Source organism: Sphingopyxis sp. H053 (assembly GCF_001468225.1).
Lineage (GTDB): Bacteria > Pseudomonadota > Alphaproteobacteria > Sphingomonadales > Sphingomonadaceae > Sphingopyxis.
This window is the reverse complement of record NZ_LNRU01000002.1, coordinates 53,657-108,551: the sequence shown is the minus strand read 5'-3', so window position 1 is coordinate 108,551 and position 54,895 is coordinate 53,657. Positions and strand designations below refer to the sequence as shown.

61 protein-coding genes (2 of these 61 cut by a window edge) are annotated in these 54,895 nt (G+C 65.3%); 29 read left to right on the top strand and 32 right to left on the bottom strand.

Going from position 1 to position 54,895, the window contains the following annotated elements:
• Positions 1-727 carry the 3' portion of an MFS transporter gene (locus tag ATE70_RS03780; protein WP_197411381.1) on the top strand. It extends 467 nt beyond the left edge of the window, so the window shows 727 of its 1,194 coding nt (coding positions 468-1,194); the start codon falls outside the window, past its left edge; its stop codon occupies positions 725-727.
• Entirely contained in the window at positions 724-855 is a 132-nt protein-coding gene (locus ATE70_RS25600; protein WP_269433270.1) for a hypothetical protein, read from the top strand. The genes ATE70_RS03780 and ATE70_RS25600 overlap by 4 nt, the downstream gene beginning before the upstream one ends.
• Positions 856-859: 4 nt before the next feature.
• On the opposite strand, the gene ATE70_RS03775 is transcribed toward ATE70_RS25600, so the two are convergent.
• The 4 genes from ATE70_RS03775 to ATE70_RS03760 form a co-directional block, all read right to left on the bottom strand.
• Positions 860-2,047 (bottom strand): alpha/beta hydrolase, encoded by a 1,188-nt coding sequence (locus ATE70_RS03775; protein ID WP_058536619.1) that lies wholly within the window; start codon positions 2,045-2,047, stop codon positions 860-862.
• A gap of 113 nt (positions 2,048-2,160) precedes the next feature.
• Positions 2,161-3,150 (bottom strand): cobaltochelatase subunit CobS, encoded by a 990-nt coding sequence (cobS, locus tag ATE70_RS03770; RefSeq protein WP_058536980.1) that lies wholly within the window; start codon positions 3,148-3,150, stop codon positions 2,161-2,163.
• A 253-nt stretch (positions 3,151-3,403) separates the two neighbouring features.
• Positions 3,404-3,841 carry an ester cyclase gene (locus ATE70_RS03765; RefSeq protein WP_058536618.1) on the bottom strand — a complete coding sequence of 146 codons (438 nt, stop codon included), beginning with the start codon at positions 3,839-3,841 and terminating at the stop codon, positions 3,404-3,406.
• Positions 3,842-3,852: 11 nt separating this feature from the next.
• On the bottom strand, positions 3,853-4,344 hold the full coding sequence (locus tag ATE70_RS03760; RefSeq protein ID WP_231732732.1) for a J domain-containing protein: 492 nt from the start codon (positions 4,342-4,344) through the stop codon (positions 3,853-3,855).
• 166 nt (positions 4,345-4,510) lie between these two features.
• Here ATE70_RS03760 and ATE70_RS03755 point away from each other — a divergent pair, with 166 nt between their 5' ends.
• From ATE70_RS03755 to ATE70_RS03730, 6 genes are all read left to right on the top strand, one after another.
• Positions 4,511-4,789, top strand: coding sequence for a BolA family protein (locus tag ATE70_RS03755; protein WP_231732731.1), 279 nt, complete (start codon positions 4,511-4,513; stop codon positions 4,787-4,789).
• A 2-nt stretch (positions 4,790-4,791) separates the two neighbouring features.
• On the top strand, positions 4,792-5,160 hold the full coding sequence (locus ATE70_RS03750; protein ID WP_231732730.1) for a cupin domain-containing protein: 369 nt from the start codon (positions 4,792-4,794) through the stop codon (positions 5,158-5,160).
• Between the two features lie 2 nt (positions 5,161-5,162).
• The gene (locus ATE70_RS03745) at positions 5,163-6,044 is read left to right on the top strand and encodes a pirin family protein (RefSeq protein ID WP_058536614.1); all 882 of its coding nucleotides are present in this window, start codon (positions 5,163-5,165) and stop codon (positions 6,042-6,044) included.
• Positions 6,045-6,547: 503 nt separating this feature from the next.
• Positions 6,548-7,471 (top strand): alpha/beta fold hydrolase, encoded by a 924-nt coding sequence (locus ATE70_RS03740; protein ID WP_058536613.1) that lies wholly within the window; start codon positions 6,548-6,550, stop codon positions 7,469-7,471.
• Positions 7,472-7,695: 224 nt separating this feature from the next.
• Complete coding sequence (locus ATE70_RS03735) at positions 7,696-8,478, top strand: AraC family transcriptional regulator (protein ID WP_058536612.1); 783 nt, start codon at positions 7,696-7,698, stop codon at positions 8,476-8,478.
• A gap of 2 nt (positions 8,479-8,480) precedes the next feature.
• Positions 8,481-8,726: a hypothetical protein gene (locus ATE70_RS03730; RefSeq protein ID WP_058536611.1), complete on the top strand. Its 246-nt coding sequence runs from the start codon at positions 8,481-8,483 to the stop codon at positions 8,724-8,726.
• On the opposite strand, the gene ATE70_RS03725 is transcribed toward ATE70_RS03730, so the two are convergent.
• Positions 8,723-9,154, bottom strand: coding sequence for a hypothetical protein (locus tag ATE70_RS03725; protein WP_197411380.1), 432 nt, complete (start codon positions 9,152-9,154; stop codon positions 8,723-8,725). The genes ATE70_RS03730 and ATE70_RS03725 overlap by 4 nt on opposite strands.
• Between ATE70_RS03725 and ATE70_RS03720 the strand changes: the two genes are divergently transcribed.
• Positions 9,153-10,310 carry a serine hydrolase domain-containing protein gene (locus ATE70_RS03720; protein WP_058536610.1) on the top strand — a complete coding sequence of 386 codons (1,158 nt, stop codon included), beginning with the start codon at positions 9,153-9,155 and terminating at the stop codon, positions 10,308-10,310. The two genes, ATE70_RS03725 and ATE70_RS03720, sit on opposite strands and share 2 nt — an antisense overlap.
• Before the next feature lie 180 nt (positions 10,311-10,490).
• On the opposite strand, the gene ATE70_RS03715 is transcribed toward ATE70_RS03720, so the two are convergent.
• Together ATE70_RS03715 and pdxH are read right to left on the bottom strand one after the other, a co-directional pair.
• The gene (locus tag ATE70_RS03715; protein WP_058536609.1) at positions 10,491-11,312 is read right to left on the bottom strand and encodes a PhzF family phenazine biosynthesis protein; all 822 of its coding nucleotides are present in this window, start codon (positions 11,310-11,312) and stop codon (positions 10,491-10,493) included.
• Positions 11,309-11,887: a pyridoxamine 5'-phosphate oxidase gene (gene pdxH, locus ATE70_RS03710; RefSeq protein WP_058536978.1), complete on the bottom strand. Its 579-nt coding sequence runs from the start codon at positions 11,885-11,887 to the stop codon at positions 11,309-11,311. Before pdxH ends, ATE70_RS03715 begins: the two co-directional genes overlap by 4 nt.
• A 133-nt stretch (positions 11,888-12,020) precedes the next feature.
• On the opposite strand from pdxH, the gene ATE70_RS03705 reads away from it, so the two are divergent.
• The 9 genes from ATE70_RS03705 (at position 12,021) to ATE70_RS03665 (ending at position 21,571) form a co-directional block, all read left to right on the top strand.
• Positions 12,021-12,956 (top strand): DnaJ C-terminal domain-containing protein, encoded by a 936-nt coding sequence (locus tag ATE70_RS03705; protein ID WP_058536608.1) that lies wholly within the window; start codon positions 12,021-12,023, stop codon positions 12,954-12,956.
• Positions 12,957-12,959: 3 nt separating this feature from the next.
• Positions 12,960-14,045: a YihY/virulence factor BrkB family protein gene (locus ATE70_RS03700; RefSeq protein ID WP_082639924.1), complete on the top strand. Its 1,086-nt coding sequence runs from the start codon at positions 12,960-12,962 to the stop codon at positions 14,043-14,045.
• Positions 14,042-14,869, top strand: coding sequence for an enoyl-ACP reductase FabI (fabI, locus tag ATE70_RS03695; protein WP_058536607.1), 828 nt, complete (start codon positions 14,042-14,044; stop codon positions 14,867-14,869). Before ATE70_RS03700 ends, fabI begins: the two co-directional genes overlap by 4 nt.
• On the top strand, positions 14,862-15,392 hold the full coding sequence (locus tag ATE70_RS03690; protein WP_058536606.1) for a GNAT family N-acetyltransferase: 531 nt from the start codon (positions 14,862-14,864) through the stop codon (positions 15,390-15,392). The genes fabI and ATE70_RS03690 overlap by 8 nt, the downstream gene beginning before the upstream one ends.
• Before the next feature lie 61 nt (positions 15,393-15,453).
• Positions 15,454-15,882: an endonuclease domain-containing protein gene (locus ATE70_RS03685; protein WP_058536976.1), complete on the top strand. Its 429-nt coding sequence runs from the start codon at positions 15,454-15,456 to the stop codon at positions 15,880-15,882.
• Positions 15,879-16,955, top strand: coding sequence for a chorismate synthase (gene aroC / locus ATE70_RS03680; protein ID WP_058536605.1), 1,077 nt, complete (start codon positions 15,879-15,881; stop codon positions 16,953-16,955). Before ATE70_RS03685 ends, aroC begins: the two co-directional genes overlap by 4 nt.
• Positions 16,956-16,962: 7 nt before the next feature.
• Positions 16,963-18,741 carry an SLC13 family permease gene (locus tag ATE70_RS03675; protein ID WP_058536604.1) on the top strand — a complete coding sequence of 593 codons (1,779 nt, stop codon included), beginning with the start codon at positions 16,963-16,965 and terminating at the stop codon, positions 18,739-18,741.
• A gap of 95 nt (positions 18,742-18,836) precedes the next feature.
• Positions 18,837-20,189 carry a dicarboxylate/amino acid:cation symporter gene (locus ATE70_RS03670; RefSeq protein ID WP_058536603.1) on the top strand — a complete coding sequence of 451 codons (1,353 nt, stop codon included), beginning with the start codon at positions 18,837-18,839 and terminating at the stop codon, positions 20,187-20,189.
• A gap of 47 nt (positions 20,190-20,236) precedes the next feature.
• Positions 20,237-21,571: a dicarboxylate/amino acid:cation symporter gene (locus ATE70_RS03665; RefSeq protein WP_156419821.1), complete on the top strand. Its 1,335-nt coding sequence runs from the start codon at positions 20,237-20,239 to the stop codon at positions 21,569-21,571.
• Positions 21,572-21,575: 4 nt separating this feature from the next.
• Here ATE70_RS03665 and ATE70_RS03660 read toward each other — a convergent pair whose 3' ends face one another.
• The gene (locus tag ATE70_RS03660; RefSeq protein WP_058536602.1) at positions 21,576-22,544 is read right to left on the bottom strand and encodes a hypothetical protein; all 969 of its coding nucleotides are present in this window, start codon (positions 22,542-22,544) and stop codon (positions 21,576-21,578) included.
• A gap of 173 nt (positions 22,545-22,717) precedes the next feature.
• Here ATE70_RS03660 and ATE70_RS03655 point away from each other — a divergent pair, with 173 nt between their 5' ends.
• The gene (locus ATE70_RS03655) at positions 22,718-24,121 is read left to right on the top strand and encodes a cytochrome P450 (RefSeq protein ID WP_082639922.1); all 1,404 of its coding nucleotides are present in this window, start codon (positions 22,718-22,720) and stop codon (positions 24,119-24,121) included.
• Positions 24,122-24,197: 76 nt separating this feature from the next.
• A complete protein-coding gene (locus ATE70_RS03650; RefSeq protein WP_058536601.1) occupies positions 24,198-24,638 on the top strand; it encodes a hypothetical protein in 441 nt (146 codons plus the stop codon).
• A gap of 232 nt (positions 24,639-24,870) precedes the next feature.
• Here the strand turns inward: ATE70_RS03650 and ATE70_RS03645 are convergent, their stop codons facing one another.
• Positions 24,871-25,365: a PIN domain-containing protein gene (locus tag ATE70_RS03645; RefSeq protein ID WP_058536600.1), complete on the bottom strand. Its 495-nt coding sequence runs from the start codon at positions 25,363-25,365 to the stop codon at positions 24,871-24,873.
• Positions 25,365-25,604, bottom strand: a complete 240-nt coding sequence (locus ATE70_RS03640) for a type II toxin-antitoxin system prevent-host-death family antitoxin (protein ID WP_058536599.1) — start codon at positions 25,602-25,604, stop codon at positions 25,365-25,367. The genes ATE70_RS03645 and ATE70_RS03640 overlap by 1 nt, the downstream gene beginning before the upstream one ends.
• Before the next feature lie 248 nt (positions 25,605-25,852).
• Here ATE70_RS03640 and ATE70_RS03635 point away from each other — a divergent pair, with 248 nt between their 5' ends.
• Positions 25,853-27,241 (top strand): cation:proton antiporter, encoded by a 1,389-nt coding sequence (locus ATE70_RS03635; RefSeq protein ID WP_058536598.1) that lies wholly within the window; start codon positions 25,853-25,855, stop codon positions 27,239-27,241.
• A 119-nt stretch (positions 27,242-27,360) separates the two neighbouring features.
• On the opposite strand, the gene ATE70_RS03630 is transcribed toward ATE70_RS03635, so the two are convergent.
• Entirely contained in the window at positions 27,361-28,905 is a 1,545-nt protein-coding gene (locus tag ATE70_RS03630) for a tryptophan halogenase family protein (RefSeq protein ID WP_058536973.1), read from the bottom strand.
• A 67-nt stretch (positions 28,906-28,972) separates the two neighbouring features.
• Between ATE70_RS03630 and ATE70_RS03625 the strand changes: the two genes are divergently transcribed.
• Positions 28,973-29,689, top strand: coding sequence for an extensin-like domain-containing protein (locus ATE70_RS03625; protein WP_058536597.1), 717 nt, complete (start codon positions 28,973-28,975; stop codon positions 29,687-29,689).
• Here the strand turns inward: ATE70_RS03625 and mddA are convergent.
• The 10 genes from mddA to ATE70_RS03575 form a co-directional block, all read right to left on the bottom strand.
• Positions 29,686-30,429: a methanethiol S-methyltransferase gene (mddA, locus tag ATE70_RS03620; RefSeq protein WP_058536596.1), complete on the bottom strand. Its 744-nt coding sequence runs from the start codon at positions 30,427-30,429 to the stop codon at positions 29,686-29,688. The two genes, ATE70_RS03625 and mddA, sit on opposite strands and share 4 nt — an antisense overlap.
• Before the next feature lie 57 nt (positions 30,430-30,486).
• Positions 30,487-30,843 (bottom strand): HesB/IscA family protein, encoded by a 357-nt coding sequence (locus ATE70_RS03615; RefSeq protein WP_058536595.1) that lies wholly within the window; start codon positions 30,841-30,843, stop codon positions 30,487-30,489.
• Entirely contained in the window at positions 30,843-31,313 is a 471-nt protein-coding gene (locus ATE70_RS03610; RefSeq protein ID WP_058536594.1) for an SUF system Fe-S cluster assembly protein, read from the bottom strand. Before ATE70_RS03610 ends, ATE70_RS03615 begins: the two co-directional genes overlap by 1 nt.
• A complete protein-coding gene (locus ATE70_RS03605; RefSeq protein WP_156419824.1) occupies positions 31,310-32,494 on the bottom strand; it encodes an aminotransferase class V-fold PLP-dependent enzyme in 1,185 nt (394 codons plus the stop codon). Before ATE70_RS03605 ends, ATE70_RS03610 begins: the two co-directional genes overlap by 4 nt.
• Positions 32,495-32,514: 20 nt before the next feature.
• Complete coding sequence (locus ATE70_RS03600) at positions 32,515-33,246, bottom strand: SufD family Fe-S cluster assembly protein (RefSeq protein WP_058536593.1); 732 nt, start codon at positions 33,244-33,246, stop codon at positions 32,515-32,517.
• 106 nt (positions 33,247-33,352) lie between these two features.
• The gene (gene sufC / locus ATE70_RS03595; protein WP_058536971.1) at positions 33,353-34,096 is read right to left on the bottom strand and encodes a Fe-S cluster assembly ATPase SufC; all 744 of its coding nucleotides are present in this window, start codon (positions 34,094-34,096) and stop codon (positions 33,353-33,355) included.
• Between the two features lie 400 nt (positions 34,097-34,496).
• The gene (gene sufB, locus ATE70_RS03590; RefSeq protein ID WP_058536592.1) at positions 34,497-35,984 is read right to left on the bottom strand and encodes a Fe-S cluster assembly protein SufB; all 1,488 of its coding nucleotides are present in this window, start codon (positions 35,982-35,984) and stop codon (positions 34,497-34,499) included.
• Positions 35,985-35,988: 4 nt separating this feature from the next.
• A complete protein-coding gene (locus ATE70_RS03585) occupies positions 35,989-36,471 on the bottom strand; it encodes an RrF2 family transcriptional regulator (protein WP_058536591.1) in 483 nt (160 codons plus the stop codon).
• Between the two features lie 305 nt (positions 36,472-36,776).
• Complete coding sequence (locus ATE70_RS03580) at positions 36,777-37,664, bottom strand: helix-turn-helix domain-containing protein (protein WP_058536970.1); 888 nt, start codon at positions 37,662-37,664, stop codon at positions 36,777-36,779.
• A 102-nt stretch (positions 37,665-37,766) separates the two neighbouring features.
• Positions 37,767-39,587 carry a DUF885 domain-containing protein gene (locus tag ATE70_RS03575; protein ID WP_058536969.1) on the bottom strand — a complete coding sequence of 607 codons (1,821 nt, stop codon included), beginning with the start codon at positions 39,585-39,587 and terminating at the stop codon, positions 37,767-37,769.
• Between the two features lie 93 nt (positions 39,588-39,680).
• Here ATE70_RS03575 and ATE70_RS03570 point away from each other — a divergent pair, with 93 nt between their 5' ends.
• The 3 genes from ATE70_RS03570 to ATE70_RS03560 all read left to right on the top strand — a co-directional run bounded on the left by ATE70_RS03570 (position 39,681) and on the right by ATE70_RS03560 (position 44,504).
• Entirely contained in the window at positions 39,681-40,751 is a 1,071-nt protein-coding gene (locus tag ATE70_RS03570) for a quinone-dependent dihydroorotate dehydrogenase (protein WP_058536590.1), read from the top strand.
• 182 nt (positions 40,752-40,933) lie between these two features.
• The gene (gene ggt / locus ATE70_RS03565) at positions 40,934-42,625 is read left to right on the top strand and encodes a gamma-glutamyltransferase (protein WP_058536968.1); all 1,692 of its coding nucleotides are present in this window, start codon (positions 40,934-40,936) and stop codon (positions 42,623-42,625) included.
• A 49-nt stretch (positions 42,626-42,674) separates the two neighbouring features.
• Positions 42,675-44,504, top strand: a complete 1,830-nt coding sequence (locus ATE70_RS03560) for an AMP-dependent synthetase/ligase (protein ID WP_197411379.1) — start codon at positions 42,675-42,677, stop codon at positions 44,502-44,504.
• Between the two features lie 167 nt (positions 44,505-44,671).
• Here the strand turns inward: ATE70_RS03560 and ATE70_RS03555 are convergent, their stop codons facing one another.
• From ATE70_RS03555 to ATE70_RS03505, 11 genes are all read right to left on the bottom strand, one after another.
• The gene (locus ATE70_RS03555) at positions 44,672-45,118 is read right to left on the bottom strand and encodes a hypothetical protein (protein ID WP_052187219.1); all 447 of its coding nucleotides are present in this window, start codon (positions 45,116-45,118) and stop codon (positions 44,672-44,674) included.
• Between the two features lie 61 nt (positions 45,119-45,179).
• Positions 45,180-45,908: a hydroxyacylglutathione hydrolase gene (gene gloB, locus ATE70_RS03550; protein ID WP_058536589.1), complete on the bottom strand. Its 729-nt coding sequence runs from the start codon at positions 45,906-45,908 to the stop codon at positions 45,180-45,182.
• A gap of 68 nt (positions 45,909-45,976) precedes the next feature.
• On the bottom strand, positions 45,977-46,384 hold the full coding sequence (locus tag ATE70_RS03545) for a VOC family protein (protein ID WP_058536588.1): 408 nt from the start codon (positions 46,382-46,384) through the stop codon (positions 45,977-45,979).
• A gap of 10 nt (positions 46,385-46,394) precedes the next feature.
• Positions 46,395-46,832, bottom strand: a complete 438-nt coding sequence (locus ATE70_RS03540; RefSeq protein WP_058536587.1) for a VOC family protein — start codon at positions 46,830-46,832, stop codon at positions 46,395-46,397.
• Positions 46,833-46,841: 9 nt separating this feature from the next.
• Positions 46,842-47,279, bottom strand: a complete 438-nt coding sequence (locus ATE70_RS03535; RefSeq protein WP_058536586.1) for an acyl-CoA thioesterase — start codon at positions 47,277-47,279, stop codon at positions 46,842-46,844.
• Between the two features lie 9 nt (positions 47,280-47,288).
• Positions 47,289-48,050 (bottom strand): alpha/beta hydrolase, encoded by a 762-nt coding sequence (locus ATE70_RS03530; protein WP_058536966.1) that lies wholly within the window; start codon positions 48,048-48,050, stop codon positions 47,289-47,291.
• A gap of 133 nt (positions 48,051-48,183) precedes the next feature.
• Positions 48,184-48,438, bottom strand: a complete 255-nt coding sequence (locus tag ATE70_RS03525) for a DUF6356 family protein (protein ID WP_037511175.1) — start codon at positions 48,436-48,438, stop codon at positions 48,184-48,186.
• Positions 48,439-48,503: 65 nt separating this feature from the next.
• Positions 48,504-48,695, bottom strand: a complete 192-nt coding sequence (locus tag ATE70_RS03520) for a helix-turn-helix transcriptional regulator (RefSeq protein WP_058536585.1) — start codon at positions 48,693-48,695, stop codon at positions 48,504-48,506.
• Entirely contained in the window at positions 48,692-49,312 is a 621-nt protein-coding gene (locus ATE70_RS03515) for a hypothetical protein (RefSeq protein WP_058536584.1), read from the bottom strand. The genes ATE70_RS03520 and ATE70_RS03515 overlap by 4 nt, the downstream gene beginning before the upstream one ends.
• Before the next feature lie 190 nt (positions 49,313-49,502).
• On the bottom strand, positions 49,503-49,883 hold the full coding sequence (locus tag ATE70_RS03510; RefSeq protein WP_058536583.1) for a VOC family protein: 381 nt from the start codon (positions 49,881-49,883) through the stop codon (positions 49,503-49,505).
• Positions 49,880-50,302, bottom strand: a complete 423-nt coding sequence (locus ATE70_RS03505; protein WP_058536582.1) for a MerC family mercury resistance protein — start codon at positions 50,300-50,302, stop codon at positions 49,880-49,882. Before ATE70_RS03505 ends, ATE70_RS03510 begins: the two co-directional genes overlap by 4 nt.
• A gap of 146 nt (positions 50,303-50,448) precedes the next feature.
• Between ATE70_RS03505 and thrS the strand changes: the two genes are divergently transcribed.
• The 4 genes from thrS to ATE70_RS03485 all read left to right on the top strand — a co-directional run.
• The gene (gene thrS / locus ATE70_RS03500) at positions 50,449-52,455 is read left to right on the top strand and encodes a threonine--tRNA ligase (RefSeq protein ID WP_058536965.1); all 2,007 of its coding nucleotides are present in this window, start codon (positions 50,449-50,451) and stop codon (positions 52,453-52,455) included.
• Positions 52,452-53,138 (top strand): helix-turn-helix domain-containing protein, encoded by a 687-nt coding sequence (locus ATE70_RS03495; protein ID WP_058536581.1) that lies wholly within the window; start codon positions 52,452-52,454, stop codon positions 53,136-53,138. Before thrS ends, ATE70_RS03495 begins: the two co-directional genes overlap by 4 nt.
• Before the next feature lie 9 nt (positions 53,139-53,147).
• A complete protein-coding gene (locus tag ATE70_RS03490; protein ID WP_058536580.1) occupies positions 53,148-54,299 on the top strand; it encodes a hypothetical protein in 1,152 nt (383 codons plus the stop codon).
• Positions 54,300-54,422: 123 nt separating this feature from the next.
• Positions 54,423-54,895, top strand: partial view of a sulfite exporter TauE/SafE family protein gene (locus ATE70_RS03485; protein WP_058536579.1) — the 5' portion only. It continues 289 nt past the right edge of the window; only the first 473 of its 762 coding nucleotides appear in the window; its start codon is at positions 54,423-54,425; its stop codon lies beyond the right edge, outside the window.

Sequence of the window (54,895 nt, the reverse complement as noted above, 5' to 3'; positions counted from 1 at the left end):
CGGCGACATCGGCTATCACCAGACTTTGTGGATCATGGCGGGGCTCGTCGCGCTGTGCGGCCTGCTCGCAATCGGCGTTGCGGGTCGTACCGACACGCCCGGGACGCTGCAGGCCGAGGAGCAGACCGCGCGCGAGGCGCTGCGCGAAGCCGCCGTTCACCGCGGTTACTGGCTGCTCAACGCCGGCTTCTTCGTCTGCGGTTTCCACATCGCCTTCATCGCGACGCATCTTCCCGCCTATCTCGACGACAAGGGGCTGGGGATCGAGATCGGTGCACAGGTGCTCGCGCTCGTCGGGCTGTTCAACATCCTCGGCTCATATGTCTTCGGCCGCGCGGGCGACCTGATGCGCCAGAAATATGTGCTTTCGGCGCTCTACACCGCACGCTCGGCGGTGATCGCGCTCTTCCTCTTCCTGCCCTTGAGCCATGCGAGCGCGCTCGTCTTCGCGGGCGCGATGGGCTTCCTGTGGCTAGGCACCGTGCCGCTCACCAGCGGCATCGTCGGGCGCATCTTCGGCATCCGCTATCTCTCGATGCTCTATGGCATCGTGTTTTTGAGCCACCAGCTCGGCAGCTTCTTCGGCGCGTGGATGGCGGGGCTGATCTTCGACGCGACGGGCAGCTATAATATCGCATGGGGTTTCTCGATCGCGCTCGGGCTGTTCGCGGGGCTCGTCCACCTGCCGATCGCCGACGCGCCGGTCAAGCGGCTGCAACCGGCGTGAAGATCGCGCGGCAGGACTGGATCGCGCTTGCGCTGTTTGTCCTGATCGCGGCGGGCGGTTTGTGGCTGTGGACCGGCGCGGGGCCGGTCGTCTGGCTCACCAATTTCGCGATCATGTGCGGCTTCTAGCCGCTTACAGCGGTTCTTCGATCTCGGGCGTCCGGTGACAGATCGCATCGTCGCCGTCCTTGGGCACGGCGGGGTCGGGGAGCAGCCGGAACACATGCGCCCATATCGTCGCGGCGCGCTCGGGGCGCGTGCGCTTGTTCGCGACCACATCGATGAAGTCCCAGCACGCGACCGCGCTGCGCAGGAAATTGCTGTGCCCGGTCGACCCGCGCGACACGTCGGTCGTGTCGATCACGGTCAAGCCGGCGCGCGCGGCGGGGTAGCAGCGCTCGGGCAATCCCTTGGCTTTCAGCTCGGCCGCCTCGAACGGGTTGAAGCAATAGGGCGAGCCCAATCGCGGATAGCCGTGGATCGCGCGCGAGGCGGCGAGCGCCTTGTCGGCGCGCGATGTATAGACGGTGATCCGGCGACCCGCCGCGACGCGCCGCGCCGACAGCACTTCCTCCTCGATATCGCGCTCGAACGTTTCGCGGTCGATGTCGGGTGAGGCGAGGATGATGTTCGAGATATTGCTGCTGTCGGCGCTGCTCGACGTGCGGTCGACATAGGCGATCGCGGGAACCACGAGCCGAGCGCCGAGCGAGTGCGAGACGACCACGACCTCCTTCACCCAGCTCTGTTCGGCGAGCGATTTCAGGAAGTCGCGGAAATTGCGGACGTCGTGGTACATGTTCGTCTCGTCGACGACATAGCTCAGGACCTTGCCTTGCGACGGCCAGCTATATTCGATGATCGGGCCGTCGAACCCCGTCATGCGCGCGATCTGTGCCGCATCCTTCGACGTCGTCGAGAAATTCTCGCGATAGCCGTGGACATAGAGCAGGACACGCCCCTGCTTGCGGTCGGTCTCGGCCTGCAGCGCGCGCCACCAGTCGGCCGAGGTCTGGAAGGCGATCGGCGCGAGCAGCTTCTTTTTCTTGCCGACCTCGACCTCGCGCGGTGCGTTGAAGCGGCCATATCGCATCTGGTCGCCGCGGTGGTGGAGCAGCTCGATATCGGCGGTGCGGCAGTCGGGCAGGCGGCTCGTCGCGAAGAAATAGGGCAGCGCTTCGCCATCGACCACCGCGCCCGGCTGCGCAGTACAGCGCGGGTCGGCGACATATTCGGCATGGCGGATCTTGCCATAATCGACCGCCGCGATGCTGCACCCCGACAGGGGAATGACAGCAAGGGCGGCCAGCAGGCGCGTCATTCGCACCGCGGATTCATCTTTGAAAAGCCTGACACATTCGCCGACGCTGGCAGAGGATGGCGGGCTTTGGAAGCGAGAAATCGATCCGGCGGATGCGCTGGCGCCCGGTTCGCTTATTTGCCGACGACGCTCTCGGGCAGATCCTCGCCGAACACGCGCTGATAATATTCGGCGACGATCATCCGCTCGGCCTCGTCGCATTTGTTGAGGAACGAGAGCCGGAAAGCGAAGCCGATATTGTTGAAGATCGCGGTATTCTGCGCCCAGCTGATCACGGTGCGCGGCGACATCACGGTCGAGATATCGCCGTTGATGAAGCCCTGACGCGTCAAATCGGCGACCTTGACCATGTTCGCGACGGTCGTCTCGTCGGTGTTCGGCACCTTCGCAAGGATGATCGCGCTTTCGGTCGCGGCGGGCAGATAGTTCAGCGTGACGACGATGTTCCAGCGGTCCATCTGGCCCTGGTTGATCTGCTGCGTCCCATGATAGAGCCCGCTCGTGTCGCCGAGGCCGACGGTGTTCGCGGTCGAGAACAGGCGGAAATGCGGGTTCGGGCGGATCACGCGGTTCTGGTCGAGCAGGGTCAGCTTGCCCTCGGTCTCGAGCACGCGCTGGATCACGAACATCACGTCGGGGCGGCCCGCATCATATTCGTCGAAGACGAGCGCGGTCGGGGTCTGCAGCGCCCAGGGGAGCAGGCCCTCGCGGAATTCGGTGACCTGCTGCCCGTCGCGCAGCACGATCGCGTCGCGGCCGACAAGGTCGATACGGCTGATATGCGCATCGAGATTGACGCGGATGCACGGCCATTTGAGCCGCGCCGCGACCTGTTCGATATGCGTCGACTTGCCGGTGCCGTGATAGCCCTGCACCATCACGCGGCGGTTATATTTGAAGCCTGCGAGGATCGCGAGCGTCGTATCGCCGTCGAAGACGTAAGCGGGATCGAGGTCGGGGACGCGCTCGTCGGCCTCGCTGAACGCCGGCACCTTCATGTCGATATCGACCCCGAACAGCTCGCGCGCATCGACCTCGACATCGGGCGCCGCAAGCAGCGTCGAGCCGTGGTGGTCGGGAAGGCTGTTCGGAATATCGGTCATGTCTTCGATCGCTTTCAAATCTTATTCCCTTCTCCCTTGAGGGGAGAAGGATACGCAGCCTTATCGCGACGCGATTAGGCGAAGTTGGATGAGGGTGGGCGAAGCGAAGCTTCGTGCGAGCCTGCGGCTCGCCTACCCCTCTCCCAGCTTCGACTAGCGAACAAGTTCGCGAGTCTTCGCAACCCTCTCCCCCAAGGGGAGAGGGAAGAGTGCTAGCGCGGTATCGTCATGGGTTGCGGCTTGCAACGCCTTTTCAGAGCAAACCGAGCGCCTTCATCACCGCCGACTGGTCATAATAGGGACGTTCGCAGACGATCTTGTCGCCGCCCGGCGCGAATTCGAAGCTCGCGGCCATACGAATGCGGAACGCCTTGCCCGTCGGTTCGATCGTGCGCAGGCCGAGCTTCAGCGGGCCAGTGTGCGTGCCGGTCAGCCAGAATTCGACGAGCACCGTGTTCGTGTCCGCGTCGGCGGCGATCGCGATGACCTCGTTCGCCTGATCGGGAAAGGGTTCGCGCGACGTGGCGAAATAGGACCGCACCGCCGCTTCGCCGTCGAAGATCGTGCCGGGGCCCATCAACTCGTATCGTGGGTGGTCGAAGGTCGCGAGGACGCCGTCCCAATCGTGCGTGATCTCGAGCGCCATGTGCCGGCGCACCACTTCGATCCGTGCTTCGTCGAGGTCGGTCATCGTGCGTCTCCCTATGCGAAAGCCTTTGTCTTCCTCAGCAATTGATACGCCTGGACGACTTCGCCCAGCCGCGCTTCGAAACTGCGATCGCCGCCATTGCGGTCGGGATGATATTTGCGCACGAGCTCGCTGTAGCGCCGCCGCAGCGCTGCGCGGTCGGCGTCGGCGGGCAGCGCGAGCAACTGCATCGCGGCATGCTCCTCGCGCGACAGGCCGGGATTCTTCGCCTCGCGCCGCGCCTCGTCCATCCGCTGGCGAAAGCGCGCGCCGAGCGCGTCGATCGGGTCCTTGAAATCGGCCCAGCGCGGCGGCAGGTCGGCGCTGCCCGCGGGGCGGAAGGTGCGGCTTTCGGTTTCCCACCCCGCCGTCGGCGACTGCGCCTCCATGATCTGGTCGGCGGTCATGCCGTCGAAGAAATTATAACCCGCGTTGAATTCGCGCACATGGTCGAGGCACAGCCAGCGATATTGCGGCGGGCCGTCGGGCGAGCGCGTCCATGCCATCGGCGCGCGGAATTCGCCGGGTTCGCGGCATCCGGGCGCGGCGCAGGACTCCTCGCGGGGGACGCGGCCATGAAAACGGGACGGGCGTGCAGAAGAAGGCACAACAGACTTTCGAGAGGCGTTGGAGGTCTTATAATTTGGCGACGAAGCGCTTATGGTCAACCCCATGAGCAGCAAAGGCCCCGTACAGCAAGAGATGGAAAGCCTGCTCAGCGCAGCCTTTCCCGACGCGAATTTCATCCTGAGCAACGACAGCGCCAGCCACCACGGCCATATGGGCGACGACGGCAGCGGCGAGTCGCATTTTAGCCTGAGCATCGAATGGGCGGGCTTTGCCGGACAGAACCGCGTCGCGCGCCAGCGCGCGGTGAACAAGGCGCTCGGCGACCTGCCGGGCCAGCGCGTCCACGCGCTCGCGATCAAGGCGACCGCGCCGGGAGAATGACGATGCCGGACAAGGTGAACCTGGCCGACGCCTTTGCGAAAATTCCCGACGCGTGGAACCCGCGCGTCGCGGGCGACATCAATGATTTTCAGGTCAAGCTGGTCAAGCTCGACGGCAAGTTCGACTGGCACCATCATGACCAAGAGGACGAACTCTTCCTTGTCGTCGCCGGCCGGATGAAGATGGCGTTTCGCAACCGCGACGTGATCGTCGAGCCCGGCGAGTTCATCATCGTCCCGCACGGCGTCGAACATTGCCCCGAGGCGCTGGACGGCGAATGTCAGGTGCTGCTGCTCGAACCGAATTCGACCCTCAACACCGGTAATGTCGAAACCGAAAAGACGCGGCTGACGCTGGAAAGACTGGACTGACCATGGACATCATCACTCCCTCGACCCACGACCTCGGCGCCTTCGAAGTGCGCCGCACGCTGCCGAACAAGGCGCGCACGATGGTCGGCCCCTTCATCTTCGTCGACCAGTTCGGTCCGGCGCATTTCGACATCGGCCGCGGCATGGACGTGCGCCCGCACCCGCACATCAACCTCGCCACCGTTACCTATCTGTTCGAAGGCGCGATCGACCATCGCGACAGCATTGGCACCTTCGCGACGATCCGCCCGGGGGCGTGCAATTTGATGACCGCGGGCAGCGGCATCGTCCATTCGGAGCGCACTCCCGTCGCCGAGCGTGCGACCGGTTCGCCGATTTCGGGCATGCAGACCTGGCTCGCGCTACCCGACGGCAAGGAAGAGATTGACGCGGCGTTCGAGCATGTCGCGAAGGAGGATCTGCCGCTGGTCGAGGACAGCGGCGTATCGGCGCGCGTCATCATGGGCAGCCTGTGGGGCGCGACCTCGCCGATCACGCAGCACGCCGCGACCATCTATGCCGACATCTTGATGAACGCCGGCGCGACGATCCCGATCGACGCCGAGGCGGACGAGCGAGCGGTGCTGGTTGCGCTCGGCGACGCGAGCCTCGATGGCGAAGCGCTCGACCGTTACAGCCTCTATATCCTCAAGCCCGGGCAGGCGATGACGCTCCGCGCCGAAACCGACGCGCGCGTGATGCTGCTTGGCGGCGAGGCGTTCAGGACGCCGCGCCATGTCTTCTGGAATTTCGTGAGCTCCAGCCGCGACCGTATCAACCAGGCGAAGCACGACTGGAAGGACCGCAAATTCCCGCTCGTCCCCGGCGACAGCGAGGAGTTCATCCCGATTCCCGAAGTGCCGAAGACGGTAAGCTATCCGTAGGTCTGCTTTCGACCGATTGCAGACATTCAGCTTCGTGATAGTCTGGACACCGCACAAATCGGCCGGGGACAAGATTTGAAGACTGTAAAGGAAATCGGGGGAGCGGTTCTCTGGCTCCTAATTGTTTATGCGGTGTACTGTCTTATGACAATCTCGGCCGACATTGCATTTTGCCCCGATATTGAAATTCGAATCGGCGACCCTGTGCCTGACCATGGGTGCCAAACGGATATGCTGGCTGCAGCCGCATATTATGGAGCGCCCATCGTCGGCGCTGCATTGATGGCGTTAATCTATTGGGCGCTGGGAGACCGTAGAAATAGCTAGTTTAGATACGTCGGTATCGCTCCGGCCGTAGCACGAACGTCCGCTTCCCACCCCATAGCGGACGTGCCCGCCTTTCCTGTCTCCTTCGCCCAACGACCCCGCCATTTGTTCCAGCTTGCCAGTCGCAACGATCCTCGCCAGATTGGTTTCGAAAAGAAACCAAAGGAGCGAAATGGATGATCGGCGATTTCGAACAGCAGCGCGTAAAGCTTGCGACGGGAGTCGAACTCGACGTCGTCGACATGGGGCCGCGCGACGCGCCGGTCCTCATCTTTCTCCACGGCTTTCCTGAATCGCACCGGACCTGGCGCTATCAGCTGCCGCATTTCGCGGGCCGCTTCCGCTGCATCGCGCCCGACCAGCGCGGCTATCGCGGCTCGTCGAAACCGCAGGACGCCGAATCCTATACGCCCGACAAGCTGATCGCCGATATCTTCGCGCTCGCCGATGCGCTCGGCGTCGGCGAGTTCACGATCGTCGGTCACGATTGGGGCGGGGCGATCGCCTGGGGCGTCGCGCTCGGCGGCCAGCCGGGCGGACTCCATCCGGCGTGGGCAGGGCGGGTCACGCGTGCGGTGATCGCCAACGCACCGCATCCCGCTATTTTCCAGCGGCTGCTCGCGACCAATGAAGATCAGCGCGCGGCGAGCCAATATATCCGCACCTTTCGCGATCCGGCGAGCGACACGATCATCGAGGAGCATGGCATCGCGGGCATTCTCGCCCATGCCTTTGCCGGGCGTGTGCCGAGCGGCGGGTTGCAGCCCGCCGACGAGATCGGCCGGTTGCTGAAGGACTGGGAGGATCGCGACGCCTGCCGCGCGATGATCAACTGGTATCGCGGTTCGACGATCAACGTGCCCGCGATGGACGAACCCTATGCCGAGCCGCCCGCGGTGCCGTTCCCGAAACTGGCCATCCCGACGCTCGTCATCTGGGCGCTCGACGATGTCGCGCTGCCGCCGTGCAACCTCGACGGCATGGAGGAACTCGTGCCCGACGTGACGATCGTCCGAGTCCCCGACTGCGGCCATTTCGTGCCGTGGGAGGCACCCGATGCGGTCAATCGCGCGATCGATGAATTCCTCGCGGCAAAATAAACAAGGCTATCGTTTCGTTCAGAAAAAAGTGGCGGGCGGCGATTGCGCCGCCCGCCGTCGGGGGGGTCTGTTCATGCGTGTCTGGGGCACGCGTATTAGCCTGGCCCACGCCTCATTTGTCTCGGCTGCGACTAAGGCCGAGGACTTGGGGTAGGGCGATTTAACCATATTGTTGCGCAATATGGCAGGCTTTCACATTTTCCCATTCTTGCCATACTCATGCGATGGAAGTGGGTAGACTCAGGGTCGCCTCGATCGTTGACCGGATCGATGGCCCGTCGAACTGGACGATCGAGCGCGATGTCCATGTGCTGATCCTGTACGAGGCGGGAAGCTATCATTGGCTCGAAACATGGCTGGACGATCAGCGGACGTCGCTTGGCGATCCGTTGCCCGGCGAAATGTGGTTGATACCCGCCGGTCAGACATACCGCGGCACGGCAAAGGGCGGCGCGGTCCGCACGATCGAGGTCGAGATTCCGGTAACGCTTCTGACCGTCGCCCCCGATACGCGTGCGCTCGCGGCGCATCACGACCTTGCGCTGGCCGCGCTTGTCCGGGCCTTGCTCGCGAACGATGCCGCCGCCGCCGATCCGCTCGTCACGATCCTCGCCAAGACGCTTCAGGGCATGGCCGGGCGTCCCGAATCGCCCGCCATCGCCCAGCGCATCAACGATCTGATGGCTTTCATCCAGACCCAGCTCGAAGTGTCGCTGACGGTCGAGGATATGGCGGCCGAGGCGGGCATGTCGGTCAACAGCCTGATCGTCCATTTCGCCCGCGCGACTGGCCGCACCCCGGCACAATATGTGCTGCACCAGCGGCTGCGCCACGCCTGCTGGTTCCTGATGAACCGTCCGCTGTCGATCGCCGAGATCGCCTTTGCGACCGGCTTTTCGAGCCATGCGCATCTTTGCGCGATCTTCCGCCGCAAGATCGGCATGTCGCCGGGCGATTGGCGCCGGCGGCATCGGTCGGATATTCTGCCAGATGAAGGGGAGGAATAGGGATGTCGCACACGACCATCATGCTGCTGGCCGGGCTCGTCCTGCTGATCCTGCTGCGCCTTGCGATCAGGGATGCGGCGTGGGCGACGCGGCTGTTCCTCATCCTGTGGTTGCTTGTCGCCATCGGCAATCTGCTCGTCGGCGTGCTCTATGCCGGCTACGGCTGGGCCGAGGAGGCGGGGATCGCGCTGATCGTCTTCGGCGTACCCGCGGCGCTGGCGCTATTCGCGCGCCGCTTCTGGCGTTAGCTATCGGGCCGCAGCAGGCAGCCGCTCGCCCCCGCGTAGCGCGCGCTGCGCGAGGCGAGCAGCGGCACGCTGCCGGTCACCGTCCTGGTCGCGGGATCTTCGCTGAGCGACACCATTTCCATCCCCGGCTCGAAATCGCTCTGGCAGCTTTCAAGGCTGCGACCCTGCACATAGCGGCATGAACAGCCGACGCGCGCGGCATAGGCCGAACCCAGCTCGGCCTGCGCCTTGACCGACGGGAATTTCCAGATCGCGAAGATCGCAAGCAGCACGGAAAGCCCGATCGCCCAAGGCAGGCAGCCGCCCGAGCGGCTCGGTTTTTTCGCAGGAGGTGCGGGAGCCGCGGGCGGCGGCCCAGAGGCCGGTGCAGGGGCCGGCGTCTCGCCCGTTGTCGGCCCGGTCGGATTAATGTTATTCACTTGATCCATGATCACGAAAAAACGGCTGCTGGCAAGTGCCGCCCTCGCGATGCTCGGCGTCTGGTCGCTGACGCAGGCGGCGGGGCAGGGCAATATGGCGCCCGCATCGCCGGCGCCGAAATTCGGTGCATCGCTCGATGGCGTCGCGGCGGTCGACACGCCGCAGGCGCTGCCTGCATTGCCCGCCGCGATCCGCGCGCGCGCCGACGCATTGTTCGCCGATGCCGAAGATGTCGGGCAGACACGCGCGCTGCTCGTGCTGCGCGACGGTGAGCCGATCTACGAACGCTATGCCGCGGGCTTCGGCCCCGAATCGAAACTGATCAGCTGGTCGATGGCGAAAAGCATCACCGCGGTGCTCACCGGTTTCCTCGTCGCCGACGGGCAATTGTCGCTCGACGGGCCGGCACCCGTGGAGGCGTGGCAGCGCAGCGGCGATCCGCGCGGGGCGATTACGCTCAGAAACCTGCTCCACATGTCGTCGGGGCTCGAGCATGTCGAAAATGGCGATCCGGTGTGGCAGGGCGATACCGTCGCGATGCTGTTCGGGACCGGCGCGGGCGATATGGCGAGTTTCGCTGAAGCCAAACCTGCGGCCGCGCAGCCCGACGAGGTGTTCAACTACAGCTCGGCGACCAGCGTGATCCTCGCGGACGTCATCGCCGACACGCTGACGCCATCGCAAAATCCCGATGCGCGCCGCGATGCGATGCGCGACTTCATCGGCGGGCGGCTGGTCGAACCGCTCGGGATGACCAGCCTCACCCCCGAATATGATGCGAAGGGCACGATGATCGGCGGCTCGATCATGCACGCGACCGCGCGCGACTATGCGAAGTTCGGCGAGTTCCTGCGCAACCATGGCGTCGTGAACGGCCAGCGATTGCTCCCCGAAACCTGGATGCGCTTCATGCTGACCCCGTCGGCGAACGACGCGGGCTATGGCGGGCATATCTGGCTCAACCGGAAACGTCCTGCTGGGGTCACGCCCGCGCTTTGGCCCGACCGCGGTCCGAACGATCTGTTCGCCTGCATCGGTCATCAGGGGCAATATATCATCGTCTCGCCGTCGCAGCGGCTGACGATCGTGCGGCTCGGCGTCACCAACGACGATCAGTTTCCCGAACTGCGCCGTCATCTCGCCGATTTGACGGCGGCGCTTTGAGGCGCAGGTTCGACGCCCGCTTTGGGGTTGGGTGATGCCATTCGCTACTTTCGTCATCCCCGCGAAAGCGGGGACCCAGAGCGTCCGTCGGCTGGCCCGCTCTGGGTTCCCGCTTTCGCGGGAATGACGAAGAAAAGAAGTGGTGCGGCAGCCTTGGTCGAAAGCCAGCTAGCTTCGGCCTTATAAAAGGAAATCCCCGACCAGCGTCGTGACGCAGGTGCCCGTGAGTTCGACCATGTCGCCGTCGAGGCGGCAGCCGACATGGCCGCCGCGCGCGCTCGCCTGATACGCCGCGAAACGGTCGCGCCCCAGCCGCACCGTCCAATAGGGGGTGAGCACGCTGTGCGCCGACCCGGTGACCGGATCCTCGTCGATCCCGGCGCCGGGCGCGAAAGCGCGGCTGACGACGTCGGCGCCCGACGGGTCGCCGGCGCCCGGCGCGGTCGCGATATAGAGGATGTCGCCGCCTTCTTTCAGCGCGCGCAGGTTGGGAGAGAGCGCGCGGATGCTCGCGGCGTCGCGATAGGCGATCAGCGCATAGCCGCCATCGTGCCACATCGTCTCGACCGGATCGCCGCCGAGCGCGCGGACGATGTCGGGCATCGCCTTCGGCGCGGGGGTATAGGCGGGCAGCGCCATCCTGTATCCGTCGTCCTCGCCGTTCCGCGCGACGCGCAGGATACCGGCCTTGCGCGTGCGGAACGTCATGTCGCTCCGCCACTGCGCCGCGGTCAGCAGAACATGTCCGCTCGCCAGCGTTGCGTGGCCGCACAGCGCGACCTCGACGCCCGGGGTAAACCAGCGCAGCTCATAATCGGCCTCGTCGCTTTCGTCGGGCACCAGAAAGGCGGTTTCGGCGAGATTATTCTCCGCCGCGATCGCCTGCAACGTCGCGTCGTCGAGCCATTCCTCGAGCGGCATCACCGCGGCGGGATTACCCGTAAAGGGGCGATCGGCAAAGGCATCGACCTGGGTGATCGGCAGGCGGCGGGGTGCGCTCATGGATATAGCAATCCTTTCGTCCAGCCATCACCGGCGCGGGTGAAGACGGTGCGCTCGTGCAGCCGGTGGGCGCGATCCTGCCAGAATTCGATCGCCGAAGGATTAACGCACCAGCCCGACCAGCGCGGCGGGCGCGGCACATCCTGTCCCTCGAACCGCGCCTGCATGTCCTCGAAGCGCGCCTCGAACGTCTCGCGGCTGTCGAGCGGCCGCGACTGGTCGCTCGCCCATGCGCCAAGCTGGCTGTCGCGGCTGCGCGTCGCGAAATAGGCGTCGGCGACGCTGTCGTCGACCGGCGTCACCGCGCCCTCGATGCGAATCTGCCGGCGCAGCGATTTCCAGTGAAAGAGCAAAGCGACATGCGGGTTCGCCGCCAGCTCGCCGCCCTTGCGGCTGTCGAGATTGGTATAGAAGATAAAGCCATCGGGCCCATGCCCCTTGAGCAAGACCATGCGCAGCGACGGGTGCCCGTCGGGCGTCGTCGTCGCGAGCGCCATCGCGTTGGCGTCATTGGGTTCGCTGGCGCGCGCTTCGGTGAACCAGCTGTCGAACAGGGCAAAGGGATCGTCGCTCATCCGCGCGGTCATAATGCGCCGCGAGTGCAGGGTCGAGCGCGATCATGAGGGAACTTGACCTGCAGCGGCACATTACCACATCGACGCGCAATCGGGCTTCACGCCCAGTCACTTATCGGGCTACAGGAGCAAAATGGCCGATCCCTATTCCACCCTGGGCGTTGCGAAGAGTGCAAGCGAAGCGGAAATCAAGTCCGCGTACCGCAAGCTCGCCAAGGAATTGCACCCCGACAAGAACAAGGACAACCCGAAGGCGTCGGAGAAATTCTCCGATGTCACCAAGGCGTATGACATCTTGTCCGACAAGACGAAGCGCGCGCAGTTCGACCGCGGCGAGATCGACGGCGAGGGCAATCCCGCGATGCCCTTCGGCTATGGCGGTGGCGGCGGTTTCCGCGGGGACCAGCGCACCGGCCCCGGCGGTTTCAGCGGTTTCGGCAACGAGAGTTCCGATTTCGGCGATATTTTCGAAGGGCTGTTCGGCGGCCGCGGTAGCAGTTCGGGCGGCGGGCCGTTCGGCGGCTTCGGCGGGCGCAGCGCGCCGCCGCAAAAGGGCGCCAATGTCGCCTATCGCCTGTCGGTCAGCTTCATCGACGCCGCGACGCAGGCGCCGCAGCGCATCGCGCTCGCCGACGGCGCGACGATCGACCTGAAATTGCCCGCCGGGGTCGAAACCGGCACGCAGATGCGGCTGGCGGGCAAGGGGCAGGCGGGGCCGGGGGGCACCGGCGACGGGATCGTGACGATCACGGTTAAGGACCATCCCTTTTACGAGCGCGAGGGCGCGAACATCCGCCTCGACCTGCCGGTGACGCTGAACGAGGCGGTCAAGGGCGCGAAGATCAAGGTTCCGACCGTCGACGGCCCGGTGATGCTCTCGATCCCCGCGGGCTCGTCGTCGGGCAAGGTGATGCGCCTCAAGGGCAAGGGTTTCAGCCAGAAAAGCGGCGGCCGCGGCGACCAGCTCGTGCGGCTGATGGTCGACCTGCCCGCCGACGATGCGGCGCTGATCAAGCTGCTCACCGAATGGACCGATCCGCGCGACGTACGGGCGGAGCTTGGCGTGTGATGCGTGGCTGACGCCCGCGAGAAAAAGATCGTCGCCGCGCTCGAGCGCGAGGTGGCCGACGAGGTCGGCAAGGAATTTCTGGCCGAAGGCCATTCGCCGCATTCGCCCGAGGCGCGCGCCGAACGCGCCAAGCGCGTCAAGTTGCGCGCCCGCGCACAGGGCGTGATCGACCGCGGCCGCGAACAGCTCGGACCGGGCACCCGCGCCTGGCGCGTCGCCCGCCGCGTCGTCGTCGGCACCTATACCGACGGCTTCATCCATGCGGGCAATCTCGCCTATCTGGCGTTGATCGCGCTCTTTCCCTTCTTCATCCTGCTCGCCGCCGCGCTGTCGATCTTTGGCGGCAGCGTCGGCGGCGAACGGGCGATCGAGGCGGTCTTCTCGACGATGCCGCCGACGGTCGCCAAGGCGCTGTCGGGTCCGATTCGCGAAGTGATGACCGCACGCACCGGCATCTTCCTCTGGCTCGGCGCGCTCGTCGCGCTGTGGACCGTCGGCAGCCTGATCGAGACGGTGCGCGACATCCTCCGCCGCGCCTATGGCACGCATTTTTCGAAGGGCTTTTTTCACTATCGCCTGCTGTCGATCGGTATCATCACCGGGGCGGTCGTGCTGATGCTGCTGTCGTTCAGCATGCAGGTGCTGATCGTCGGGGTCGAACAGTTCGTGACGCGCGTGCTGCCCGAACAATATCAGTCGTTCGGGGTCGTCCTGATCTCGCGCGGGGTGTCGGGTTTCGGGCTGTTTCTCGCCATCTATATGCTCTTCTACAGCCTGACGCCCTCCAAATACCGCCGGCTGAAAAAATGTCCGAAATGGCCGGGCGCACTGTTCACGACCTTGTGGTGGATCGGCGTCACGCTCGCGCTGCCGCCGCTGCTCGCCGGCCTGCTCAGCTATGACGCAACCTACGGCAGCCTCGCGGGTGTGATGGTCGCGCTTTTCTTCTTCTACCTCGTCGGATTGGGTATGGTGATGGGCGCCGAACTCAATGCCGCATTGGTAGAGGTTGAGGATTTGGGCCACGACGCTATTGGGCGCGTCGACGATATGATTATTGAAGCCAAAAAGGCTGGAGTAGAAAAATGACGGGTCTGATGAAGGGCAAGCGCGGGCTGATTATGGGCCTCGCGAACGACAAGTCGCTTGCGTGGGGTATCGCCAAGGCGCTGCACGGCGCGGGCGCTGAACTCGCCATTTCGTACCAGGGCGACGTGATGCTGAAGCGCGTGAAGCCGCTCGCCGACGAACTCGGCTGCGATTTCCTGATCGATTGCGACGTGTCCGACATGGACAATCTCGACGCGGCCTTCGCGACGCTCTCGGCGCGCTGGCCGACGATCGACTTTGTCGTCCATGCGATCGGCTTTACCAACAAGGAGGCGCTGCGAGGGGCTTATGCCGATGTGACGCTCGACGACTTCCTGATGACGATGAACATCAGCGTCTACAGCTTCACCGCGGTCGCCAAGCGCGCGGCATCGATGATGACACCCTTCGACCCTGAAACGGGCAATGGCGGCGGTTCGCTGCTGACGCTCAGCTATTATGGCGCCGAAAAGGTGATCCCGCATTACAACGTCATGGGAGTCGCGAAGTCGGCGCTCGAAACCAGCGTCAAATATCTCGCGAACGATTACGGCCCGCAGGGCGTGCGCGTGAACGCGATCTCGGCTGGCCCGATCAAGACGCTCGCGGCGTCGGGGATCGGCGATTTCCGCCTGATCCTCAAATGGAACGAGCATAACGCCCCGCTGCGCCGCAACGTCACGATCGACGATGTCGGCGGCTCGGCGCTCTATCTGCTCAGCGACCTGTCATCGGGCGTCACCGGCGAAACGCATCATGTCGACGCGGGTTACCACACCGTCGGCATGAAGCAGGAAGATGCCCCGGATATCTCGCTTGTCTGACGCAGTCGGCATCCGCGCCGCGACGGCGGCGGATGCCGATGCCATCGACAGCGTCATTCGTGCGGCTTTCGCCGGGACCGATTTCGGTCATCAGGGCGAGGCCGAACTGGTGGGGATGATCGATGCGGACGGCGACACGCTGGTGTCGCTCGTTGCCGAACGCGACGGCGCGATCGTCGGGCATGTGTTGTTCAGCCGCATGGACGTCGAAGCCGATGGTGCCGCGCTTTCGGGCGCCGGCCTCGCTCCGGTGTCGGTTGTGCCCGGCAGCCAGGGGCAGGGCATCGGCGATGCGCTGATCCGCGCCGGGCTCGACGCACTTCGCGCGCAAGGCGTCGCGATCAGCTTCGTCCTCGGCCACGAGGCCTATTACCCGCGCTTCGGCTATTCGCCCGACCTCGCGACGCGCTTCGCGTCGCCCTTTGCCGGGCCGCATTTCATGGCGATGATGCTGGACTCGGACGCCGCTTGGCCGCTAGGCGGACGCGCGGATTACGCACCCGCATTCGGCCGGATGGCGTGAAGACCCTCTCCCCTTGGGGGAGAGGGAGGGGCCCATCGCGAAGCGATGGGAGGGTGAGGGCGTGACGAAAAGCCGGTTCGAACTTCGCGACGGTACCGTAGATCGCGCACGCCGACTGCGCGGCGACGCGACGCCAGCCGAAAAGAAGCTCTGGTCGGTCCTTCGCGGAAGCAATATGGGCGGTTTCAAATTCCGCCGTCAGCAACGTCTCGGGCCATTTGTGGCCGACTTCGCCTGTCAATCGGCGCGATTGGCGATAGAGGTGGATGGTGATAGCCATGCGCATCAAATCGAGTATGACGCGCGGCGAACGGAATTTCTGATGCGAGAGGGATATCGGGTGCTGCGCTTCACGAATTTGGACGTGATGGATAATCTGGAAGGCGTGTGTCGGGCGATCGAGCTTGCTCTTGCTGGCAAGCCCTCACCCTCCCACGCGGCTTCGCCGCGCGGGCCCCTCCCTCTCCCCCAAGGGGAGAGGGGCGTATGAGTTTCAACAGCTTCGGACGCGTTCTTCGCTTCACGACGTGGGGGGAGAGCCATGGCCCCGCGCTCGGCGCCGTCGTCGACGGCTGTCCGCCGCGGCTGTCGCTGTCCGAAGCCGACATCCAGCCTTTCCTCGACAAGCGCCGTCCCGGCCAGTCGCGCCACACGACGCAGCGGCAGGAACCCGACCAGGTGCGCATCCTGTCGGGCACTTTCGAGGGCAAGACGACGGGCACGCCGATCAGCCTGATGATCGAGAATGTCGACCAGCGCTCGAAGGATTATGGCGAGATCGCGCAGGCGTATCGCCCTGGCCACGCCGATTACGCCTATGACGCAAAATATGGCATCCGCGATTATCGCGGCGGCGGCCGGTCGAGCGCGCGCGAAACCGCGGCGCGGGTTGCCGCGGGCGGCGTCGCGCGGCTGGTGATCCCCGAGGTGCAGATCCACGCCTGGGTCGCCGAGATCGGCGGCGACGCGATCGACCCCGCGAACTTCGACCTCGACGAAATCGACCGCAATCCCTTTTTCTGCCCCGATCCCGCTGCGGCGCAGCGCTGGGAAGGCTTGATGGATGCCGCGCGCAAGGCGGGCAGCTCGCTCGGCGCGGTGATCGAATGCGCCGCCAGCGGGGTTCCCGCCGGCTGGGGCGCGCCGATCTATGCCAAGCTCGACAGCGACCTCGCCGCCGCGATGATGGGGATCAATGCGGTGAAGGCGGTCGAGATCGGTGCCGGCTTCCACGCGGCGCGGCTGCGCGGCGAGGAAAATGCCGATCCGATGCGCCCCGCGGCCGACGGCAGCAACCGCCCCGATTTCCTGTCGAATAATGCGGGTGGCATCGCGGGGGGGATCTCGACCGGCCAGCCGGTCGTCGTGCGCGTCGCGTTCAAGCCGACCAGCTCGATCCTGACTCCCGTGCCGACGGTGAACAAGGCGGGTGAGGCGACCGATATCGTCACCAAGGGCCGCCATGATCCGTGCGTCGGCATCCGCGGTGCGCCGGTGGTCGAGGCGATGATGGCGCTCGTCCTCGCCGATCACAAGCTGCTGCACAGGGCACAAAACGGCTGATGGCCTGATGGACTCCGTCGCCGCCTTCATCGCGGAGCAAAAGGCGGTAATCGGTCTGTTCGTGCTCGCGGGCATGTTTGCGGCCTTTGTCTGGGAACGCTTCTCGCCTTCAGTCGTCGCGGTCGCCGGCGCGGGCACGATGCTCGCGCTTGGCCTTCTCGACGAAAAGGGGGCTTTTGGCGTTTTCTCGAACAGCGCGCCGCTCACCGTCGGGGCGATGTTCATCCTCTCGGGCGCGCTGATCCGTACCGGGGTGATCGACAAGGTCGGCAATTATGTCGTCGACCGCGCCAAGCGGCACCCGCGCCTCGCGGTGGTCGAAGTGTTCGGCGGCGGGCTGCTCGTGTCGGGCTTCATCAACAGCACGCCCTTCGTCGTCGTGATGATGCCGGTCTGTTTCCGGCTCGCGGAGGCGCTTGGGGTCTCGCCCAAGAAATTGCTGATGCCGCTGTCGGTGATCGCGGTGCTCGGCGGCTGCCTGACCCTGATCGGCACCTCGACCAATCTCGTCGTGTCGGGCATCGCCGAACAGGCGGGGCTCGAACCCTTCGGTCTGTTCGACATCACGCCTTATGGCCTCGCGGTCGCGGCGGCGGGGGTCGTGGGTCTGCTCGTGATGGCGCGCTTCCTGCCGTCGGACTATCCGCGGATCGCTGAAAAGGCCGATGGGGCGGAGCAGCTTTACCTGACCGAACTCGGCCTTCGGGACGATGATGCCGCCATCGACATGGCCCTCGACGCGGCCAATCTCGGCATCGCGCCATCGCAGATTGTCGGCGTGATCGCGGGCGGGCGCATGATCACCGGGAACGACGCGCAACACCACCGGCTCGCGGCAGGCAACCGGATCGTCGCGCGGCTCGACGGCGCGGCGCTGATGACGCTGCGCAGCGAGGGACGCTTTGCGATCGGCATCGGCGATAGTCCCGAGCGCGAATCGACCGTGGTCGAGGTGACGGTTTCGCCGAGCCACCGCTCGATCGACCGGCCGCTCGCCGAAATCCCCTTCCTTCAGCGGCAGCGCGTCCGCATCCTCGGCGTCACCCGCTTTCGCCACCTTCCGGGGCCGACGCTGTCCGAAAACCGCATCCGCGCCGCCGACCGCCTGCTGATCGACGCCGACGAGGCGAATATCGCGCAGCTGCGCGACAACCCCAATCTGATCGGGCTGGCGATGGCGTCGGTCACCGCCTTCCGCCGCCGCCGCGCGTGGATCGCGATCCTCGTGATGGCCTGCGCGGTCCTGCTCTCGGCGACCGACGTGATGTCGATCGGCATCGCGGCCTTCATCGGCGTCGCCATCGTGCTGCTCACCCGCTGCATCGACGCGTCGGAGGCGTGGGGCAGCATCGACGGCGATGTGCTGATCCTGATCTTTGCGATGCTCGCCGTCGGCGCGGCGCTCGAACAGGCGGGGTCGGTCGCGCTGATGGTCGGCGCGCTCGACCCGATCCTGGCGGGCGCGCCGCAATGGGCGGTGATCGCGATCGTCTATTTCTCCGCGCTTTTGCTGTCCGAATTGCTCAGCAACAATGCGGTCGCGGCGCTGATGGGGCCGCTGGTGATCGGCATCGCCGAGGCGACGGGCGTCGCGCCGCAGCCGCTCCTCATCGCGCTGATGCTCGGCGCATCGGCCTGTTTCGCGACCCCGGTCGGTTACCAGACGAACACGCTCGTCTATGCCGCGGGCGACTATCGTTTCATGGATTTCGTGCGCATCGGCGTCCCGCTCAACATCCTCACGGGTATTGCGGGCTGCGCCGCGCTCGCCTTCTGGACGCCCTGACCGCGCGATAGGCCCGCCAGCGATTGCCCGCGGCGCATCACCCTGTTACCTCGGCTCGCATAAAGATCCGCCCAGGGCGGAACAGGGAGTAATTTATGGGGCATCGCCTGACGTTTTATATTCTGATCGGTATGATCCTCGGGGTCATCACCGGTTATCTGGTGCGGGTTTATGTCCCCGCCGACAGCGAAGCCTTCACTTACTGGCTGCGCAGCTTCAGCACGCTTTCGACGATCTTCCTCAACCTGATCAAGCTGGTCGTCGCGCCGCTGATTCTCGGCACGCTCGTCGCGGGGATCGCGCATATGGGCGACAGCTCGGCGCTCGGCCGCATCGGCACCCGTGCGATCGCCTGGTTCATCCTCGCCAGCCTGATTTCGATCAGCCTCGGCCTGATCATGGTCAATTTCTTCGAACCCGGCGCGGGGCTCAATCTCACCGTCGGCGCGCATTCGATCGCCGAGGTGGGCGAGGTCAAGAAACTCGATCTGTTCGAGTTTATCGAGCATGTCTTCCCGAAGAATATCTTCCAGGCGATGGCGGACAACAATGTCCTCCAGATCCTCGTTTTCGCGCTGTTCGCGGGCGTCGGCCTGACCGCGATCGGCGACAAGGGCAAGCCGCTCGTCCGCGGCGCCGAGGCGCTCGCCGAACTGATGCTCCAGATTACCGGCTATGTGATGCGCCTCGCACCGATCGCGGTGTTCGGCGCGCTCGCGGGGGTCGTGGCGAAATATGGTCTCGGCATCCTCGGCACTTATGCCGAGCTGGTCACCGAATTCTATCTCTCGCTCGTCGTGCTCTGGGTTATTCTGCTCGGCGCGGGCGCGATTTTCCTCGGCCGCCGGATCTTCGCGCTGATGCGCTATATCCGCCAGCCGCTGCTGATCGCCTTCTCGACCGCCTCGTCCGAAGCGGCGATGCCCAAGCTGTTCGAACAGCTCGACCGTTTCGGCGTGCCGCGCCGCATCTCGGGCTTCGTGCTGCCCTTGGGCTACAGCTTCAACCTCGACGGCTCGATGATGTACGCGAGCTTTGCGACGCTCTTCATCGCGCAGGCTTATGGGATCGAGCTGTCGATCACGCAGCAGATCCTGATCCTGCTGACCTTGATGGTGTCGTCGAAGGGGATCGCCGCGGTGCCGCGCGCGAGCCTTGTCGTCATTACCGCGACGCTCGCGATGTTCGACCTGCCGGTCGAGGGCGTCGCGCTGATCTTCGCGATCGACCAGTTCCTCGACATGGGTCGCACCGCGACCAACGTCGTCGGCAATGCGGTGGCGACGAGCGTGATTACCAAGTGGGAAGGCATGCTCGAAGCGCCCGAAGCGCCCGATCTCGAACGGCCGCACGCCCCGGCGCATACGCCGCATCATGGAACTCGCGGGCTCGATCTTCGTGATGACATAGCGGGGGACGAAAAAAAGCCGGCGGCCGATAACGCGTAACCCGCGCGCTTCGGGCCGCCCAACCGGGGCGAGCAAGGAGCGGAGGCATGGCCGAAGCAGTAGCGGCAATCGACGGGGCGCACCGTGACGAAGCGCGGGCGCGGCGGCTGCGCTGGCGCATGCTCGTCGGTTTCCTCGCGGGCCTCCTCATCGGGCTGGCGGTCCATTATGGCGCACCGGACGCCACGTGGGTGGAGACGATCACCACCTATGTGACCGGCCCGCTGGGGCAGATATTCCTGCGCCTGCTGTTCATGCTCGTCATCCCGCTGCTCGTCTCGGCGCTGATCGTCGGGGTCGCCGAAATGGGCGAGATGCGCGCGCTGAAATCGGTCGGCGTGCGCACGCTCGTCTATACGATCGCGGTGTCGACGATCTCGGTCGTGATCAGCCTCGCCGTCGTCAATTTGATCCAGCCCGGCGCGGGGGTCGATCCCGCGCTCGCGCGTTCGCTGATGGCCGAGGGGGCGGCAGGCGCGCAGGCCATCGCCGACCGCGCGGGCGAGGCGAAGACCGGGATGGACGCGGTCGTCGCGATCGTCCCCGACAATCTGTTCGCCGCGATGGGCGAGAATGACGTGCTCGCGGTGATGTTCTTCGCGCTCTTCTTCGGCATCGGGCTGATGCTCGTGCGTACCCCGCGTACCGAGGCGCTGAAGACCGCGATCGAGGGCGTATTCGAGGTCGTGATGAGGCTGATCGGGCTCGTCATCCAGCTCGCGCCGATCGCGGTCTTCTGTTTCATGTTCAACCTTGCCGCGCAGTTCGGCTGGGACCTCATCATCCGCCTGTCGGCCTATGTCGGCGTCGTGCTGCTCGCGCTCGCGCTCCAGATGTTTATCGTCTTTCCCATCCTGCTGAAGACGCTGGCGGGGAAATCGCCCGTCGCCTTCTTCCATCAGACGCAGGAGGCGTTCGTGATGGCGTTCGCGACGGCGTCGTCGAACGCGACGCTGCCGACGGCGCTGCGCGTCGCGCATGACCAGCTGCGTTTGCCCGACAAGGTCGCGCGCTTCGTGCTCACCATCGGCGCGACCGCGAACCAGAATGGCACCGCGATGTTCGAGGGCGTGACGGTGATCTTTCTTGCGCAGTTCTTCGGCATCGACCTGACGCTTCAGCAGCAGATCGTCGTGATGCTCGTGTGCATATTGGGCGGCATCGGCACCGCGGGCGTTCCCGCCGGGTCGCTCCCCGTGATCGCGCTGATCCTCGCCTCGGTCGGGGTGCCGCCCGAGGGCATCGGGTTGATCCTCGGCGTCGACCGCTTCCTCGACATGTGCCGCACGACCCTGAATGTCATCGGCGACCTGGTCGCCGCGACCGTCGTGTCGGCGGGCGTGAAGGATACGCCGGCGACGCAGGCCGCGCCGCCGGCCTGATATCCTAGTCGGGCCGGGCGTCGTTACCGCGGTCGCTGCGCGCGCGCCCCGCCGCGGGAGCCGGCCGCGGTTCGGGGGCGCTGCGCACCACCGGCGCCGGCTGCGGCGCGGGCGGGCGATAGGCCGGCGCAGGCCGTTCGGCGCGCGGGGGGCGGTTTGCTCCGCCGTCGCGCGGCGCGATCACATCGCGGATCTGGCGCGAACGGCCGGCACCCGGTTCGCGGTCGGGACGACCCGGGCGCCCTGCGCCCCAATCGGGACGGCCGGGGTTGCCCGTGGCGGGCGGCGTGCCCGGGTTGGCCGGATTGCGGCCGGGCCACGTGCCGCGCGGGCCGTCATGGTCGCGATCGCTACGGTTCCAGCCGCCACGGCCCGGGCGGTCGCCGCGGTCGGGGCGCCCCGGATTGCCGGTGACCGGCGGCGTTCCGGTCGCGCCATCGCCGGGGCCGCGGCCCGGACGCGTGCCGCGCGGGCCGTCATTGTCGCGGTCGGGGCGGTTCCAGCCGCCGGGGCGGCCGGGGCGGCCATCGCCCGGACGACCGTCGCCGTCGCCGCGATTCCATCCGCCGGGACGTCCCGGCTTCCAGTCATTGCGCCCGCCATGATGCTTCCACCAGGCACGGCGCCCGCCCCAATAGTTCAGATAGCGGTCGCGCAGCGGATAGCGGTTGCGGTAATTGTCGAACATCCACATGCCATAGCCGGGATAATAATAATCGTCGTACCAGCCGCCGCCGAAACCGATCTGCGCGAAACCGCTGCCATAATCGGCGCCATCATAGCAGTCGTAGCCATAGCCATCGTCATAGGCATAGCCGTCATAATCATAATAGGCGTCGCCATAGCGCGACGAGCAATCGCCGCCCGACGCATAGCTCGCACCATAGACATCGCCGTAATAGCAACCGCCAAGCGTCGTCGTCGCGAGAACGCCGAGCGCGATGGAGAGGGGGCGCTTCAAACTCTTCGCCATAGCTTTGTCCTTTTGGGTCCAACGGTTGCGACCCGTCACCTTGGCCGCTGGTTTGCACGAGTCGAGTTGAATTTGCGGTGAATGCTGTCCCACCCCCGTCAAAGCGTTACTTGCATCAGTGTCAGTAGTCCGTTACGCATCGGGACAAAGCAGAATGGACGAGGATTGACCCGATGAACGCGCCCGCGAATATCCAGCCGACGAAAAACTGGTCCGAAAAGCGTTTCGGCCCCGACACGAAGCACTGGCTGCCGCGCAACCCCGGCACGACGCTCGACCATATCCCCGGCGAGGACGGGCTGCCCGTGCTCGGCACCACGCTCGACCAATTACGCGACTATCCCGGCTTCGCGGGCCGCATGGTTGCCAAATATGGCCGCATCTATCGGAGCAACAGCTTCGGCGGGCGCAGCGTCGCGCTCCACGGTCCCGAGGCGAACGAGCTCGTGATGTTCGACCGCGAGAAGATTTTCTCGTCCGAACAGGGCTGGGGACCGGTGCTCAACCTGCTGTTCCCGCGCGGGCTGATGCTGATGGATTTTGAAAAGCACCGCGCGGACCGGAAAGTGCTCTCGGTCGCGTTCAAGCCTGAACCGATGCGCCATTATGCCGACTCGCTGAACGAGGGAATCCGTGACCGCATCGGCCAGTGGAGCGGCAAGACGTTCAAATTCTATCCGGCGATCAAGGAACTGACGCTCGACCTTGCTGCGACCAGCTTCCTCGGCATCCCCTGGGGGCCCGAGGCGGACAAGGTCAACAAGGCCTTCGTCGACATGGTCCAGGCGTCGATCGGCGTCGTGCGCGTGCCCTTGCCCTTCACCGCGATGGGCCGCGGCGCCAAGGGGCGCGCCTATCTGGTCGATTATTTCGGCAAGATGGTGCCCGAGCGGCGCGACGGCACGGGCGAGGACATGTTCAGCCAGATCTGCCGCACGCGCGACGACAATGGCGATCATATGAGCGTCGAGGCGATCGTCGACCATATGAACTTCCTGATGATGGCGGCGCACGACACGATCACCAGTTCGATCACCACGCTCGTCTGGGAACTCGCGCGCAACCCCGAATGGCAGGACAAATTGCGCGAAGAAATGCTCGCCGTCGCGCCGGCGGGCGAGGGCGTCGGGCACAACAGCCTCGGCCAGCTCGAAATGACCGAATGGGCGTTCAAGGAAGCCCTCCGCCTCGTGCCCCCGGTGCCGAGTTTCCCGCGCCGCGCGCTCAAGGATTTCGAATATGGCGGCTACCGCATCCCCGCGGGCACCTCGGTCGGCGTCAGCCCCGCCTTCACGCATATGATGGAGGAGCATTGGCCCGAGCCTGCGAAGTTCGACCCGATGCGCTTTTCGCCCGAGGTGTCGCGCGCGCGGCACAAATATGCGTGGGTGCCCTTCGGCGGCGGCGCGCATATGTGCCTCGGGCTGCACTTCGCCTACATGCAGGCGAAGATCTTTTTCCACCACGTCATCACGACGCACCGCATCGTCGTCGCCGACGGCTATGCCCCCGAATGGCAGGTGTTGCCGATCCCGCGGCCGAAGGACGGGCTGACGGTGAGTTTCGTTCCGCTGTAACCTGACCCGCGGCGCCGCGCTTGTTTGCGCGGCGGCGCGACCTATCTCCTGACTTTCGGGGACGGGAGGGGCAGGGATGGTTTTTGCGTTGTTTTTGGCGGGCTTGATCGCCGTGATGCTGTTTGCGCCGGGCACCGGCGCCGCGCGCTGGCTCCACCGCTTCACGGTGGAGGAGCCGATCCGCCTCGTCGAGCGGCTCGAGCGCAAGCATATCCTCTTCCTGGTCGTGGGCCTGTTCGCCATCCAGGCTTACGCTGCCGTGCTGCCCGCCGAACTCGCGGTGGCGCTCGCATGGGACATGACCGCCTATGTCGACGCGATGATCGCGACATGGGCCCTGTCGACCTTCGCGCGCGTCCGGTCGATGAAAGCTTGGGTCGCGGTCCGCATGGCGGCGCTGCTGGCGCCCTTCAGGCGTCTGCGCACGCGGGCGCGGCGAAACCGCCCGGTCCGGCCCGATACGCGCAAGCCCGCTGCCAACGACGACGACCCATGGCCGGTGCTGATGGCGGCCTGAGCGTAAGGCGCGAACGGCGACTTTTGGGGTGGGAAACTGCCGTTGCTTCCTTTCTCTTCGTCATCCCGGACTTGATCCGGGATCCCGCTTTTTTTGGGGGGGGGCATCGGCTGGCTTCGACCTCAAGCGGGACCCCGGATCAAGTCCGGGGTGACGATGAAAGAGAAGGTCCGCAACCGGTCGAAAACCGCGATCTCTCTCCCAGATCGCCCGCGAAGTCTTCAACCGTTTCTCACCCCCGGATAAACAGGCTCCGGATCCACGGCGACCGCGTGCGCGTCGCTTCGCGCCAGTCGCCGTCCTCGCCCGCATCGGCGGCGATCCGGCTGGGGTCGAGCAGTTTCAGCCGCGCGCCGCGAAACGCCGCGCCGCGATAGGTGACGAAGGTCAGCCCATGTTCGAGCGCGGTCGCGGCGAGTAGCGCATCGCGGTCACTTTCGAGCGGCAGCGCGGCGCGGCGGCGCGATATGGTCAGATCGACCGGCAGCACGCGGCCCTCGAACGCGGGCAGCACTTGCGCGTCGATCCAGTCACGCCACGCCGCGGCCGCGGCCTTCCCCTGTTTCGCCGCAAGCGCGGCGGCATTTTCCAGCTCGACGAGCGAGAGCGCCGACAGGAACATCGATTGCCGCGAGGTGCGCTGCGCCCATCCCGCCAACCCCGCGCCGTCGCCGTCGGCGCGCGCGTGGCGCAGGTCGAACAATATATCGGCGTCGAGCAGGAACATCAGCCGCGCCCGTCCAGCGCCCGGCGCAGATACGCACGGTCGAGCGCGATGTCGCCGGGCGGGGCGGCGAGCAACTGCGCCATATTCTCCCGCTCGCCGCTGAGCTGGCGCCAGGCGTCGATGCTGATCAGTACGTGCGTGGGCCGCCCGCGGTCGGTGACGAACACCGGTTCGACGAGCGCGAATCGCTTCGCGCGGCTGACATCCTGATTGAGTTCGCGGCTCGTGACGCGCTTCATGACCACCCTCGCTGATGCAAAATCAAGGCATATTGTGATCGTTCACATGTAGGTACATTACTACACTGTTACCGCCCCGCAACAAAAATGATCGGGGGCCGGGAAATCGGCAGTCGCGGGCGCGCCCAATCGCGGACTCGCCATTGCGCTCGCGGCGCTTTCATGTCTCCTGATGCCGGAAACCGGCGAACAGCGACGTAAACCAGATCGCAGACGCCACGGGTGGGAGAGGGAAATTGGTATCCAATATGTTCGATGAACTGCTCCGCGCGGTGAGCGACGTCCTCGGCGCGCACGGCCCGGCGGTCAATTCTGCGGCGAGCTATACGCCGACCGATTTCAGCATCCATTTCTTCCTTCAGATCGCGGTGATCCTGATCGTCTGTCGCGCCGTCGGCTGGGCCGCGAAGAAATTCCTCGGGCAGCCGCAGGTTGTTGGCGAAATGATCGCCGGCGTCCTCATCGGCCCCTCGCTCTTCGGCCTCTTCTTTCCCGAATTCCAGGCGGCGCTGTTCCCCAAGGAAACGCGGAGCATCCTCTACGTCTGCGCGCAGGTCGGGGTGGGCCTGTACATGTTCCTCGTCGGCACCACGCTCCGCCTCGACCATTTCCAGTCGAAGGCGAAGAGCGCGATGGGCGTGTCGGCGGCGGGCATCGTCGCGCCCTTCCTGTTCGCCGCGTTGATCACGCCGTTCCTCCTCGACGTTCCGGGGCTCTTCACCGAAGGGCTGAGCCAGGGCAGCGCGACTTTGTTCATGGGCGCGTGCATCGCGCTCACCGCGTTTCCGATGCTCGCGCGCATCATCAACGAGCGCGGCCTCGCGAACACCGCGCTCGGCACGCTCACGCTGACCGCCGGCGCGTTCGACGATGCGGTGTCGTGGTGCGTGCTCGCGATCGTGCTCGCGACCTTCGGCGGCGGTCCCGGCGTCGCGCTGATCGCGATTATCGGCGGACTCAGCTTCGCGCTGTTCATGTTCTTCATCGGACGCAAATTGCTCGTCCCGCTCGGCCGCATCGTCGAGGAACGCGGCGAGATGAGCGATACGATGCTGTCGATCGTCCTGATGCTCTTCGCGCTCTGCGCCTTCGTCATGGACGCCGCGGGCATCCACGCGGTGTTCGGCGGCTTCATCCTCGGCGTCTGCATGCCGCGCGGCAAGCTGACCGAAGAGATCAAGCGCAAGATCAGCCCGATCACCATCCTGCTCGTCCCCGTCTTCTTCACCTACTCGGGGCTCAACACGCGGCTCGACACGGTGAACAGCCTGACCTTGCTCGCACTCGCGTTCGGCATATTGCTCGTCTCGATCGCGGCGAAGTTCGGCGCTTGCTGGTTCGCCGCGCGGATCGCAGGCGAGGACAACCGCACCGCGCTCGGCATCGGCGCGCTGATGAATGCGCGCGGACTGATGGAGCTCATCATCATCAACATCGGGCTGCAAAAGGGCATCATCGGGCCGACGCTTTTTTCGATGATGGTCTTGATGGCAATCATCACCACGGTGATGGCGGGGCCTTTGTTCGAATTCGTCTATGGCCGCAAGGCGCGCGAGACGGGCGAACTCGGCCAGCTCGGCACCGACGGCCCCGATGAGCCGCAACCTGCCGAACGGCTGGCCGCCAATCCCGTCTGACAAGGTCCCCGCGCTGCAACTATGCCCTAAATCGTCATCCCGGCGTAGGCCGGGATCTCCACGGCGCGTTAGGATACGAAGGCGAGATCCCGGCCTACGCCGGGATGACGAACGGAGTGTCAGGTGTAGGCCGCACCCGCGTTGATCTGATCGATCATCGCGCGGTGCGCGGGCAGCTCGCTCGCGGCGCGGTCGCCAAAGCTCCTGATCCTCGCAAAGATGCGCTCGGCCTCGGCGGTGTCGGGAAACTCCTCGCGCACCGGCGACAGGTCGGTGCGATATTCCATGCCATAGAGGATGTACTGATAGTTGAAGAAGGCGAAGCTTTCGAGGTCGAGGATGAAATCGAACCGCCCCGGCGGACGATAGCGCCATTCCTCGAGCAATTCCTTCAACCGGTCGGGGATCGACGCCGGGTCGCTATTGTCGCGCCAGAAGGCTTCCCCCCGCTGGCTCAGGCAATAATGAAGCTTCAGGAAATTGATCGTGTTTTCGTAACGCGCCGCCATCAACTCGTTGAAGCGCCGCGCGGGCGCGCCGACCGGGCCGTTCAGCGGGAACATCTCGGCAATCATCGCCGCCGCGGTCTCGATCATTACGAGCCCCGTCGATTCGAGCGGTTCGAGGAAGCCGCCCGACAATCCCACCGCGACGCAATTCTTGATCCATGACGCGGGGCGATACCCCGCCTCGAACGGGATCGAGCGGACATTGACGTCATGGCTGCGCCCGCCGGTATAGGCGGCGAGGATTTCGGCGGCGCGCTCGTCGCTCATATGGTCGCTTGAATAGACGCAGCCGATGCCGCGCGCGCCGGCGAGGCCGATGTCCCACGTCCACCCCGCCTCGTGCGCCGCCGCGATCGTATAGCTTTCGATCGGCACGTCGGGGCGGTCATAGGGCAGCTTGCACGCGAGCGCGCGGTCGGTGAACAGCTGGTCGCGCACGCCCCTGAACGGCGATTGCAGCGCGCCGCCGATCAATTCGGCGCGGAAACCCGAACAGTCGATATAGAGGTCGGCGGCCAGCGTCCCATGCTCGGCGGTCACGACATGGTCGATCGCGCCGGTTTCGGGATCGAGCCCGACCCCGGTCAGCGTCCCGCGCAAATGCTGAACCCCCATCGCGCGCGCCTGCGCCGACAGCACCTCGGCCAGCCGCGCGGCGTCGAAATGATAGGCATAGTTCAGCGGGCCGGTGAATTCGCCCTCGCCGGGACGCTTCGGCGCGCGCTGCGCCTCGGCGACGCGGTTCTGGATCGTCATCGCCTCGGCGAACGGCCGCCGCGTCGCCTCATCCTGGAGCAGCCAGTAGGAGACGAGGCTGTAGCCGTCGCCATGATAGGGTGCCTCGAACGGATGCAGAAAATGGCTTGACTGGCCCTCGGCGGGCGCGCGCACCCAGTCGTCGAAACGGATGCCCTGCTTGAACGTCGCCGAGGTCGCGCGCACGAACGCGCTTTCGTCGATGCCGATGAATTGCAGCGTATTGCGGATCGTTGGAAAGGCGCCCTCGCCGACCCCGATGCTGCCGATCTCGTCCGACGCGAGCAGCGTGATCGACAGGCGCGGATTGCGCGGCAGGTCGAAAAAGCGCGCGAGATAGGCGGCGGTGAGCCAGCCCGCGGTGCCGCCGCCGACGATCAGGATCGAGCGTTTTGCCACCGGGAACGCTATCGAGCCGCAAAGCGCTTTCAACAAGCGGTAATTTGCGGCACGCAGAACGGACACGATGAAGACTCTCCGCCCCTATCTGATCTGGTTCGCCGTCGCGGTGCTGCTGACCCTCGGCGCGATACTCGGCATGCAGTGGGTGCGCGATCATCCCGAGCATATTCCGGGCACACCCTTCGAACTCGCGCATCCGCAGGGCTGGGCGACAAACCGCAAGCTGGTGGCGCTGGCAAGTGAAGACGGCGCCTGCTTCGCCGCCTTCGACCGCGCCGGCGCCGGCTATCTGCGACGGCCGGCGATCGGAACCGGCGCGTGCCGCGCGAGCCAGCGGATGATCCTGACCGGCGACCGCCTGGTGCCGACGATGCGGCCAGCGGGCGCCGCGCCGAGCTGCGCGGTGACGGCGGCGATGGCGCTATGGAATCGCGACGTGGTCCAGCCGCTCGCGCGAAAGCATTTCGGGCAAAAGGTGGTCGAGCTCGAAAATCTCGGCAGCTATAATTGCCGCAAGATCGCCGGCGAGCAGGCGCAGAGCCAGCATTCGACCGCCAATGCGATCGACATCTCGGCCTTCGTCCTTGCCGACGGCACGCGCATTTCGCTGATCAACGACTGGGCGCCGGGCGACAAGCGCAGCGAGTTTTTGCACGAGGTCCGGGACGAGAGCTGCGGCCTGTTCAGCACCATCTTGTCGCCCGACTATAATCGCGCGCACGCCGACCATTTCCATATCGACATGGCGGCGCGCACGGCGGGCTGGACCGTCTGCCGTTAGGCGCGCCGCCGCCCGCCGGTGCCGGGCACCAGCATCGGCGTTGTCTCGCGATAGGCGACATAATCGGCGCCGAAGGTGTCGATCAGGTTGCGCTCCTCCAGCCGGATCGCGATCAGCATATAGATCGACAGGCCGACGGCGAGCAGCAGATGCCCCGCGGTCATCGCGGGGGTCGCCCAAAAGGCGAGGAAGAAGCCCGCATAAAGCGGATGCCGCACGAATTTGTAGAAGAGCGGCTGGCGCAGCACCGGCGGCGCCGCGGCCCGCTCGCGCAGCGCGAACCACGCCTGCTGCAGCCCGAACAGCTCGAAATGATTGATCAGGAAGGTGCTGAAGAGGACGATCAACCAGCCGAGCCCGAACAGCGCCCACAGGATCGCGGCGCCGAGGGGATTGGTGACGGTCCAGACCGGCGCGGTCAGCTCGTGCCAGAACAGCATCAGTAGGATCAGCGCGAGGCTGGCGAACAGCACATAGGTGCTGCGCTCGATCGTGGCGGGAACGATATGCGTCCACCTGGCCTTGAACGTCGGCCGCGCCATCACGCTGTGCTGGATGCCGAACAGCGCGATCAGCGCGATGTCGATCGCGACCGCCGTCGCGGGCTCCGCCGCGCGCGCGAAATCGACCGTCGGCTGGACGACGGGAAGATTGCCGACGAATGCGATAAGATACAGGAATGTCGCGAAGAATATCGCGTAGCATATGGCCGCATAGGCCAGATAGAAGGCACGAACCATGACAATGCCCCTGCTTCAGGAGGGGCGTTATAGCAGATTTGGCGCGGAAATGCGCGCCTAGACGGTAAAGCTCTCGCCGCAGCCGCACGAGCCCTTGGCGTTCGGATTTTCGAACACGAAGCCCGCGGCAAAGTCGTCCTCGACCCAGTCCATCGTGCTGCCGATCAGGTAGAGCACCGACGCGCCGTCGATGTAGAAGACGCCGCCGGGGGTCTCGATCTTCTCGTCGAACTTCACCTCTTCGGTGACATAATCGACCGAGTAGGCGAGCCCCGAGCAGCCGCGGCGCGGCGTCGACAGGCGCACGCCGATCGCGCCCTCGGGCGCGGCCGCCATCAGCTTCGCGATACGCGCTTCGGCGCCGGCGGTCAGGGCGACGGCGGCAGGGCGTGCGCGGGTCTTGGTCTCGGTCATCAGAGCATTCCCAATTCGAGCCGCGCCTCGTCGCTCATATTCTGCGGCGACCACGGCGGATCCCAGACAAGATTGACCTCGGCATCGCCGACGCCGGGGACCGCGCCGACGCGCAGTTCGACCTCGGCGGGCATCGATTCCGCGACCGGGCAATGCGGCGTCGTCAGCGTCATCGTGACGAGCGCATGGCCGTCGTTGATCTCGACATTATAGATCAGGCCAAGGTCATAGATATTCACCGGAATTTCCGGGTCGTAGATGTCCTTGAGCGCGTTGATCACGGCCTCGTACAGATCGCCGCCGACCGCATGCGGATCGACCGCGGCAGGCTTCGCTGCGAGGAAGCCTTCGAGATAGTCGCGCTTGCGCTCGAGCTTTTCGGGCGCCGTCTCGACGTCCGCGACGCGTGCCTTCGGCGGTGCTTCGACGCTTTCCACTTCCTCGACCTTGATCATCCGGTCCTCACTCATCCGAAAATCCTCTCGACGCGGGCGAGGCCATCGATCAGCGCCGCCACATCGTCGTCATTGCTGTAAACGCCAAAACTCGCGCGCGCGGTCGCGGGCACCCCCAGATGCTCCATCAGCGGCTGTGCGCAATGGTGCCCGGCGCGGATCGCGACCCCGCTTTCATCCAAGATAGTGCCGATGTCGTGCGGATGAACCCCCGCCATCGCAAAACTCACGATTCCGGCGCTGTTTTCAGGGCCGAAAAGCGTGATGCTGTTCTTGCGCGCGAGCGCTTCGCGTAAGCTGCCGACCAGCGCAACTTCATGCGCGTGGATCGCATCGATGCCGATCGCCTCGACAAAATCGACCGCCGCCGCGAGCCCGATCGCTTCGATAATCGCGGGGGTGCCCGCCTCGAAGCGCGTGGGGGCGGGGGCGTAGGTCGTCTTCGCAAAGGTCACGCGGTCGATCATCGACCCGCCGCCCTGCCAGGGCGGCAGCGCGTCGAGCTTGTCGCTCCACAGCACCCCGATGCCGGTCGGCCCGTAAAGCTTGTGCCCCGAGAAGACATAATAGTCGCAGCCGAGCGCCGCGACATCGACGGGCAGACGCGGCACAGCCTGACAGCCGTCGATCAGCAGCTCAGCGCCGACGCGGTGTGCAAGCTCGGCGGCGCGCGCGAGATCGAGCGGGCTGCCGAGCACGTTCGAGACATGCGCGAAGGCGACCATCGTGTGTTCGCTCGTGAGCAGTTTCTCGGCTGCATCGAGATCGATGCGCCCGTCTTCGGTCAGTGGGCAAACATCGACCTGCCAGCCCGCAAGCTGCCACGGCACGATATTGCTGTGATGCTCCAGCACCGACAACAGCACGCGGCCCTTCTTCGGGTGCGAATAGGCGACAAGGTTGATCGCCTCGGTCGCACCGCGCACGAACGCGATTTCATTCTCGCGCGCGCCGATAAATGCCGCGATCCGCCGCCGCGCCGCCTCATAAGCGAGCGTCATGTCGGCCGAACGTGCATAAACGCCGCGATGCACGGTCGCATAATCGCGCCCCATCGCGTTCACCGTCGCATCGATTACCGCCTGCGGCTTCTGCGCCGTCGCGGCGGTATCGAGATAGTGCCAGCCGGGCGTCAGCCCGGGGAAGTCGGCCCTGATGTCCCCCTCCCGCAGGCGGGAGGGGCTAGGGGAGGGCATGTTGGTGGCGGTCACGACGCTCACACCAATTCTCCCAGCTTCGCCAGCGCTAGTTCCTGCAACTGCACTTCATCCTCGGCGCCATCGAACACGCCCGCGACAAATGCCTGCAGCATCAGCTTCTTCGCCTCGCCGGGCGGCAAACCGCGCGACTGGAGGTAATAAAGCCCCATCGGATCGAGCTCGCCGATCGCGCATCCATGCGCGCATTTGACGTCGTCGGCGAAGATTTCGAGTTCGGGCTTGGCGTTGGCGGTCGCGCTGCGGTCGAGCAGCATCGCCTTCACATCCTGCTCACTGTCGGTCTGCTGCGCATCGCGCGCGACCGCGACCTTGCCGAGATAGGTGCCGGTCGCGGTGCCGCCGAGCACCGATCGCACCACCTGCCGCGACGTTGCGCCGGGTTCGGCGTGGGTGACGGTGGTGACGATCTCGAGATTCTGTTCCCCGCCGCCGATCTGCGCCGCGCCGAGATGGAAATCGGCGCCTTCGTGCAGGATCACATTGAGTTCGATGCGGCCGTAGGCGCCGCCGGTATTGAGGATATGCAGCGAAGCCACTGCAGCTTTGCCGAGCACCAGCTCTATCTGGCGGATCGCGCCTTTGTCCTGCACGATCGCGCGTTTGAAATCGCCGCCCGCGGGCACGATGATGCTCTCGGGCGCGGGCAACGGCCACGCCGCGGCGACCGCGTCGATGTCGCTATAACGCCAAGCTTCGTCGCGGCGCGAGGGGAGGGTGGCGCTGGTCAAGCTGCGATCCCCCCCACTTCGTCACCCCGGACTTGATCCGGGGTCCACGCGGTCATGGATGCCGGATCAAGTCCGGCATGACGATGGAAAGAAAGGTGCGTGCTCATCACGCGGCAATCTCCGCATAGCCATGCGCTTCCAGCTCGCGCGCCAGCTCCGGCCCGCCCGACTTCACGATCCGGCCTGCCGCCAACACATGGACGAAATCGGGCTGCACATAATCGAGCAACCGCTGGTAATGCGTGATCAGCAACACCGCCTTGTCGGGGCGCCGCATGATCGCGTTGATCCCGTCGCCCACGGTACGCAGCGCGTCGATGTCGAGGCCCGAATCCGTCTCGTCGAGGATCGCGAGCTTGGGGTCGATGATCCCCATCTGCACCATCTCGTTGCGCTTCTTCTCGCCGCCCGAAAAGCCGACGTTCACGGGGCGCTTGAGCATGTCCATGTCCATCTTGAGCAGCCCCGCCTTCTCGCGCGCCAGCTTCAGGAAATCGCCGCCCGACAGGGGTTCCAGCCCACGTGCCTTGCGCTGCGCGTTGAGGCTTTCGCGCAGGAACTGAACGTTCGACACACCGGGGATTTCGACCGGATACTGGAAGCCGAGGAACAGTCCTGCCGCGGCGCGCTCGTGCGGCTCCATGTCGAGCAGGTCCTGCCCGTCGAAATCGACCGATCCCTCGGTGACCTCATAGCCGGGGCGCCCGCCGAGGACGTAAGAGAGCGTCGACTTGCCCGCGCCATTGGGCCCCATGATCGCATGGATTTCGCCCGCATTGATGCTGAGCGACAGACCTTTCAGGATCGGCTTGTCGGCGACGGTGGCGTGGAGGTTATCTATTTGAAGCATCATATTTCCTCAACGTTTGGGCCGAAGTCCTCTGGTTCTAGTGCTTGGACGGACGACGCGGTGTTGAATTGCCTGTAGGCATCGCCCAACAATCGTCCCAATTCTTTCGGTGGGAGATCATCCCAACCTGGACCTACCATCTTGTCCGAGCAGTCAGACAGGACCCAGCTGAAGACGACCTTCGGCTGGCCCGGAATAGCGCCTTTAAACCAAGGTGGAGGAGAAGCCGGCTTGTCCCGGTCAACATATGCCCTCGAACGTAGGTCGACACATTGTGCCCATGCGGCATGTGGCCCGGATCCATTCCTTAGATTGATCCAACGCAACTCATCGCGATTGCCTGAGCTTGCGCATCCGCTTGAGAAAACCGAGAGCAAGACTAAGAAGGTAGCGGCCTGTCTCACCCCACGGACCCCTCCAAACTAATCCCCAGCAGCTTCTGCGCCTCGACCGCAAACTCCATCGGCAGCTGCTGCAGCACTTCCTTCGCGAAGCCGTTGACGATCAGCGCCACCGCCTCTTCCTGCCCCAGTCCGCGCTGCATCGCGTAGAACAGCTGGTCGTCGCTGATCTTGCTCGTCGTCGCTTCATGCTCGACCTGCGCCGAGGGATTGCGGATTTCGATGTACGGCACGGTGTGCGCGCCGCTGAGGCTTCCCAAAAGCAGGCTGTCGCACTGGGTGAAGTTGCGCACCCCCTCGGCATTCGGCGCGACGCGCACCAGCCCGCGATAGGTGTTGTTCGATTTGCCCGCGCTGATCCCCTTCGACACGATGGTCGAGCGCGTGCGCTTGCCATTGTGGATCATCTTGGTGCCGGTGTCGGCCTGCTGGTAATTGTTCGTCACCGCGACCGAATAGAATTCGCCGACGCTGTCGTCGCCGTTGAGCACGCAGCTCGGATATTTCCACGTGATCGCGCTGCCGGTTTCGACCTGCGTCCACGACACTTTGCTGCGCTTGCCCTGGCACAGCGCGCGCTTGGTCACGAAATTATAGATGCCGCCCAGCCCCTCGGCATTGCCCGGATACCAGTTCTGCACCGTCGAATATTTGATCTCGGCATCGTCGAGCGTGACGAGTTCGACCACCGCGGCGTGGAGCTGGTTCTCGTCGCGCATCGGCGCGGTGCAGCCCTCAAGGTAGCTGACGTACGCGCCCTTGTCGGCGATGATCAACGTTCTCTCGAACTGTCCCGTATTCTCGGCGTTGATGCGGAAATAGGTGCTGAGCTCCATCGGGCAGCGGACGCCCTCGGGCACGTAAACGAAGGTGCCGTCGGAGAAGACCGCGCAATTCAATGTCGCGAAATAATTGTCGTGCATCGGCACGACCTTGCCGAGCCACTTCTTCACCAGATCGGGATATTCGCGGATCGCTTCCGAGATCGACAGGAAGATGACGCCCGCGCGCTTCAATTCCTCGCGGAAGGTCGTAGCGACGCTGACGCTGTCGAACACCGCATCGACCGCGACCTTGCGCGCGCCCTCGACGCCGGCGAGCACCTTCTGCTCCTCGATCGGAATGCCGAGCTTCTTGTAGACCTCGAGGATTTCGGGATCGACCTCGTCGAGGCTGGAGAGCTTCGGCTTCGGCTTCGGCGCCGCGTAATAGTACGCGTCCTGATAATCGATCGGCGGCACGTTGAGCTTCGCCCAGTCGGGCGTCTCCATCGTCAACCAGTGGCGAAACGCCTTCAGCCGCCAGTCGAGCATCCATTCGGGCTCATTCTTCTTCGCGCTGATGAAGCGGACCGTATCCTCGGTCAGCCCCTTGGGCGCGAAGTCGGTCTCGATCGCCGAGGACCAGCCATGCTCATAATCGGCGACCTTCGCCGCGGCATCGTGCGCGGCCTGGTCTTTCACGGGAAGTTCGGTGTTGTCGGTCATATCTCTAACTCGTCGCCCCCGCGAAGGCGGGGGCCGTTGTCGGCAAAGGCTGTGCTGTATTTACAGCGGCCCCTGCCTTCGCAGGGGCGACGGATAGCGTCGCCAAACTAATCTCAGCCAGCGCGCCGCGCACCGCGCCGTTCACGACGCCCCAATGCGGCTGCACCTTGCAGCTGCCCTCGAGCGAGCAATCATGGCGCCCTTCGGCGACGCAGGCGGTCAGCGCGATCGGTCCTTCGACCGCTTCGATGATCTCGGCGACATTGATCGCCGCCGCGGGCCGCGCGAGCCGAACCCCGCCGCCGCTGCCGCGCGACGCGACGAGCAGGCCGGCGCGTGCGAGCTGGCTCACCAGCTTCTGCGCCGTCGGCCCCGGAATGCCGGTCTGTTCGGCCAGCATGCCCGCGTGAATCGGCACCGACCCGCACTGGCGGGCGGCGGCGCTCATCAGCACCACGGCATAATCGGCAAGGTTCGACAGGCGCATCGTATTTTTCCGTCGCAGTTGCGAACGATTCCTAACTGGAGCGAATTACTCCACTTATATAGGCGAGGCTTTTGTGCGGCGCAACCAATGGGGGCTATTCGGTCGCCAAGAAAAAAAGGCACCCATCCGGCCAAAGCCAAATGAGTGCCAAGATGAAGGTCTCAAGTCCTCGTCAGAGGATGAGCTCTTCTGGGTCGCAACGGGGGATTATGCCCGGGCGACGATTCGTGATTGGATGAAAACGCCAAAACGACGGGACAGATAATTTTTGAAGGTTAACGCGGGTTGCGGCGCCAGTACGGACCCTATGTTTCCGAAACGAGCGGGCTGACCCTTCCGGCGAGCTGCTTGCGGCCCTTGGTCGTCGCCTCGGTATAGCTGGTCGGCTTGCCGAGCTGGCCTGGCGTGGCGCCGGCAAAGCGCTTGATCTCGCGGATCAGGTGCGACTGGTCGTAAAAGGCGTCGCCGAGCTGCGCGGCATCGAGCCCTTCGCCGCGTGCCAGCGCCGACGCGGCGCGCACCGCGCGATATTTGCGCGCCAGCATGCGCGGCGACAGGCCGTAATAATGTTTGGTCATCCGTTCGACCGACCGGATCGACATGCCCGTCGCCTCGACCAGTTCGGGAACCTGCGGCGAGGGCGATTCGGTCAGCCATCCATCGACGGTGCGGATGAACCACATCGGCGCGGTCTCGCCGCGGGTCAGCACCTCGCGCGCGAAATTATTGCCGATGACCAGCTTTTCCTCGACGCTCGCCGCACTTTCTAGCGCGGTCGCGACCTCGTCGATCCACGGACCGAACAGGTCGGCGGCGTTCATCGCGCGGTCGGTCAGCTTGTCGGCATCGGCGCCCATCAGCGCCGCCCAGCCCGCGGGCAGCATGCCAAACCCGAACATCTGCGTCGGGCAATTGCTGATCGCGCGCACCCGCCCGCTCGTCGGTCCGACGATATTCGCCCGGCAGACCGGCGCACGGTGATCGTCGGCGAAGACATATTCGCCGTCGGCGGCAGTGACGAAGCGGAACTGCGGGCGGTCGGCGCGCTCATATTCGTCGAAACGCGGCATGTTGACGCGCGCGAAATAAAAGCTCGACACCATCTCCGCCAGATCGGGATCGGGCGGGAAATAGTGCAGTTCGAACGGCGCGCTGCCGTCCACGCCCGCGGGCGAGGAAGTAATATCCGACATGAAGACCCAGACCTTTGGCAACCGTGACCCGGCTGCCTTATTTTTCTGGATCAAATCATTTGCGTTTCGGCCCCGCGCGTCAAGCGCCAATCGTCAATTAGCTTAACCTTTCTGCGCCGCGATCCAGACGTCGACGCGCCGCTCGAGCACGTCGAGCGGCACCGGGCCCGATTCGAGCACGACGTCGTGGAAGGTCCGGAAATCGAACTTGTCGCCGAGCGCCGTCTGCGCGCGGCCGCGCAGCTCCATGATCTTGAGCTTGCCGATCAGATAGGCGGTCGCCTGACCCGGATAGACGATATAGCGCTCGATCGCCTTTTCGATGTCGCCCTGCGGATTGGGCGTATTGTCCTTGAGGTACTGGATCGCCTGCTCGCGGCTCCAGCGCTTGTCGTGAATCCCGGTGTCGACGACGAGCCGGCACGCGCGCCACAGCTCCATGCCGAGCCGCCCGAAATCGCTGTACGGATCGGTGTAGAAGCCCATGTCCTTGGCGAGTTCCTCGGTATAGAGGCCCCAGCCTTCGGTATAGGCGGTGAAGCCGCCGAAGCGGCGGAAGGGCGGCAGCCCGGTCAGCTCGGTCTGCACCGCGCGCTGCAAATGATGCCCCGGAACGCCCTCATGATAGGCGAGCGCCTCAAGCTCGGTCTTCGACATGTCTTTCAGGTCATAGAGGTTCACATAATAAGTCCCCGGGCGCGACCCATCGGGCGAAGGTGACTGATAGAAGGCCTTGCCCGCCGATTTCTCGCGGAACGCCTCGACCGCCTTCACCTGCAGATGCGCCTTGGGCAGCGTGTTGAAGAAGGCGGGCAGCCGTGCCTCCATCGCCTTCACCTTGGCGTCGACGTCGGCGAGATAGGCTTCGCGGGTCGTGTAATAATATTGCGGGCTCGTGCGCAGATGCGCGAAGAATTGCTGCAGCGTGCCCTTGAAGCCAACCTGCGCCATGATCTTTTTCATCTCGCCATGGATGCGCGCGACTTCGGACAGGCCAAGGTCGTGGATCTCGGTCGCGGTCATGTCGGTCGTCGTGTAATTGGCGAGCAGCGCCTCATAATAGGCTTTGCCGTCGGGCAGGCGCCACACGCCGTCCTGCGTCGGCGCGCTCGCCTGCTGGCGCTTCATCTCCACGAGCAGGCGGCCATAGGCGGGGCCGGCGCTTTCGCTCCACGCCGCCTTGGCCGACGCGATGAGTCGTGCCTTTTCGGCATCGCCGATCGCAAGCTTGCCGACCTTCGCCGTGATATCCTCGACCACCGCATTGTCGGGCTTCTGCAAATTGCCGATGTCGGAGATCAGATAGGCATAGACCCACTTCGGCGGCTGGATGCCCTTCTTCGCGCGCTCGGCCGACTGCGCCGACAGCGCGTCGAGGATCGGGCCGAGCCCGCGGATGCGCTCGACATAGGCTTCGGCCTCGGCGACGCTGGCGACGCGGTGGATGTTGATCAGGAAAGCGGGGAGCTGGCTCTGCTCGCCGTTCATCTGGTCGAAGATATAGCCGTGGCCCCGGAACGGGAACAGCCGGTCGGCGCGCGCCGCCTGCGCGTTGAACAGCTCGAACGACAGCGCTTCGTCGACACTCAGCGCCTTGGGGTCGAAGCTTTCGCGCATCGCGGCGGCGGTGGCCTGTCGCAGCTTGTGGCTGGCAACCTCGGCCTCGTCGCTGACGTCGTCCCAGCGGCCATAATCGGCATCGCGAATGCCGCGATACGCCTTGCCCTGCGGGCTCAGCGAGAGCTGCGCGGCGTCATAATTTTCAAAGAATTGCGCAAGGTTCGCGCCGGCGGGGGCGGCTTCGGGGGCGGGCGTCGCGGCTACCGTGGCGGGGGCTTCCTGTACCGCGGCCGGGGCGCAACCCGCGACGGCGAGCAGAGCGAGCCCGGTGGACAGGCGAGCGATTATGCGAAGATGCGACACGAATTTCTCCCGGTTTTTCCGATGACTTTGCTGGTCCCGCCAATAGTCGAGGCGGGGCTTGCCATAGGCCCCGGCTCGGCGCAATGGCGGGCCATGTCGCTTTTCGCCTCGCTCACCGATAGCGCCTATGCGCTCGTCCGCCCCATCGTCCACGCCACCGATGGCGAGGCCGCGCACAACCTTACGCTCAGTGCGCTCCAGCCGCTGCCGCGCGCGCGGCATGCGCTGACCAGCCCGGCGCTCGCGACCGAACTCGCGGGGCTCACATTCCCGAACCCCGTCGGCCTCGCGCCCGGCTTCGACAAGGATGCGCGCGTCGCGCATGTGATGCCGCATTTCGGCTTCGGCTTCGTCGAGGTCGGCACGCTGACCCCGCTGCCGCAGGAGGGCAATCCGCGCCCGCGCCTGTTCCGCCTCGTCGAGGATCAGGCGGTGATCAACCGCATGGGCTTCAACAATGGCGGGCAGGAAAAGGCGGCCGAGCGCATCGCGTGCCTGCGCCGTTATGGCCTGCCGGTGCCGCTTGGCATCAACATCGGCGCGAACAAGGACAGCGCCGACCGCATCGCCGACTATGCGAAGGGCACCGCCGCGATGGCGCCGCTTGCCGACTATCTGACGGTCAATATCAGCTCGCCGAACACGCCCGGCCTTCGTGCCTTGCAGGACAAGGGCGCGCTCGAAGCCTTGCTCGACGGCGTCGCCGCGGCGCAGCCCGCGGGCGCGGCGAAGCCGGTGTTCCTGAAGGTCGCCCCCGACCTCGAGCCCGCCGACATCGACGACATTGTCGCCGTCGCGTTCGACAAGGGGCTCGCCGCCGTCATCGTCTCGAACACGACGATCGTGCGTCCCGCGCTCGCATCGCGCTATGCGGAGGAAGCGGGCGGCCTCTCGGGCGCGCCGCTCGCCGAACTGGCGCTGCAACGCGTCCGGGATTTCCGCACCGCGAGCGGCGGCAAGCTGCCGCTCGTCGCGGCGGGAGGGATTGCCTCGCCCGAACAGGCGTGGGAACGCATCCGCGCGGGCGCCAGCCTGGTCCAGATCTATTCGGCGATGGTCTACGAAGGCCCCGGCCTCGCGGGCCGGATCGCGCATGGCCTCGAAAAGCTCGCGGCGCGCGACGGCTTCGCGCGCGTGTCGGACGCGGTGGGGACGGACCACTAGATCCTCCCTGTCGCGAAGCGATGGGGAGGGGGACCGCTCATCGCAGATGAGTGGTGGAGGGGCGGCGACGTCGCGCGATTGCCCCTCCGTCAGCGCTTCGCGCTGCCACCTCCCCATGCCTGCGGCACAGGGAGGAGCGGTTGGGGTTGCGCTACCTCGACCTCCGCGCCAATGTCGCGCCTATGTTGAAAAAATTCCTCCCGCTCGCCGCCCTTCTTTCCGTCACCGTCTCCTCGCCCGCGCTCGCGCAGGGCGTCACCTCGTCCGCCGATCCACGCGCGACCGAGGCAGGGCGCGAGATTTTGCACCAGGGCGGCACCGCTGCCGACGCCGCGGTCGCGATGGTCGCGGTGCTGACGCTCGTCGAACCGCAGTCGAGCGGAATCGGCGGCGGCGGGTTCATGGTTCACCACAATGCCAAGGATGGCAGCATATCGACGATCGACGGGCGCGAAATGGCGCCCGCCGCGGCAAAGCCCGACCGCTTCCTCGGACCCGATGGCAAGGCACGCGGCTATATGGATGTCATTCCGGGCGGGCTGTCGGTCGGCGTCCCCGGCAATGTCCGCCTGATGGAAATGGCGCACAAGAAATGGGGCAAGCTCGAATGGAAGGCGCTGTTCCAGCCCGCGATCAAGCTTGCCGAAGAAGGCTTTATCGTCACCCCCGCGCTCAATAACTGGCTCGTCCAGTTCGAGCCGATGTGGAAGGAATTTCCCGCCCCGCAGGCGATCTATTATGTCGACGGCAAGCCCGCGCCGGTCGGCACGCGGATCAAGAACCCCGCTTATGCCAAGCTGCTCCGCGACATCGCGGCGCGCGGGCCTGACGCATTTTACACCGGTGCCAATGCCAAGGCGATCAGCGACGCCGTCGCCAAGGCGCCGCGCCACCCGAGCCAGCTCACTGTCAAGGATATCGCCGCGTACAAGGCGAAGGAGCGCCCCGCGGTCTGCACCACCTACCGCGTCTACAAGGTGTGCGGCATGGGCCCGCCCTCGTCGGGTGCGACCACCGTCTTCGGCATCCTCGGTATGATCGAGGGCTGGGACATGAAAGCGATGGGCAAGGACAATCCGATGAGCTGGCATCTGCTCTCGGAAGCGATGCAGCTCTCCTATGCCGACCGCGCCGCCTATCTCGGCGACGGCGATTTCGTCGACGTGCCGGTGAAGGGATTGCTCGACAAAAGCTATCTCGCCGAGCGCCGCCAGCTCATCTCGCCCTTTGGCGCCGCGGGCAAATATGAACCCGGTGTGCCGCCGGGCGCGAAGCCGCGCGCGGCCGCGCCGCCGGTTGAGGAGCAGGGGACGACGCATTTCGTGACTGCCGACAAGGACGGCAATCTTGTGTCGATGACCTCGACGATCGAAAGCATCTTCGGCAGCCAGCTGATGGCGAACGGCTATTTCCTGAACAACGAACTCACTGATTTCGACCTCGCGCCGACCGAGGGCGGGGTGCCGACCGCGAACCGCGTCGAAGCGGGCAAGCGTCCGCTCTCCTCGATGTCGCCGACGGTCGTCTATGGCCCCGACGGCAAGGTCGTGCTCGCGGTCGGCTCGGCGGGCGGCAAGCGCATCATCATGCATGTGACCAAGGTGCTCGTCGGCGTGCTCGACTGGGGGCTCGACGCCAAACAGGCGATGGAGCTTCCCAACCTTTTCTTCGGCCGCCAGGGTGTGCTGATCGAGAATAACGAGGCGGGCAAGGCGATCGCCGCGAAGATGAAACCTTTTGGCTACAGCTTCACCGCGACCAGCCTCGGGTCGAAGCTCAACGCGGTCGAACACACCAGTGCGGGCTGGCGCGGCGCCGCCGACCCGCGCGGACCCGGCAGCTCGTCGATCGACGGGGCGCCAGCGCAGAATTGATCAACGATAATAATAAGAAAGCAATGAAATCTCCCTGGAGAGAGGCAGAATGAAGCTTGAAAATCCCCATCTCGACCATTTTTCGAGTCTGGTCGCGATGTTCTTCGACCGTGCGGGGCGCGGCGGCGAAGATCCCTTTCTGTGGCGCAAGGCCGACCGCGCCTGGCATCCGCTGAGCTGGCGGCAGGTCGCCAATCAGGTCTCGGCGCTCGCGCACGGCCTGCGCGAACTCGGCCTCAAGGAAGGCGACCGGGTGGTGCTGGTCAGCGAGAACCGGCCCGAATGGTGCATCGCCGACCTCGGCATCATGGCCGCGGGCTGCATCACCGTGCCGACCTATACGACCAACACCGAACGCGACCACCAGCACATCCTCGACAACAGCGGCGCGAAGGCGGTGATCGTCTCGACCGCGAAGCTCGCGCGCACGCTGATGCCCGCGGTGATGCGCTCCGAGGCGCATATTGTCATCACGATGGAAAGCCTGCGCGTCGGCCAGCACGGTGAGGTCGCGGTCCACGACTGGGGTCCGCTCGTGGAGGGCGGCGAGGCGTGGGTGGAAGAAACCAAGGCGCGCGGCGCCGCGATGACGCGCGACGATACCGCGTGCCTCATCTACACCAGCGGCACCGGCGGCGCGCCGCGCGGGGTGATGCAGCATCATGGTGCGATCCTGCACAATGCGGCGGGCGCCGCCGAGGTGCTCGTCAACGACTTCGGCATCGGCGACGAGGAAGTGTTCCTGTCGTTCCTGCCGCTCAGCCACGCCTATGAACATTCGGGCGGGCAGTTCCTGCCGATCATGGTCGGAGCGCAAATCTATTACAGCGAAGGCCTCGAAAAGCTCGTCTCGAACATCGAGGAAACGCGCCCGACGATCATGGTCGTCGTGCCGCGCCTGTTCGAGGTGATCCGCGCGCGGATGATCAAGTCAGTCGAAAAACAGGGCAGACTCGCCAACTGGATGCTCAACCAGGCGCTGCGCGTCGGCGAAAAGGATTATGAGCGCCGCATGGGGCTGCTCGATCGCCCCGTCGACCTGATCCTCGACCGCTTGTTCCGCCCCAAGATCGGTAAGCGCTTCGGCGGCCGGATGAAGGCGCTCGTGTCGGGCGGCGCGCCATTGAACCCCGAAATCGGCGTCTTCTTCCACTCGATCGGGCTGACCTTGCTGCAGGGCTATGGCCAGACCGAGGCGGGGCCGGTGATCAGCTGCAACCGCCCGAGCGCCGGGATCAAGATGGACACCGTCGGCCCGCCGCTGATGAACACCGAGGTGCGCATCGCCGACGACGGCGAAATCCTCGTGCGCGGCGAGCTGGTGATGAAGGGCTATTGGCGCAACAAGGCCGAAACCGAGCGCGTGCTGGTCCCGGATCCGGCGGAGCCGGACAAAGGCGCCTGGCTCCACACCGGCGATATCGGTCATATCGACGACAAGGGCCGCATCGTCATCACCGACCGCAAGAAGGACCTGATCGTCAACGACAAGGGCGACAATGTCTCGCCGCAGCGTGTCGAGGGGATGCTGACGCTCCAGCCCGAAATCCTGCAGGCGATGGTCTATGGCGACAAGCGCCCGCACCTCGTCGGCATCCTTGTCCCCGATCCCGAATGGATGGCCGAATGGGCCGAGGCCGAAGGCTTGCCCAAGGATTTGGAGCGGCTGCGCGAGCATGAGAAATTCCGCACCGCGCTGCGCGCCGCGGTCGACCGCGTCAACGGCCAGCTTTCGGTGATCGAAAAGGTCCGCAAATTCGACTTCGCCGACGAACCCTTCACGATCGAAAACGAGCAGATGACGCCGTCGATGAAGATCCGGCGGCATATCCTGAAACAGGTTTATGAGGACAAGATCGCGGCGCTCTATAAGGCATAGCCGCAAAAGATAACCGTCGCCCCCGCGAAGGCGGGGGCCGCTATCGGTGTAGCGCAACATATCCAGCGGCCCCCGCCTTCGCGGGGCGACGCTTTGCAATTGCAGGCGGGGGTGCGACCCGAAGAGCTCGGCGCAAACCGGACCCCGCCCACGACTGAACCTGAGGCTCAGCCTTTGTCCCCCGCCGGTTTGCGATAGGGGACGAATTCGCCAAAAACGCACGTCGGGCCGCGGATTCCGCTCGACCGGTCGACCAGGTGGAAGAAATCGCCTTCGCAGGTCGATGACCCGAACTGACGTACCACCATGATGTCGCTGTCACGGGCAAGACCCGGGCAACTACTCTTCAAGTCATTACGATATACCAGATTGCCGCCGGAACGATAGAGCAAGATGCTGTCCGACACGCGGATCGTATCATTACTTCGGTAATTCGGAAGGCAGCGGACGGGTTCGCCCGGAACCTTGCCCGCGAGCTGCTTGTCGAGCCGTTCGGCCTGTTTGGGGGTAAGCGCTGCGGCGCCGGGCTCGCCCGAACCGGCGGGCGCACAGCTTGCGACCAGCGGCGCGGCCGCGGTCAACAGCGCGGCAGCCATCAGGTTCAGCTTCGCCATGAATATGCTCCTTGAGATCGGCCATTATGGCCCGGACAGATGAATGGGCGCTGAAGCGGCATCATGCCGCATCCTTGAGCGCGCGGATACGGCCGAGTTCAGCCGCGCTCGGCGCACGCAAAAAGGGGTTGGTCGCGCGCTCTTCGCCGATGCTCGTCGGCACCGTCGCCTCGCCCGCCGCGCGCGCGGACTCGACCGCGGCGAGCCGTTCGGCCAGCGCGACATTGTCGGGCTCGACCGTCACCGCAAAGCGCGCGTTCGACAGCGTATATTCGTGCGCGCAATAAACGCGCGTCGCATCGTCGAGCGTGCCGAGCTTCTGCATATTGGCGAACATCTGTTCGGCGGTGCCTTCGAACAGGCGGCCGCAGCCCATCGCGAACATCGTGTCGCCGACGAAGATCGCGGCGCCCTCCGCGAAATGATACGCGATATGCCCCGCGGTGTGCGCGGGCACGTCCCAAACGTCGGCGACATGCTGGCCGAGCCGCACCTTGTCGCCGCCTTTCACCTGCACATCGAGCGTGGGGATGCGCGCATATTCGGCCGCGGGGCCGGTGATCGTACAGCCCGTCGCTTCCTTGATCGCGGCGTTGCCGCCGGTGTGATCGGGGTGCCAGTGGGTGTTCCAGATATCGGTGATCGTCCAGCCGCGCGCGGCGGCCGCCTCAAGCACGGGCTCGGCGACCGCGGGGTCGACGATCATCGTCGCCTTGCTGGCGGGATCGTGGACCAGCCAGACATAATTGTCGCTGAGAACGGGAATACGGACGATGTCCAGCGCAGCCATGATATCTCCTTTCCAGCGTCCCACCCCTTCAAGACGGAGCGGCGACGCCGGTACCTTGATCCGCCTGCTCAGGTCAGAAGGGCGTCATATCCCTGCGCGTTGAACTCGATCAGGCAGAATCCGTTACCGAACGGATCGGCGAACATCGCCTGTCTGCCATAGGGCAGCGCCAATGTCTCGCCTTCCTGTACCGCGCCCGCGGCCAAAGCCTGCGCGACCGCATCGTCGAGGTTCGCGACGGAAAAGTCGGGATGCACCGGCGTCCAATGCCGGTTGTAGCGGCGAAAGTCGCCGCCGCCGGGGCCGATCGCCGACCCCGCGGGTTTTACGATCAGATAGATGGGCGCCTCGCACCCGGTCAGTTCGACGATGTCGTCGTCGAACCGCCGCGCCGCGGTCAGTCCGAGCGCCCGCGTATAGAAACGCTCTCCAGCGGCGAGGTCGGGCACGTCGATGTTGATCAACAGGCCCGGCATCGCGCGGCTCCTACCAGGCGCCGGTGTTGGGCATCGAGGCCCAGGGTTCCTGCGGCGGCAGGTGGCCTTCCTGCAGCAGCTCGACCGAAATGCCGTCGGGCGAGCGCACGAACGCCATATGGCCGTCGCGCGGCGGGCGGTTGATCGTCACCCCGGCGTCCATCAGCCGCTGGCAGGTCGCATAGATATCGTCGACGCGGTACGCGAGATGCCCGAAATTGCGGCCGCCCGTATAGTCTTCGGGCGCGCTGCCGTCGGCGGGCGGCCAGTTATAGGTCAGCTCGACCTCGGCCACGTCGCCCTGTCCGGGGGCGGCGAGGAAGATCAGCGTGAAGCGGCCGCCCTCATTGTCGAAACGGCGCGTTTCCTCCAGCCCGATCAGCTTGAAGAAATCGACGGTCGCGTCGGGATCCGAAACGCGGATCATCGTGTGAAGATATTTGGTCATGGCACCATATTAGGCGCGAAGGGCGCGCGCTTCAAACGCTTCGAACAGGAATAGGAATTCGTCCGGCACTGGCGCGGGTGCGCCCTGCGCCTCGGCGACATGGACATAGATCAGCTGTCCGTCGGCGCGCAGATCGTCTTTCCCCGCGCCGTGCAGTTCGAACAAATAGGTCATCGAGCTGGTGCCGACGCGCGAGGCGCGCACGCAAATGTCGATTTCCTCGTCGAGCAGGATCGGCGCGCGATAATTGACTTCGGCGCGCGCGACGTGGAACTCGGGACTGCTGTGCGCGGGCCAGCGGTCGTAAACGCCGACACCGCGCCAATATTCGGTGATCCCGATGTCGAAATATTCGAGGTAACGGCTGTTGAACACCACCGCCTGCGCGTCGATCTCGGCATAGCGGACGCGCTTGGTAACGTGGAATTTGAAGTCGCTGCGGGCCATGATGTTCCTCTAGTTCGTCGCGAGCCGCGCGACGGTGTCGATCAGCAGCCCGATGTCGGTATCGCGCGACAGGCGATGGTCGCCGCCCTTGACCAGCGTCACTTGCACATCCGCGCTCGCGAGCGCCGCCGACAGGCGCAGGCTGATGTGGGACGGCACGTCGCCATCCTCTTCGCCGTGGAGCAGGCGGACGGGGCAGGTCAGGGGAATCTCGGTATCGAGCAAACGGTTCGCCTCGCCCGACTGAAAGAAACCGCGCGTCGTCACATAGGGCTGGTCGCTATACGGCGTTTCCTCGACCAGCGCGCCCTCGGCGAGGATGATCGCTTTTTCGGCGTCGCTGAAGCCCCAGTCGGTGAAATCGGGCGCCGCGGCGATCCCGACGAGCCCCGCCACCCGGCCGGGCCCGTCGCGCTGCACCAGCGCCAAGGCGGTAAGCAGCATCAGCCACCCGCCCATCGACGATCCGGTGATGACGACCGGGCCCTCGGCCTTCGCGTCGACCAAGTCGAGCACGTCGCCGCGCCAGTCGAGCAAAGTCTGATCGGCGAACAATCCGCCCGACAGCCCGCATCCGGCATAATCGAGCAGCAAGCACGCATGGCCCTCGGCCGCCGCCCAGTCGAACAGCGCGGTCGCCTTGCCGCCCGCCATGTCGGACATGTAACCGGGCAGGAAGACGATCGTCGGCTTGGTGCCGGCCGTATAGCGATAGGCGAGCCGCGGGCGGCCCGAACGGTCGAGATAATCGGGAGCGGTAGGGTCGTTCACGACGCTCGGCCCTCCATTCCCGTTCGTGTCGAGCGAAGTCGAGACACCCATCGAGATGGCGCCAAGCCGAGGGGCATCTCGACTTCGCTCGATGCGAACGGGGAATATAGTGCGTGGATGAAACGCACGCGGATCAGATGACCCAGTCGATCGTGCTCATCTGCATCACGGCCTGCCCCTTGGCGCGCCGCTTTTCGACCATGATATGGTTCAGCCGCTGGATCGTGTCGCTGCCCGTGGTGATGCACCAGCCGGGAACAACCGCGTGGACGAGCGCACACAGCCCGCCATAGATCATCGTCACGCCGAATTTCGACGCGACGCCGAAATGCTCGATGTAATTTTCATCGACGCTCTTGGGATGGTCGACGAACAGGCGCTTGAACATGGGGAAGGCTCCTTTCCGGCTGCCGCCGCCCTAGCGGGGCGGGGGCGGGGGAGCAAGGTTGCCGGTCAGTCGCGCAGAAAAATCTCTTCGATCCGCATGTCGAACAGGTCGGCGATGCGAAAGGCGAGCGGCAGCGAGGGGTCATATTTGCCCGTCTCGATTGCGTTGACCGACTGACGCGACACTTGAAGCCGCTCGGCGAGGTCGCCCTGGCTCCAGTCGCGTTCGGCGCGCAGGACCTTCAGGCGGTTCTTCACGAGCGGTCCGCGCGCCGTTCGGCCGATGTCATGATCATCTGGCCCAGCCCCAAGCCGATCGCCCAGACGGGCACCACCCACCAGGCGGGCACATGCGGGGCAACGCCGAACGTTTCCAGAAAGCCCCACAATGTTCCGGCCAGGAGGACGAGCGCGAGGCCGATCAGGGCGGCGCTGGTCTGGCGATATCGCAGATATTCATCCTCTTCCTCGACCACATAGCGGGCCAGCGTCCACACGAAGAAAAGCATCGGCACCGACGGCAGCACCGCGATCCCCCACAGCAGGGCGCCTTGCGGGTCGAGATAGTTGCGAACGGTCATCGCCGTTCCCAGGCACAGAACATAACCGACCGACCAGATCAGCATGCGCCGATTATATCGCCGCGTCGCCGGCGACAGCGCGCCTGCAGCGGCTTGCCAATTGTTCGCCGCCTTCGTCAGTGGAATGAGAAGCAGTGTCGCCGCTGCAACAAACGGTAGCGAACGCCAGCCGCCCAGAAAACCGCGATACTCGCAATAGGCGATGGCGGCCAGCGCCGCCGCGAAGGCGATCGCCCACAACGCCGGGTGACGGCCCGATAAGCCGGTTTCGATCTTCGCAGCCTTCTGGGGCATGTCAAACTTCCTTATCTGATAGACAAGCTAGCTTTACATTATTGGTAGCGCGAAGTCAAGTTTCGTTGACAGGGCTGCAGGGGCCTAATTCTCTCCGTCATCCCCGCGAAGGCGGGGATCCCGCTTTCTTGACGCGGGTGGGCCCAAAGCGGGATTCCCGCCTTCGCGGGAATGACGGTAATATTAGGATTCAGCCGATCAGCTCGCTCGGCCAGCCGATGCGGACCAGCGTTTCGTCGGGGTCGGACAGCGCGAATTCATACATGCCCCACGGCTTGTGCGTCGGCGCCTTTTCGCGTTCGAGGATCGCGTCGCGCACGCTCTCGGCCAATTCCGCGACGCGCTCGGTATAGAGGTACAGCCCGAACGGATTCTGCCCCGGCACCAGCCACCCTTCGGGCGACTCGTTGGTCAGGTGAAGCTGCCACCCCTTGCCATCCTCGAGCAGGCGATAGCTGCCATAGTCGCCGACGACCGACAGGCCGAGCTTTTCATAGAAGGCGGTGCTGGCGTCGAGGTCGGTGCACGGCAGGATCGCGGCGATGCTGTGAAGCGGCGGGGCGTCGGTCATGCCCGCAGTCTATGCGGGCCGCCCCGGTGACGCCAGCGCCAGTTGACGAGGTGCGCGGCGGCAAGCGTGAGCGCGCCAGCCGAGGTCAACAGGCGGTCGGCCGCCTCGGGATCGGCGGCGGCGATCCACCCCTCGTGCGCCGACAGGCCGAGCGCGAGCAGGCCCAGCCCTATGGCCGCGAGTATCGCGGGCATGATCCGCCGATGCCGCTGCCAGCCGTCGCGCATCGCGACCGCGGCGGCGGGCACGGCCAGCAGCAGGATCGCCGCATGTACGCCTTCGGGAAGCGCGATCCAGCGGCTGAGCGCCGGGGCCAGAAGGAGGAGGAGCGGCAGGGCAAGGCAGTGGAGCAGGCAAGTGAACGACAGGGCAAGTCCCGTCAGGTCGGCAAGGCGCGGGCGCGCGGCGGGAAGGCACATCGGGTTTCTTTCGCGGGAGGGGTTCGCTGTGCAGATAATGATACATTATCTCATTGCAAGCTTTGTTGTGAATCCGCCCCTTGCCGCCCATATCGCATGCTGGCAAAGGGGCGCTGTTCTACCCCGCAAGAAAGGCCGATTTTTCGATGTCCGACATGATCCGCGTCACCCTTCCCGATGGCTCTGCCCGTGAAGTCGTGCGCGGCACTACCGCGCTGCAGATCGCGGCCGACATCGGACCCGGCCTCGCCAAGGCCGCGCTCGCCGCGAAGATCGATGGCGAACTGCGCGACATCATGCGCCCGCTGGAGGAAGACACGAACCTGTCGCTGGTGACGAGCCGCGACGAGGCCGACGCGCTCGAACTCTTCCGCCACGACTATGCGCACGTCCTCGCCGAAGCGGTGCAGAACCTGTTTCCGGGCACGCAGATCACCTTCGGCCCGTCGACGGGCGACGGCTTCTATTACGACTTCGCGCCCGCCGCCGATCGCGGCCCGTTCCGCGACGACGAACTGCCGCTGATCGAGGAGGAGATGCGCAAGATCATCGCCGCCGACCTTCCCCTCACGAGGGAAGTGTGGGAGCGCGACAAGCTCATCGCCAAATGGGCGGCCGAGGGCGAGACGTTCAAGGCCGAATGGGCCGCCGAACTGCCGCAGGGCGAGGAACTCACCGTTTATCGGTCGGGCGACGGCTGGATGGACATGTGCCGCGGCCCGCACCTCGCCTCGACGGGCAAGCTCGACCCCGCCGCGTTCAAGCTGACGCGCGTCTCGGGCGCTTATTGGCGCGGCGACCAGAAGAATGCGCAGCTCAGCCGTATCTACGGCACCGGCTGGCTCAACAAGAAACAGCTCGCCGAGCATCTCGTCCGGCTGGAGGAGGCCGCGAAGCGCGACCACCGCAAGATCGGGCGCGAGATGGACCTGTTCCACCTGCAGGAAGAGGCGCACGGCAGCGTCTTCTGGCACCCCAAGGGCTACCGCATCTACCGCGAGCTCGAAGCCTATATGCGCCGCGCGATCGACGGCTCGGGCTATCAGGAGGTCAAGACTCCGCAGGTGATGGACGCGCGCCAGTGGGAGCAATCGGGCCACTGGGGCAAATATCGCGAGAATATGTTCGTCATTCCCGACGAGGTGCCGAACATCGAGAGTGAAGGTCCGCTGGTGTCGGACGACGCCGAGTGGATGGCGCTCAAGCCGATGAACTGCCCCGCGCACGTCCTGATCTTCCGTCAGGGCATGAAGAGCTATCGCGACCTGCCGCTGCGCATGGCCGAAATGGGCTGCTGCCACCGCAACGAGCCGCATGGCGCGCTGCACGGGATCATGCGCGTGCGCCAGTTCACGCAGGACGACGGCCATATCTTCTGCCGCGAGGACCAGATCGTCGACGAAGTGCGCGATTTCTGCGCCTTGCTCGACCGCGTCTACAAGCAGCTCGGCTTCGAGAAATATGCGGTGAAGCTCGCGCTCCGCCCCGACATGCGCTTCGGCACCGAAGAGATGTGGGACAAGGCCGAGGCCGAGCTTCGCGAAGCGGTCGAACGCGCAGGTATGGCGACCGAAGAATATGGCTGGGAAGAATTGCCGGGTGAGGGCGCCTTCTACGCACCCAAGCTCGAATTCCACCTGACCGACGCGATCGGCCGGACGTGGCAGTGCGGGACGATCCAGTCCGACCGCGTGATGCCCGAACGCCTCGACGCGAGCTATATCGGCGAGGATGGCGAGCGCCATCGCCCGGTGATGCTCCACCGCGCGATCCTCGGCACCTATGAACGCTTCATCGGCATTTTGATCGAGCATTTCGCGGGCCGTTTCCCGACCTGGCTCGCGCCGGTGCAGGCGGTGGTCGCGACGATCGTGTCGGACGCCGACGCTTACGCCAAGGACGCGGTGGCGCAGCTCGTCGCCGCGGGCATCCGCGCCGAGATCGATGTCCGCAACGAGAAGATCAACTACAAGGTCCGCGAACACAGCCTCGCGAAGGTCCCGTACCTGCTCGTCGTCGGAAATCGCGAGGCCGAGGAAGGCACCGTCGCGATCCGCACCCTCGGACATGACGGCCAGCGCATCATGCCGCTCGCCGAGGCGATCGCGATGCTGAAGGGCGAGGCAACCCCGCCGGATCTTCGCGAGCGGTGAGCGGGATCGGCATCGGCCGGCATGCGGCGGGCGAAAGCCTGCCGCGCCACCGCCATGCCTTTGGCTATGTCGCGCTGGTAATCGGCGGCGAATATGAAGAAGCGGGCGATCAGGGCCGGCTCGCGGCCAGCGTTGGAACAGTCGTCGTGCACGGCGACTGGACTGCGCATCAGGACCGTTTTGGCGCGCGCGGGGCGCAGGTGCTCAATCTTCCGGTGGCAAAGGGATTCACGCGGGGGGCCGGGCATATCGCCGACCCCGATACCGCCGCGCGCCTCGCCGAACGCGATCCGCAGGCGGCCGCCGACTATGTCCGCGATCATTTCCGCATAGGCACGGCGCGCCGCGACGATTGGCCCGACCTGCTCGCCGCGGCCCTCGCCGCCGATCCCGACATATTGCTCGCCGACTGGGCCGATCATATGGGGCTCAACCCCGCGTCGATCAGCCGCGGCTTCGCGCGAGCCTATGGTGTCAGCCCCAAGCGTTTCCGGCTCGAGGCGCGGACGCGGCAGGCGCTCACTGCGCTCGATGCTTGGCAGGGCAGTCTTGCCGATCTCGCCGCCGACCAGGGGTTCGCCGACCAGGCGCATATGGCGCGGTCGATCGCCGCGATAACCGGCGCCCCACCGATCCTGCACCGGGCAAAGTCCGTTCAAGCCGGGCGCGCCGGTCCCCGTTAGACCGGAGGCATGGATCGCCGCTTCTTCATTGCCGCCTCGCTCGGCACCGCCGCCCTCGCTGTTCCCACCATCGCCTCAGCGCAAAACCAGCGCCCGCCGATGCGCACGCAATGGAAAGTGCGCGCATCCGAAGGCTTCGACGCGCTCGCCTTTCTGGGGCCGCTGGCGGGGGGAGAGCTTTATTTGCCCTATTATCAGGCCGACGTCGACGCCTTCGCGCCGCGCCTTGCGGCCGCGGCCCGCGCCGAAATTCCGTCGCTGTCGCGTGAGGCCAATGATGCGGGTTTCGGGCTGCTCGGCCCGGTCTTGTCGCTCGTCTTTTCGGGCGGCGACGACAGCAGCCTCGGCGCGCTGATCGCCGCCGCCGCCGCGCCCGAAACGCGCTTGCTTCCCGCCTATCGCGCGAGCAGCCATTGGAACGAAAAGGACTGGGCGTGGTTCGCCGCGCACGCCCCGCGAGTGAAAGCGGTGCTCGAAGCGATGCAGGGTGCGGGCTTCGCCGCCTTTCGCGCCGAACGCATCGCCGCGCTCGAAGGGCGGATCATCCAGCTTCAGGCCGATCTCGGCGCCTATGACGTGATCCGCCTGCACGAAAAGCTGACCGGCCGGACGTTCGACCCCGAAATCGAGGTGGTGCTGCTGCAATTTTGCAAGCCGCACGGGATCAAGGTGCAGGGGCAGACCTTCCTCCAGGCCGCAGACTGGAACACCGCGATCACCGTGCGCAACGCGGCGCATGAAATGCTCCACCCGCCGGTGGTGATGGACGGCCCCGCGGCAAAGGCCGCGCTCGCCATCCTCGCCAAAGACCCGCTGATCCCGCGCGTCGTCGCCGAACATGACCCCAAATGGGGCTATACGACGCTCGAAGGCTTGCTGAACGAGGATCTGGCGCAGGCGCTCGACCAGCTGATCGCGGAGGAACTGGGGGTTGCGCGCAATCCGTCCGATCGTTGGCGCAAATCGGACGATGGCATCCATATTCTCGCGGGAGCCTTTTACGGGATGCTGCGCCAGGACAAATGGATCGAAACCGGCGGATCGATCGAAACCTGGCTTGCCGGCGCGGCAAAGACCGGACGCCTCGCACCGCAAAAATTGCACAGCATCGCCGCGCACGTGCTCGAACGCCCGGTCGACAAGCTTTGGCCGCTGGCTTGAACGGCGGGGGCTAGCCGCCTCGGCGTTCCTGCGGTATCGGCCGGGCCAGTTCGATCCGCTGCCGGGGAAACAAGCGCTGCCCTTCCATCCCGCCTTCCACCCGCCCGTCGTGGCGCACGCCGCTTGACCGGCCTGTCGCAGCTTGTTGGCATCGCGCCGCTGACGCTCGTCGGCGCGGCGGCGATGACCTTCGCCGCCGCCTATGTCCGCGGCCTCACCGGCTTTGGCATGGCGATCATCCTCGTACCGCTCCTGGGGCTCATCATCGCCCCCGGAGAGGCGGTGGTGCTCGGCATATTGCTGCAACTGCTGATCGGGCCGGTCGGGATCGGGATCATCATGGCCGACGCCGACCGCGCGACCGCGGTGCCGATCGCGCTACTCGCGATGGCGACGACGCCGGTCGGCATGGTCGCGCTCGATGCGACGACGCCCGACATTGCGCGGCTGCTGATTACCTTGGTCGCGGTCGGTGCCTTTGTCGCGGTGCTGCTGCCCAAACAGCCCGAGGGACACCGGCCGGGGCGCGGCGCGATTGCGGGGACGGGGGTCGCATCGGGCATTCTCACCGGCTTTGCCGCGATGCCGGGACCGCC

Bases quoted from the DNA above. Each gene is read 5' to 3' on its own strand.
- ATE70_RS03760 (WP_231732732.1), bottom strand. From the start codon at position 4,344: ATGGCATGGACGCGCTCGCCCGACGGCCCGCCGCAATATCGCTGGCTG.
- ATE70_RS03715 (WP_058536609.1), bottom strand. From the start codon at position 11,312: ATGAGCGCACCCCGCCGCCTGCCGATCACCCAGGTCGATGCCTTTGCC.
- ATE70_RS03720 (WP_058536610.1), top strand. From the start codon at position 9,153: ATGATCACGAAAAAACGGCTGCTGGCAAGTGCCGCCCTCGCGATGCTC.
- ATE70_RS03505 (WP_058536582.1), bottom strand. From the start codon at position 50,302: ATGTGCCTTCCCGCCGCGCGCCCGCGCCTTGCCGACCTGACGGGACTT.
- ATE70_RS03730 (WP_058536611.1), top strand. From the start codon at position 8,481: ATGTCGCACACGACCATCATGCTGCTGGCCGGGCTCGTCCTGCTGATC.
- ATE70_RS03745 (WP_058536614.1), top strand. From the start codon at position 5,163: ATGGACATCATCACTCCCTCGACCCACGACCTCGGCGCCTTCGAAGTG.
- ATE70_RS03775 (WP_058536619.1), bottom strand. From the start codon at position 2,047: ATGACGCGCCTGCTGGCCGCCCTTGCTGTCATTCCCCTGTCGGGGTGC.
- ATE70_RS03725 (WP_197411380.1), bottom strand. From the start codon at position 9,154: ATGGATCAAGTGAATAACATTAATCCGACCGGGCCGACAACGGGCGAG.
- mddA (WP_058536596.1), bottom strand. From the start codon at position 30,429: ATGGTTCGTGCCTTCTATCTGGCCTATGCGGCCATATGCTACGCGATA.
- gloB (WP_058536589.1), bottom strand. From the start codon at position 45,908: ATGGCTGCGCTGGACATCGTCCGTATTCCCGTTCTCAGCGACAATTAT.
- ATE70_RS03765 (WP_058536618.1), bottom strand. From the start codon at position 3,841: ATGACCGACCTCGACGAAGCACGGATCGAAGTGGTGCGCCGGCACATG.
- ATE70_RS03540 (WP_058536587.1), bottom strand. From the start codon at position 46,832: ATGACCAAATATCTTCACACGATGATCCGCGTTTCGGATCCCGACGCG.
- cobS (WP_058536980.1), bottom strand. From the start codon at position 3,150: ATGACCGATATTCCGAACAGCCTTCCCGACCACCACGGCTCGACGCTG.
- ATE70_RS03555 (WP_052187219.1), bottom strand. From the start codon at position 45,118: ATGGCGAAGCTGAACCTGATGGCTGCCGCGCTGTTGACCGCGGCCGCG.
- ATE70_RS03645 (WP_058536600.1), bottom strand. From the start codon at position 25,365: ATGTTCCTGCTCGACGCCGATATATTGTTCGACCTGCGCCACGCGCGC.
- ATE70_RS03545 (WP_058536588.1), bottom strand. From the start codon at position 46,384: ATGCCGGGCCTGTTGATCAACATCGACGTGCCCGACCTCGCCGCTGGA.
- ATE70_RS03580 (WP_058536970.1), bottom strand. From the start codon at position 37,664: ATGTCGGATATTACTTCCTCGCCCGCGGGCGTGGACGGCAGCGCGCCG.
- ATE70_RS03740 (WP_058536613.1), top strand. From the start codon at position 6,548: ATGATCGGCGATTTCGAACAGCAGCGCGTAAAGCTTGCGACGGGAGTC.
- ATE70_RS03665 (WP_156419821.1), top strand. From the start codon at position 20,237: ATGGCCGAAGCAGTAGCGGCAATCGACGGGGCGCACCGTGACGAAGCG.
- ATE70_RS03560 (WP_197411379.1), top strand. From the start codon at position 42,675: ATGAAGCTTGAAAATCCCCATCTCGACCATTTTTCGAGTCTGGTCGCG.
- ATE70_RS03535 (WP_058536586.1), bottom strand. From the start codon at position 47,279: ATGGCCCGCAGCGACTTCAAATTCCACGTTACCAAGCGCGTCCGCTAT.
- ATE70_RS03750 (WP_231732730.1), top strand. From the start codon at position 4,792: ATGCCGGACAAGGTGAACCTGGCCGACGCCTTTGCGAAAATTCCCGAC.
- ATE70_RS03670 (WP_058536603.1), top strand. From the start codon at position 18,837: ATGGGGCATCGCCTGACGTTTTATATTCTGATCGGTATGATCCTCGGG.
- ATE70_RS03490 (WP_058536580.1), top strand. From the start codon at position 53,148: ATGGATCGCCGCTTCTTCATTGCCGCCTCGCTCGGCACCGCCGCCCTC.
- ATE70_RS03615 (WP_058536595.1), bottom strand. From the start codon at position 30,843: ATGACCGAGACCAAGACCCGCGCACGCCCTGCCGCCGTCGCCCTGACC.
- ATE70_RS03755 (WP_231732731.1), top strand. From the start codon at position 4,511: ATGAGCAGCAAAGGCCCCGTACAGCAAGAGATGGAAAGCCTGCTCAGC.
- thrS (WP_058536965.1), top strand. From the start codon at position 50,449: ATGTCCGACATGATCCGCGTCACCCTTCCCGATGGCTCTGCCCGTGAA.
- ATE70_RS03605 (WP_156419824.1), bottom strand. From the start codon at position 32,494: ATGCCCTCCCCTAGCCCCTCCCGCCTGCGGGAGGGGGACATCAGGGCC.
- sufC (WP_058536971.1), bottom strand. From the start codon at position 34,096: ATGCTTCAAATAGATAACCTCCACGCCACCGTCGCCGACAAGCCGATC.
- ATE70_RS03655 (WP_082639922.1), top strand. From the start codon at position 22,718: ATGAACGCGCCCGCGAATATCCAGCCGACGAAAAACTGGTCCGAAAAG.
- ATE70_RS03705 (WP_058536608.1), top strand. From the start codon at position 12,021: ATGGCCGATCCCTATTCCACCCTGGGCGTTGCGAAGAGTGCAAGCGAA.
- fabI (WP_058536607.1), top strand. From the start codon at position 14,042: ATGACGGGTCTGATGAAGGGCAAGCGCGGGCTGATTATGGGCCTCGCG.
- ATE70_RS03650 (WP_058536601.1), top strand. From the start codon at position 24,198: ATGGTTTTTGCGTTGTTTTTGGCGGGCTTGATCGCCGTGATGCTGTTT.
- ATE70_RS03625 (WP_058536597.1), top strand. From the start codon at position 28,973: ATGAAGACTCTCCGCCCCTATCTGATCTGGTTCGCCGTCGCGGTGCTG.
- ggt (WP_058536968.1), top strand. From the start codon at position 40,934: ATGTTGAAAAAATTCCTCCCGCTCGCCGCCCTTCTTTCCGTCACCGTC.
- ATE70_RS03610 (WP_058536594.1), bottom strand. From the start codon at position 31,313: ATGAGTGAGGACCGGATGATCAAGGTCGAGGAAGTGGAAAGCGTCGAA.
- aroC (WP_058536605.1), top strand. From the start codon at position 15,879: ATGAGTTTCAACAGCTTCGGACGCGTTCTTCGCTTCACGACGTGGGGG.
- ATE70_RS03515 (WP_058536584.1), bottom strand. From the start codon at position 49,312: ATGCCCCAGAAGGCTGCGAAGATCGAAACCGGCTTATCGGGCCGTCAC.
- ATE70_RS03585 (WP_058536591.1), bottom strand. From the start codon at position 36,471: ATGCGCCTGTCGAACCTTGCCGATTATGCCGTGGTGCTGATGAGCGCC.
- ATE70_RS03675 (WP_058536604.1), top strand. From the start codon at position 16,963: ATGGACTCCGTCGCCGCCTTCATCGCGGAGCAAAAGGCGGTAATCGGT.
- pdxH (WP_058536978.1), bottom strand. From the start codon at position 11,887: ATGAGCGACGATCCCTTTGCCCTGTTCGACAGCTGGTTCACCGAAGCG.
- ATE70_RS03735 (WP_058536612.1), top strand. From the start codon at position 7,696: ATGGAAGTGGGTAGACTCAGGGTCGCCTCGATCGTTGACCGGATCGAT.
- ATE70_RS03510 (WP_058536583.1), bottom strand. From the start codon at position 49,883: ATGACCGACGCCCCGCCGCTTCACAGCATCGCCGCGATCCTGCCGTGC.
- ATE70_RS03525 (WP_037511175.1), bottom strand. From the start codon at position 48,438: ATGTTCAAGCGCCTGTTCGTCGACCATCCCAAGAGCGTCGATGAAAAT.
- ATE70_RS03635 (WP_058536598.1), top strand. From the start codon at position 25,853: ATGTTCGATGAACTGCTCCGCGCGGTGAGCGACGTCCTCGGCGCGCAC.
- ATE70_RS03660 (WP_058536602.1), bottom strand. From the start codon at position 22,544: ATGGCGAAGAGTTTGAAGCGCCCCCTCTCCATCGCGCTCGGCGTTCTC.
- ATE70_RS03570 (WP_058536590.1), top strand. From the start codon at position 39,681: ATGTCGCTTTTCGCCTCGCTCACCGATAGCGCCTATGCGCTCGTCCGC.
- ATE70_RS03640 (WP_058536599.1), bottom strand. From the start codon at position 25,604: ATGAAGCGCGTCACGAGCCGCGAACTCAATCAGGATGTCAGCCGCGCG.
- sufB (WP_058536592.1), bottom strand. From the start codon at position 35,984: ATGACCGACAACACCGAACTTCCCGTGAAAGACCAGGCCGCGCACGAT.